Below are 57,671 nucleotides of genomic sequence, written 5' to 3'. Positions count from 1 at the left end.
CAGTTTCCTGGACATGGTCGGGGACGTGCGTGGCAAGACGGTCCTCGACCTGGCCTCCGGCACCGGCTTCTACAGCAGGGAGTTCAAGCGGCGCGGCGCCGCGGAGGTGCTCGGCATCGACATCTCCGGTGAAATGGTCGCCGCGGCAAGGACGTTCGAGGAGCGCGATCCGCTGGGCGTGCGCTACGAGGTCGGCGATGTCTCCCAACTACGGCCCCTCGACGCGCACTTCGACATCGCCACGGGTGTTCAGCTGCTCAACTACGCGGAGGACATCGCGGCCATGGAGCGGATGTGCCGCAACGTGCGCCGGAGCCTGAAGACCGGTGGTGAGTTCTTCGTGCTCGCCCAGACCCCCGACTACCGCTTCGACGGGCCGTCCTTGGCCAAGTACGGCTTTCTCTGCGAGGCGACCGGCGAGGAGATCGAGACCGGACCGCGGGTACGGATCACGGCGCTGCTCGACCCGCCGATCTCGTTCGTCGGCGCCTGTCCGCGCCGTGAGGTCTACGAACAGTGTCTGCGGGCGGCCGGATTCAGCGAGTTGACCTGGGTCCCGCTGGAGGTGTCCGAGGCCGGCGTGCGCAAGTTCGGTCCGGACTTCTGGGCAGACCTCCTCGCCAACCCTCCGCTGGAAATGCTGCGCTGCCGCGCCTGACGACCGGCCGAACGTCCCGCGGAACACGGCCCGCACCGCTCCCGATGCAGAATCCGGCACAGAAGAAAGCGAATGGCATCCATGCTCGACGGCTGCACGCCCTGGCCCGAGGAGTTCGTCGACCGCTACTGGGCGGCCGGGCACTGGCGTGGCAACACCCTGGACAACCTGCTGCGGGGCTGGGCCCTGCAGTACGGACCGCGGACCGCGCTCGTGTACGGCGGCACCCGCATCACGTACGCGAACCTGAACCGGCGCGTGGGTCGCATGGCCGCCGGCTTCCGGCTGCGTGGCCTCCGGCCCGGGCAGCGGGTCGTCGTCCAGCTACCGAACGTTCCCGAGTTCGTCATCACTGCCTTCGCGCTCCTGCGCGTCGGCGCTATCCCCGTGTTCTGCCCGGTCGCGCACCGCGCTCCCGAGGTGTCCCACCTCGTGCGGGTCGCCGAGGCCGTCGGCTATGTCGGCCCCTCGACGTACCAGGGCTTCGACCACACCGCGATGGCCGCGGACATCGCGGCCCAAGGGCCTTTCCTGCGGCGGGTGTTCACCCTCGATCCGCCGGGCGGCTCGTCCCCGTACGGCGGCCTCGCCACCGACCCCTCGGGCTGCCACTACTTCCCACTGAGCTCCATCGACGCCCCGCCCGACCCGGCGCATGCGCAAAGCGCCGACCAGGTGGCGTTCTTCCTGCTCTCCGGAACCACCGCCCCGCCCCAGCTCATTCCGCGCACCCACAACGACTACGCCTATCAGGCGCGTGCCGCTGCCGAGCTGGTGTCGCTCACCGAGAACGACGTGTATCTCGCCGCGCTGCCCGCCGAGTTCAACCTCACCTTCGGCTGCCCAGGCATCGTCGGCACCCTCTCCGTCGGCGGCACCGTCGTGCTGCTCGACAACCCGGAACCCACCGCATGCCTTGCGGCCATCGAACGGGAGCGGGTCACCATCACCTCGGTGGTGCCCGCCGTCGTTCAGACCTGGCTCGACGAACGTCCCACGGCACAGGCCGAGTTGACCAGCCTGCGTCTCGTGCAGATCGGTGGCGGGCCCTTGCACCAGGCGACCGCCGAACGGATCGGCCCCGAATGGGGCTGTCGCCTGCAGCAGGTCTTCGGCATGGCCGAGGGCCCGCTCACCCTCACCCGGCCCGCCGATCCGGACGAGACCGTGCTGACCACCCAGGGCCGCCCGCTCTCGCCCGACGACGAGATCCGCATCGTCGACATCGACGGCAAGGACGTGCCCGACGGGGAGACCGGCGAACTCCTCGCCCGCGGTCCGTACACCCTCAGGGGCTACTACCGGGCACCCGACCACAACGCACGCTCCTTCACCGCCGACGGTTACTTCCGCACCGGCGACCTCGCCATGCGCACCCCGGACGGCAACCTGGTGGTGACCGGCCGTCTCAAGGACGTCCCGCAGCGGGCTGACCACGAACATCCACCGGGCTGGTGACGGGCGGGGACGGCTGCCGACCGATCCTGGAACGGATCGAGCAGATCAGCGGCCGCATCCGCGCGGCGATGGCCGGGTGGTCACTTCCGGCGGGCACGGTGAAGTAGTTGTCCGTGGAGGAGGCCGAGGAGCCACTGAGGGTGAAGCTCAGGAGGGTTCCGTAGTGGGCCCGCGCGGCAGCCAGGCTCTTCGGGGTCTCCGGGATGGTCGAACAGTGCTGGTAGAGGCCGAATTCGGGCGGAGGGCAGGGGGTCGGATCCGCAACCCGGTGGGGGACCGGCGTGGTTGTCCGGTCCCAGTCGATCCGCAGGCCCGTGGCCTCCAGTGTGGGGGCCGGCATGGGGCTGCCGTCCGGGGCCCGGCCGCGAGCACGGTGGTAGCTGAGCGCGTAGGTCACCGTGCCGGCCGCTTGTGGCAGGTCCCGGCCTTCGCCGTCCTGAGGCCCCCAGGTCGCGATGTGTGCCTCACGGATCCGGCGTAGCACGTTGGCCATGTCGTCGTGGACGCCGAAGTAGGCAACGGCCCGCATGCTGCAGGTCATGAGGTACGGGGAACTCCTGTTTTCAAAGACCGAGCCTTTGTAGGGCCTGACGCAGGAGTCGACGAACCGTGTGAGAACGTGCTCCAGACCATCGACGGCGGCCAGGCGCTGAATGAGTGCCGTCTGCCGCTGCTCTTCCGCCGCCCTGCGGGACTGTGCTTCGGACGACGTGGCCTGCGCCCGCAGTTTCTTGTCCGAAGGCTCGCGTGAGCACGCCGCTTTCAGTCCTACCAGTGCGAATGCCAACAGCAATCCGCCGGCTTGAGAGCACCGCCCGCTGATGCGGTGCCACCGGGCCGCCACAGTCCCCTTCATCTGCGCAACGGCGCGGCGGCAGGCCATGGAGTCGCTGCCGCCGCGCCGGATCTCGCCCCCGGATGCGGACTGCCTCTGCAGGGAACTCGCCCGCGATGCAACGGACGTGAGGGGCTGTCGCTGTCAGGTACCTGTCATGCGTAAGTGTAGAACTTGGTGTGGTCCAGCATGTCCGCCGGTGTCACGTCGTTCCACGGCTTCATCGTGTCGTGGAGGTCGACGACGTCGGGGGTGTCGCCGGTCGGCAGATAACCCGAGGCGGGGTGCAGCTTCTGCCAGTCGGCCCAGAGCTTGTCGATGAAGCAGTGGTGCAGCCAGAAGACCGGGTCGTTGGGGGAGGCGCCGGTGGTCATCTGGCCACCGACCCAGACGTGCACGCGGTTGTGCAGGTTGGGGCCGCGCCAGCCCTCGATGTTGTTGCGGAAGCCGTCGGAGGCGCTGTTCCACGGGGGCGCGTCGTAGACGTCCATGGCGAGCACCCGGTCGACCTCGGCCCGGGTCGGCAGGTCGCGGACGCCGGTGCCCAGGGAGCGGCGCAGGAACGTCCGGCCGTCCACCCTGAGGTTCATCGGCCACCTGCCGCCGCTGAAGGCGAACGGGCCAGAGGTCACCCGGCCGTCGCCGCTCCGCCCGTCACCTCCGAGGAAGTCATCGCCCCACAGGGAGCTGCGGGGGCTGCGGTCGACGGTCCAGTCCCAGTAGGGCAGGGTGACCGAGGGGGTGATGCTCTGCAGGGCCTGCTCGAACTGCAGCAGGAACCTGCGGTGCCAGGGGAGGAAGGACGGCGACCGGTGGCCGGTCCGTTCCCCCTCGTCGGTGTCGCCGATGATGAAGGCGTTGTGGGTGCTGATGAACTCGTCGTAACGGCCGGCGCGCTTGAGCTCCAGCACCGCGTCGACGAAGTTCCGCTTCTCGGTGGCGGTGAGGTTCGCCTGGTTCTTCCTAACTGCCATGTCGAGGACTCCTCGGTGGGGGGCGGGCAGGGGCGCGGCCTCAGCCGGTGATGACGGGGACCAGGTCGGCGCCCTGGAGTTCCCGTACGGCGGCGCGCGCCAGGGTGTGCGGGGTGCTGAACTTCTCGTAGTGGTTCACCAGGCTGATCCAGGTGCCGTCGACGTTCTGCATCACATGCAGGTCGTCGTTGTCGATGCGGACGACGAAGTCCATGCCGTCGTGCGGGCCGGCGAGGCGCTGCGCCCGCCGTCCGTGGTCTCCTCGGCTGCCGTGCGCATCGCCCTGGTCTGCCGGCCAGCCCTGTATGTGGCGGCCCTGGTAGATCTCGTCGAACGGCTCGGGCATGGCGTGGCCGTCGCTGTGGTGCCCGCCTGCCCCGGGGTGTCCGTGGCCGGCGGATCGTGCGACGGCGCGGTCGGCGTGGGCGACCGGTGCGGCCAGCACCACTCCTGCGAGCGATGCGGCACTGCCGTGCAGCAGCTGGCGCCGGGTGGGACGCGACATCTTCCACTCCTCTGGTCGGGCCTCGGCTCGCCTCCGGGGCGCTGCCGCGCCGGAGGGCGGGAGCCGGCGTGCCGATCGTCGGTACGCGCCGACCCATGCTGACAGGGACGATCAGGGCATCAAGTCGGCCCGCGTGATCGGGCCAGAGTGGAACAACACCCGTACCGAGGTACGGGATTCAACGGCGTTGATCGTCCTTGCGCGGCGGTCGGGAAGCTCTCCGGAAGCGGATATTCTGCGGTTTCGGCTGCCATCCGCCGCAGATATTTTTCTCCGCGCAGCAATCCGTGATGCCGTACGCGGCCCGAACTCGGCGCAAACGGAGGGGGTTTGGGTGCTCGGGGGTTTGCGGGCGGCACCCGTTCGTCTTCCGCGGTCCGGCGCCGGACCGGTGCGGACGTGGCCGCAAGGGGGCGCCCTGTGCGCGAGCGGGCGGACGGTGACCGGAGGGGTCCGGCTGGCGGTCGAGAGTCATGCGGAGACCGGCAGGTACCACCTTTGGGTCGTCGGCGATGAGGCCGGTCAGCCGGCCGCGCGGTGCCGCCGCTGGGAGGAAGCGGCGGGCACCACGTCGGTCCGGGTGCGGGTCGCGGTCAGTTGGTGGCGGCCGAGCCCCAGCTCTGGCTGATGACGACCTTGGCGTCGCTCTGCTGGGTCTCGGTCGGGAAGCTCGGGGTGCCGGAGACCTTCGGGAGCTTCGCCGCCGCGGCCTTGTCGAGCGTGCCGGCCTTCTTCATGGCGTTCATCAGAGCCGGGCGGGCGTATCCCTTGAGTCTGAGGTTCTGACCCTCGGTGCTGTAGAGGTACTCCATCCACAGGCGCGCGGCCGCGGGGTGCGGCGCATCCTTGTTGATGGCCTGCGAGTAGTACTGGGAGAACTTGCCGTCCGAGGGAACCGCGACCGTCCAGTCAAGGCCCTTGGACTTGAATTCGTCGGTGTACCCGGCGTTGAGGTAGTCCCAGTCGATGCTGATCGGCGTCCGGCCCCTCTCGATGGTGGCCGGGGTGGACGCGATGGGCAGGTAGTTGCCGCTCTTCTTCAGCTTGGCGAAGAAGTCCATACCGGGCTGGATGTCGTCGAAGGAGCCGCCGTTGGCCAGAGCGGCCGCGTACACGGCGCCGAAGGCCGAACCGGACTTGGTGGGGTCGCCGTTAAGGGCGATCTGCCCCTTGTACTGCGGTTTGAGGAGGTCCTTGAAGCTGGTCGGGCAGGTCTGCACACGCTTGGCGTCGCAGCCGAAGGAGATGTAGCCGCCGTAGTCGTTCGCCCAGCGGCCGATCGAGTCCCGCTGGACGTCGGGAATGTCGGCGAAACCGGTGACCATGTACGGCGCGAGCAGCCCCTCCTGGGCGGCGCTCTGTGCGAAGGAGCTGCCGAGGTCGAGGACGTCGGGCGCATTGTCCTTGCCCTTGCGCGAGGTGACCGCGCTGATCTCGTCCTGGCTGGCGCCGGTCGGGTTCTCCACCTCGACCTTGATGCCGTACTTCTTCTTGAAGCCGTCGATCAGGGCGCCGTAGTTGGCCCAGTCGCGGGGCAGTGCGATCGCATGCAGCGTGCCCTCCTTCTTGGCCGCGTCGGCCAGGGCGCCGATGCCGCCGAAAGCCTGGGCCGTGGTCGCGGTGGCCGCGCTTTTTCCGCCCCCGGTCGACTCGTCGGAAGCCGAGCTACAGGAGGTGAGGGCGGGTACGGCGGCGAGGGCGAGGACGCCGGTGAAAACGGCAGTCCTTGACAGGGACACGGTCACGGTCTCTCCAGAGGGGTACGCACAGAGCATTGAGGGGATACATGCGGGGCCACACAGGGGATGCACGTGGGGGGTGGCACCTGTCCGACGACCTTGTCTGAACAAGTTGGGCCTCAGTAGGCCTAACTATGGTGTCCTACGGGTAAACATTGGTAAAACTAATGACTCCGATTCCCTCACAATCGCAGCTCGGAGGGGTCACTGCGGCAGCTCGCCCAGACTGGCCGCTCTACACACTTTGCGCACAATTGCGGGCGAGAGGGAGCGCGGCGGCACGGCCTGCGCAAGGTCGCCGCGTAGTCCTTGCCCGCCACTGGACCGACCTGGCCGCGATCGACGACGTCGATGACTGGTTGCCCTCGTCGGTGCGGCTCGGGTGGTGATCCCGAGATCCTGGACCAGCCGTACTGAGCCACCTGTCGTCACATATGGGGCGCGGCCTGATCGCGATCCGGGGCGATTGCGGCCATAACGGCCTGCCATTGTGAGCGGCGGCGGCCGCGACGTCTCCGCGGAACCGGGCGTCGTGATAGGCCCTGACGGTACGCCGGGTCGGTGAATCGGTGGCCGGTGAATCGGTGGCCGGTGAATCGGTGGTCGCGGAATCGGCGGTCATGGCGTCCTCGGGAGCCGTCGGTGCGGGAAAGGGATCGATCGGCCGGTTCAAGCAGAGGCCGGCTGGTCGGGCCGCCCCGTGCGGAGGTAGTGCTCGATCCGTTGCTGGTTCTCGACCAGGCGCAGGCACATATGCCGGAATTGGGCCAGTTCGGCCGGGGTGAATCCCCGGAAGACCGCAGACATGGCGCGTTGTGTCGGCTGGCGGAAGGACTCCATCCAGTCGCGTCCGGCCGGTGTGATCCGCACTCGGACCGACCGGCGGTCGTGCCGGTCCTGGACCCGCTGAACGAATGGTCGCGCTCCAGGGTGTCGACCAGGCCGGTGACGTTGCGGGAGCTCACCCCGCCGGCGCGCGCCAGTTCGCCGATGCTCAAGCCGACAGGAGCACTCCTGTTGGCTGCCCCGGGCGGCAGGCGCTTCTGTAGGCTCCCTTGTACCGGGGGGAGCTCATGCGCTTTGTCATGACCGACAACTATGCCGCGATCGTCATGTCCGTCGACGCGGGGCTGCTGGTGGTGGGTGCGGTGCAGTCCCACGGCACCATCAACACCATCAGAGAACGCATCAGAGCGGTGAATCAGCGCCATGCGGCAGCGATGAGAGTGATCGCCGATCGGCTTCGTGCGGGTGAAGAGCCGACGGACGCCGAACTGCAACGGGCCCATGGTTTGGCCCGAAAGGCCACCGGAGACCTGCGGCGGCGGTTCGAGAGGCCGGCAACCGTGGGCCTGATGTGGGTCATCATGTCGTTCTGGCTCGTGGTCTCCGTGATGGCGACACTCTGGTGGTCGGCAACGGAAGGACATGGCCAAGCCTCATGGCTGGCCGAGGGCACGTTGGCGGCTACGGCCCTCGCCACCCTCGTCCTGCTGGCAGAGACTGTCCTCCGGTTCTGGTGGGCGGGTGAAGCGGCGACGGATGAATGGGAACAGGAACAACTCCAACGCCAGGTCGCCGCAGTCGAGATGAACGACGACGAGGTGTCCCAGCGGGTGAGGCAACGGCTCGAGGGGTTCGCCCGGGGCGGCCAAGGCTGAGGCTGCCGAGGCCGCTCAGTCACAGGCTGTTCAGCCGCAGAGGCCGGCCTCGGTCACGTACTGGTCCGCGATCTGCCCACGCCAGGTGACGCATGCGCAGCGCGTGGGGATGTACACCGGCCCGGCGTAGGACGTGTAGGCGCCCGGCGGAACGAGGGCGGAACGGGAAGGGCCCTTTCAGGACAGCCAATCGGTGTAGTGGGTGGGGGCGATGCGGGCGTCGTTCGGGGCGGTGAGGACGTCGCCGTGGGCGGCGGCGAACATGCCGGCGCTGTTGTCGGTGACGACGGAGCGCCCGTCGCCCTTGGCGGTCAGGGTGAGTCGGCCGAGTTCGTCGAGGGGGTAGACATCGGGACCTGCGATGTTGAGCACGCCGTTCAGCGGGCTGCCTGCGGCGACTTCGGCGACGATGGCGGACACGTCCGCAGCGGCGATCGGCTGGACGGGTGTGCGTGGGAGGCGGACGGTGTCGCCATCGGTGGTCATGGCCAGGGTCGCGTCCATGAACTCCATGAACTGCGTGGCGCGGACGATGGAGTACGGGATCGGTCCGGCCTTGAGGATGTTTTCCTGAAGCGTCTTCGCCCGGTAGTAGTCCAGATCGGGGACTTGGTCCACGCCGACGATCGAGAGGATGACGAAGTGTCTGACCCGGCCCTTCTCGCTCGCGGCGAGAAGGTTGTCCATCGATGTCTGGAAGAAGGCGAGCGAGGCGTCGTCGAAGGTCGGGGAATTCGTCAGGTTGATGACGACGTCGGCGCCCTCCACGGCCGCATCCAGCCCCTGACCAGTGATGATGTCCACGCCTGTGGTCAGGGCGTGCGGTACGGCCTGATGCCCGGCCGCGTTGAGGTTCTCCACCACCCGTGACCCGATCAGCCCGGTTCCGCCGACGACTGCGCACTTCATGGCCCAACCTTCTTTCCGTGGAATTGCCCGATATGCGTTGCATGCGGCCTTAGCTGCATTTCGTCCATACTCGCACTGGGGCGCCGTTGCCGCGGTGATCACGGCACGCTCGCCCTCGCTCGCGTCGTCTACTCCTGGTGGGCCGAGCCGAAGTCGAATTCTGCGATTCCTGCCCGATATCGGGCAGAAATATGGACGTTGCGTGGTTCCCGGCCTAGGGTGATCGCTCATGATCACCCTGGAAGCAATGGGGACTTTCGCCGTGATAGTGGGAGTTCTGACCCTCACTCCTGGACTGGACACCGCACTCATCCTGCGCACCGCGGCATTCGGGCACCGTCGTCGTGCCTGGGGCGTGGTCCTCGGCATCCAAAGCGGCACGTTGGTCTGGGGCGTGCTCACCTCGCTCGGTGTGACCGCGCTGCTGACGGCGTCTCACCTCGCGTACACCACTCTTCGTTGGATGGGAGCCGCGTACCTGGTGTGGATGGGCGCCAAGATGCTGTGGGCCACCTGGCGCCGCTCGGCGAGGGAGAGTCCACAGACAGCGGAGAGCGGGAGCGAGGGCGGGACCGGGGGTGGGCCCAGGGCCAGGACCGGCGCCGGCGACACCCTGCTCGGTGGCTGGCGGCAAGGGATGCTGACCAATCTCCTCAACCCGAAGATGGGCGCCTTCTACGTTGCGGTGCTCCCGCAGTTCATCCCCGCCGGCGCCTCGTACCTCGCTGCAGGCGTGCTGCTGGCCGGGATCCACATCGTCCTGGCCGTTGGGTGGGCCTGCGCGCTGATCGCCCTCGCGCACGTGCTCCGCGACCGCCTGCAACGGCCTTCGGTCCGCCGCTCCCTCGACCGTCTCACCGGTACGGTGATCGCCGCCTTCGGCATCCGGCTCGCGCTCGGGCAGTGAGGCGCAGGGCGATGTAACGGCAAGGCACCGACGGCCGCGGAGCGGCAACCCGCGTATCACCCGAGTGAAAGGACCCCCGCATGTGCTCGCTCCCCAACAGTGTCGAGGCCGTGGTCTTTGACTGCGACGGCTTGCTGGTCGACACCGAAGCCTGCTGGACCGTTGCGGAAACGGCCATCTTCGCGGCGCACGGTCATCCCTTCGGTCCCGAGCAGAAGGCCCTGGTCATCGGCCGCACCGTAGAGGCCGCCGGAGAGGCCATGGCCCACTACTTCGGGCACCCCGGGGCCGGCGCCGAACTCGCCGCCGACCTCCTCGAACGAGTCCGCAAGGAGCTTTCCGGTGGTGCCGAGGCCCTCCCGGGGGCGGCAGAACTGGTACGCGCCTGCCGGGCGGCGGTCCCCATTGCCGTGGCCAGCAACAGCCCCCGGGAACTGCTGGACGCGGCACTGCGGTCGGCCGGCCTCGCCGACCACTTCGCCCACTCGTTCGCTGCCGACGAGGTACGTTCCCCCAAGCCCGCACCCGAGCTCTACCTCACGGCGTGCCAGGCACTCGGGGTGTCCCCGAGGTGTTCCGTCGCCTTCGAGGACTCGGCCACCGGCATCGCCGCGGCCCGGGCCGCGGGGCTCCACGTCGGGGTCGTACCGTCCCTTCCAGGAACCGCCCTCGACCACGACTGGCTGGGCACCAGCCTGGCCGAGCCCGCATTGCAGGAGTGGGCCAGGAACCTGGGGCACGGTCACACGGTCTGCTGACCCACCCCTTTGCGGTCTGCGGCCTCCGGCTCCGTCATGCTCCGGCAACCGCACCAGCCGCGGAACGTCACCTTCGATTCACCCTCGACTGGTGGTCTGGCCCGGCCCGTTGACACCGCATCCGCTTGTCGGACGCCTCAAGGAGTCGTTTTCATGCGCAGACCCAGTCGCCGTCACCTCACCATAGCCACCGCCCTGGCCGCCGCCGGCGCCACCGCCGTGGTCGTGACCACCACGGCCGGTGCCTCCGATTCCAAGGAGCAGGCCGAAAGGGCCATCAAGGGCGGGAAGGCGAAGAACGTCATCCTGCTGATCGGTGACGGCATGGGCGACTCCGAAATCACCCTCGCCCGCGACTACACGGTGGGCGCCAACGGCCGCCTGAACATGGACAAGTTCCCGCTGACCGGCGCCTACACCACGTACGCCGTGCACGAGGACGGCACCCCGGACTACGTCACCGATTCCGCCGCCAGTGGCACCGGCTGGGCGACCGGCGTGAAGACGGTCAACGGCCGCATCTCCAAGACACCCGGCACCGACAAGGCCGTCCCCACCCTGTTGGAACTGGCCCAGAAGAACGGCTACGCCACCGGCAGCGTCACCACTGCCGAACTCACCGACGCCACCCCGGCCGTGCTCGCCGCGCACGTCACCGACCGCTCCTGCCAGGGGCCGGCCGATATGGCCAAGTGCCAGGCCGACACGATCGCCCGGGGCGGCCCGGGCTCGATCGCCGAGCAGTCGGTCAACCACAAGGCCGATGTGCTCCTCGGCGGCGGCAAGCAGCGCTTCGACCAGAAGGTCACCGACGGTGCCTACAAGGGCCTCACCGTCACCGAGCAGGCCGAGAAGCTCGGCTACCAGGTCGTCACCGACAACGCCGGCCTGAAGAAGGTGAAGGCGGGCAAGCCGGTGCTGGGCCTGTTCGCCGCCGGCAACGTTCCCACCGAGTGGACCGGCAAGCCCGCAGCGGTGGGCGGTACGGCCCCGCAGCGGTGTGTGAACTCCAATCCCAACCGCCCGGCCGCCACTCCGAGCCTTGCCGACTCCGCGGTCAAGGCCATCCAGCTCCTGGAGGCCAAGCAGCAGCAGAAGCACTCCAAGCAGGGCTTCTTCTTGCAGATCGAGGGCGCCTCGATCGACAAGCAGGACCACGCCGCCGACCCGTGCGGCCAGATCGGCGAGACCGCTGCGTTCGACCGCGCGGTGAAGGCGGCCCGCGCCTACGCGGCCACGCACCCCGACACTCTCGTCGTGACCACCGCCGACCACGGTCACACCAGCCAGATCGTGCCGCTGGAGGCCAACCCGCCCGGCCTGTCGTCGACCCTGCTCACCAACGAGGGCCAGCAGCTGAAGGTCAACTACTCGACGAACACCCCGGGCCAGTCCCAGGAGCACACCGGCACGCAGGTCCGCATCGCCGCCCAGGGCCCGCAGGCCTACCGCGTCCTCGGTGTCACCAACCAGACCGACCTGTTCACCACCATCCGCGAGGCACTGCGCCTGCGCTGACCGCAGCCACCGAAGAGGGGAGACCGGCAGCCGGTCTCCCCCTTTTCGTACCCCCGGGTGCACGGACGGTCCGGCGGATGGCGTTGCGGAGCCAGTCGTGGGCTCCGTCGGGGGCGTGGCGGGGGTGCCAGGCCATGCCGATGGTCAGTGGCGGCAACGGCCGGGGAATGTCGAGCAGGTGCAGGTCAAGGGTGGTGGCGGCGTCCGATCGCTCCGCGCACTCGCTCCGGCATGCCCTCGTCGCCGGTGTTCTCATTGCGCGTCTTTGTTGGCCTTGAGCTTGTGCCACACGGTGCTGAGGGCGGCGAGATCGGTGTCGTCGAGGAGGTCGGTGAACACGGGGGCCAGACAGGCGCGGCGGGTGGCGTCGGCCTCCTCGAAGAGTTGGTGGCCTTCCGGGGTGAGCGCCACCTCGATCGAGCGGGCGTCGCGTGGGGAGGGGGTCCGGGTGACCAGTCCGCGGCCCTGCAGGGCGTCGACGACCCGGGACACCTGGCTGCGACTGAGCATGGTGCTGTTGCCGAGGACGGAGGCGGGGACCGGATCCGGGCTGGAGGCGAGCCAGAGCATCACCTCGAACCATGAGACCGGAAGGTCGTGCGCCTTGGTGAGGGCGCGGTCGACGCGCTCGGTCAGCACGGTTCCGGCCCAGACCAGGCCGTAGAAGGCGTGGTCGGCCACGGGCATCTCGGCCTGGGTGAGCTTCTTCTTCGCCATGCGCCCAGCCTACTGGTTTGCGTGTGTGCACACATAATGGTTATGGTGTGTGTACACGCACGTAAATTGCTCCGGCCTCCGGAGCCGAAAGGTTTGCCATGTCTTCCCGAATTGCTGCCCAGGCTTCCCCGACCCCCAAGGTCGTCCTGATCACCGGTACCTCCTCCGGCATCGGCCTCGCGGCCGCCGTCGCCGCCGGCCGGGCCGGATGGCGCGTCGTGGCGACGCTGCGTGACCCGGCCCGTGCCGGCGCACTGCGCGCGGCCGCCGCGGAGGCCGGGGTGGAGCTCGACGTCCGGCGGCTCGACGTCGTCGACGAGGCCTCCGTCGCCGCGGCGATCGACGGCGTGATCGCCGACTACGGCAGGCTCGACGCCGTGATCAACAATGCCGGCGCCGGCCACCTCGGCACCCTGGAGAACGAGAGCGTCGCCGACGTGCGCAAGGTGATGGAGGTCAACTTCTTCGGCGTGCTCCACGTCTCCAAGGCGGCCCTGCCCCACCTGCGTGCCGCCGGGGGCCGCCTGATCACCGTCACCAGCGTCGGGGGAGTGGTCGGTCAGCCCTTCAACGAGGCCTACTGTGCGGCCAAGTTCGCGGTGGAGGGCTTCATGGAGAGCCTGGCGCCCGTGGCGGCCCGGCTCGGAGTGCAGGTGTCCGTCGTCGAGCCCGGCGCCGTGGCGACCGAGTTCGTGAACAACCTCGGGGTCGACCTGGAGGCCGAGGTGGCCGCCGCCGGTCCCTACGCGGACACCCTGCAGGCCTACCTGGACCGCACCGTCGCCCAGTTCCTCAGCGGCAACGCGCAGACCCCGGCCGAGGCCGCCGAGGCCGTGATGGAAGCCCTGGAGGCCGACCGGCCCGCGTTCCGCATCCAGACATCCGACTGGGCGCGCGGTTTCACCGGCACCAAGCTCGCCGACCTCGACGGTTCCGCGGTCCTCGGCCTCACCGGTGCATGGGTGGGCTGAGGCACGGAGGTATGCGGCTGCCATGCGCGCGGATCGCTTCACCGGCGCCGAAAACCGGCTCTGCGGGAGGAGGGGTGGGCGGCGGGCAGCCGCCCACCGGGCCGTAGTTCCTTCTCAGGCGCTGAACTGCTCGATGAGCGTTCTCATCGTCTCGAACGCGGGCTTGGGGGTGTAGTCGTCGGTGGTCAGTCCGAACTGGTGGAACAGGCCGGGATGCGCGCTGTCGGCGTCACGCAGCGAGAAGTGCGTGTAGCCGCTCAGGTTCAGTCGCTTCGCCTGCGCGGCGATGATGCGGACGACGGTCTCCACGACGTCGGCCTGACGGTGCGCAGGCCGGTCCGGGCCGGTGGGCCATCCGTGCTCGGTGATGTGCAGCGGAAGATGTCCCAGGCCGGCGGGTGTCAGGACGGAGTCACGGTGATGGCGTAGCAGGCCCTCGACGGCAGGCGCGAGGTCGGAGGGGGCAACGGGCTGGAAGACGTCGGGGAAGAAGTCCAGGCCCACGTAGTCCAGGTCGGCGATGAAGCGTTCCCCGCCGCGGCCGGTCAGGTCGGCGATGAAAGAGGCTGCCGGCCCGAACAGCGGGGTGGTGTTGAACCCGATCCGCAGATGCGTATGGCCCAGTTCGCGGGCCCGTGCCTTGGCGGCGGACACCCCGCGGATGATCGCCTCGTGGACCGCCGGGTAATACCCGTCGAGGACGGGGTTCGTTGTGACGTTGGGTTCTTCCGTCACCTGCAGCGTGCTCGTGACCGCGCCGTACTGCTCGACCAACTCGGCCAGGAAATCGCAGTAGCCGTCGACGTCTGCGGCGGCGGACTGATACTGCGCCACCAGGTCCAGGAGGCGCCCTCGAACGGCGTACCGGGCTGCGGCAGTTGGTGTCGCGGTCGCGTGCGCCGTGCCGAGTCGGGTGGCGTCGTTGAAGCCCACGTAGGCGCGCACGAGGAACGGGCGGTCCGGGGGACCCTGGAGGCGGTCGAGTGCGCTCGTCACACGGGCCGGATCATCGGGCGGTCCGCTGGCCAGGCCCCCGGCGTCATCGCCGGAGATTCCGCCCGGGTAGATCCCGAAGAGTATGCCGTCAGGCGTTCTCTGGGTCACGCGTGGGGTTCCTTTCGGTCCGTGGGGTCAGAGGGTGGGGGAGGGGTCGCTGCCGCGGCCGGCCACGTCAGGCAGCCGGTGCGGATGTCGTCGATGACGGAGTCGATCCAGGCCATCTCCGCGCGAGCGAGTCGCAGCGCGTATTCCGCCTCGATGACGTACAGGCGGGGTACGTCGGCCGCCAGGGCGTCTGCCAGGCGCCTTTCGTCGTCGGCGGTGCGCTCTTGCAGGCGCCGGTTCCGTTCTACGAGAGCCTCTTCCGCACCGGCGGGCCCGAGAGCGCCGAGATAGGCGACAGCGCCCAGGAACTGCGAGAACTCGCGCTGGGGATTGCGGATGTGTGAGTCCAGTCGGCGTACCAGTTCGTCGCGCCCTGCCTGCGTGAGGGCGTACACGGTCCGCTCGGGACGGTTTCCCGAGCGTTGCTGGCCTTGCGAGGTGATCCATCCCGCTTCGGCCAGGGCGGCAACGATGTTGTAGAGCGTGCCGCGTGTGATCACGGCGGCGTGGTTGTCACTGCGTTTCCGCAGCTCGGACAGCATCTGGTGCGGGTGCGAGCTCTGTTCCAGCAGAAGTCCCAGCACTGCGAGCACGGTGGGGTTGTCAAGAGCACGGCGTGGCATAGTCGAACTGTACCAGTCTAAATAGACTAATGGCGTCGTTCGCTCTCGTCGTGCGCCGACGGCCTTGGCTTCGGTTACGCGGTCTCAACTACGTGTCCCCGCAAGGGCGTTACGGGGCCGCCTCGACGTCGGGGAAGCGCGCCGTCCACAGCACCAGAGCTGAGCGCGCCAGTGGGGTACACCGCCGTGCTCGGTATCCCGTACGCGGCCGCGCCTTTCGGCGACCGGCGGTTCCGGGAGCCGCAACCGGCTGAGGCCTGGAGTGGGGTCCGGCACTGCGCGGCCTTCGGTCCCATCGCCCCGCAGTCGGCGGAGTTGCCCGGGGCGCCGGTGTGGCGCCCTGGGGACGAAGACATCCTCACCGTCAATGTGTGGGTGCCGGAGCGGGCGGAGGGCGGCGCGCTGCCGGTGTTGTTCTGGATACACGGCGGTGCCTACACCTTCGGCTCCTCCGCCCAGCCCGACTTCGACGGGACAGCACTGGCCCGCGTCGGGTTGGTCGTGGTCAGCTGCAACTTCCGGGTGGGCTTCGAAGGCTTCGGGCACTACCGGGGAATCGGCTCGCGGGACGTCCTGATCGCCGCGGCCCGGCCGTACTACCTCCTGTCCAGGTACAACCCGGACCTCATGGACCTGCGGATCACCCACGCGAACGCGAGCCCGCGGACACCTGCGGAGCCACAGGTGTCCGCACCCCACATCACGTAACACCTGTCACAGCAGGAACCGACCTCCCCCTCGCTGCGTCTCTGGGGGCGGGGATCGCCACGTCCTCCGCCGTGCGGGCGACGGTGAGCCCTCGGGTGAGCTCTCGGTGGTGAGTGGTGGCAGATCCGCCCGCCTGGGTGTCGAACCGGACAGCTGGGGTGACGCGGCGAATGGAACGGGCCGAAGCTGGCGGAGGCAGGCTGTGACGGACGAGAGCCGGCTCGTTGCTGGGCGCTACCGGCTCACCGAGGAAATCGGCCGCGGCGGCATGGGGACGGTATGGCGCGTACAGGACGAGGTCCTGGGCCGTCAGGTCGCGCTCAAGCGGTTGCACGAGCGGCCGCGGCTGTCCGACGGGGAACTCGCCACGCTCTATGAGCGCATGCGTCGTGAGGCGCGCAGCGCCGCCCGCATCGTGCATCCCAATGTGGTCGTGATCCACGATGTGGTGGATGACGGCGGTCAGCCCTGCATCGTCATGGAGTACGTTCCGGCGGTCACGCTCGGTGATCTCCTGAAGAAGGGTCCTGCCGTCCCGCCGCAGGAGGCGGCCCGTATCGGTCTGGGCATGGTCGCCGCGCTGCGGGCCGCGCACGCCGCCGGGGTGCTGCACCGCGACGTCAAACCAGGCAACGTCATGCTCGGCGCCGATGGGCGGGTGGTGCTCACCGACTTCGGCATCGCGATGACTGCCGACGCCTCGCCCCTGACCAAGACCGGTGAGTTGGTCGGCTCCATCCACTACATGGCACCGGAGCGCATCCGCGGCCGGAAGCCCGGCCCCGCGTCGGACCTGTGGGCGCTGGGCGCGACGCTGTACCAGGCGCTGGAGGGCCGGCCGCCCTTTGACCGGCCCACCGCCATGGAGGTCGCGTACGCCATCGCCGTCGATCCGCTGGAGCCCATGCAACGGGCCGGGGCCCTGCAACCGCTCATCGAAGCACTCCTGGCCAAGGATCCGGACGAGCGTCCCTCGGCGGAGGAGACCGAACGGCTACTCAGGACTGCTCGGACCGGGGGTTCGACCGGGGCGACCGGGGCGACCGGGGCGACGGTACCGGCCGCGTCCCCCACCATGGGCAACGGAACGCGGCAACGCCGCCGCCAGGGCCGCAAGCGCCGGGTTCTCCTCTCCACCACCGTTGCCGCAGCGGCAGCCGCCACGACTGCCTTGGGCGTGGTGTACGTGATGTCGGACCGCGGCACCGGGACGCCCGACCCCGACGCTCACCAGAAGCCCAGTGCCCCTGGACAGCCGTATACGCCACCGCCCTTGCCCGCGGGTTTCCATCGGGTCAATGAGTTGGGCGCTTCCTTCCCCGTGCCGGACGGCTGGAAGGCCGTCAACCGGTCAGGCGAGCTGGTCACGTACGGCGACGCGTCCGGCCGGGTCGGCATCACGGTCAAGATGTTCGAACCCGCGGGCGCGAACCCCATGGAGCACTTCACGAGCATGGAGGCGAGAACGAAGGCCAACTACGCCGTCTACTGGAGGGTGCGCATGGACCAGACCGCCTTCCGCAAGCAGCCGGCCGTGGTGTGGGAGTACACCTTCAAGGGGCGCAAACGCGGGTACCGCGCCATCGAGGAGGGCTTCGGCCGCGAGGGCGGCAGGGAGTACGACATCAGCCTCTCGGCGCCGGAAGCGCAGTGGGACACCTATCGCCACCTGTTCGACGCGTGCCGGGACGGGCTCACGACGACCGGGCAGTGACGGCACGGACATCGGCACGGCCATCGAGGCGGACATCCAGGCCGAGTTGTCCGTGCTGACGGGCGGTGGCCCCCTTCCGGCAGTCTCCAGTTGGCCCGGGAGCCGCGTTCGGGCGGCAAACCCGGGCAACGGCCGCGCCTGGACTGTGCGGACGAGGGAGCGTGAACTCAACAACTCCTTCGGCCAGTTCGGCGCAAACCTTTCGGTGAGCGCCGTCATGTGTGCCGATGGGCAAGGGCTTTAGCGTCTACTCGCGGTCGGACGCCGCGCCCAGTGGTGGAGCGTGGGAACCGTCATATGCCCGTCCAATGGCGCGCGTACGGCCCGTAGTAGACCAAGGCGCCATCAGGAGAAGTGTTGGAGAGCGTTTCTTTGACCATCCTGGCTGCCGACCCCATCAGCGGCGCCGGGGCCGCGGCCCTCTTGCGGCCGTACCCCACCGTCAGCCTGCTTGCCGCGGAGCGCAGTGCCGAGGCCGACGTCCTGCTGGTGCTCGCCGGTGAGATCACCGCGGAGACCCTGGACTCCATCGAGCAGGCAGTCCGGGACGCGGCCAACCCGCGGATGCGCGTGGTGCTGGTCGGGGACGTGGTGCGCAAGCAGCATCTCCTACGCGCCGTCAACTGCGGTCTGATCAGCCTGATCCCGCGCCGCGAGGCCAGCACCGAGCGGCTGCTGCGAGCCGTCATCGGGGCCAGGGACGGGCGCGCCGAACTGCCCACACACGGGGCGGCCTGGCTGCTCGACTGGGCCAGGACGGTCCAGTCGGACGTGCTGACGCCGATCGGGCTGACGACCACCGGCCTGGTGACCCGGGAGGTGGAGGTCATCAAGCTGCTTGCCGACGGCCTGGAGACCGCCGCCATCGCGCAGCGGCTGAACTACTCGGAGCGGACCATCAAGAACATCATCCACGGGGCCATGAGCAGGTTGCAGCTGCGCAACCGGGCCCACGCCGTCGCGTACGCCTTCCGAACGGGCGTGATGTGAGCATGAGTACCGTGATCGTCAAGCGCTCGCCGCGCGCCGACGGCCCCCCGATGCCCTCCGGGCGGGTGGAGCTGGCCGAACCGCCGGTGCTCGGCGAGCCCGCAACCGCCGACCTCGGCTCGGTGCTGCTGTACCTGCCGATGGGCCTGGGGACCACGGCGATGGTGCTGATGTTCTCCACGGGCGGCAGTTCCCCCACGAGCTTTTTGATGTCGGGGGTGATGGGCATCGCCATGGTCAGCATGACCTTCAGTCAGCTCGGCAGGGCAGGCGGGGAGCGCAAGCGTCGGATCCGGGCCGAGCGGCGGGACTACCTGCGGTACCTCGGACAGCTGCGGGCGCAGGCCAGAGCGGCGGCCGAGGAGCAGCGGGCGGCGGTGTGCTGGGACAACCCGCGACCGCGGCAGCTCGCCGCGCTCGCCGCCGGGCCCCGACTGTGGGAACGGCGGCCGGGCCACGAGGACTTCGCCCACGTCCGGACCGGAGTGGGTATGCGGCGGGCCGCGCTGGAGTTCGCCCCGCCGCACACCAGGCCGGTGGAGGATCTGGAGCCGCTCTCGGCCGTGTCGCTGCGGCGGTTCGCGCGCGCCAGCAGGGCCGTACCCGGTGTCCCGGTGACGGTGGCGCTGCGCCGGTTCACCAGCGTGGAGCTGGTGGGGGACCGGGCGGGCGTCCTCGGCCTGGCGCGGGCGGTCGTCGGGCAGCTCGCCACCTTCCACTCGCCCGACGAGCTGCGGATCGCGCTGCTCACCGACGACGCCGGGCGGGCGGAGTGGGACTGGGTGAAGTGGTTGCCCCACAACGCCCACCCGGAGCGGGAGGACGCCACGGGCCCGCTGCGGCTGACGGCCGGGGACCACGACGCGCTGACGGAACTGCTGGGCGCCGAGTTCGCCGACCGGCCCGAGCACGACCAGTCGGCCGTTCCCGGGACGACGGAACCGTTCGTGGTGATCGTCGCCGATGGAGTGGACGACCTTCCTGAACGATGCCGGCTGTTCGACGGCGGGGTGCGCTGTGCGGTGGTGCTCGACGTCACCGGTTCCCTGCGCGGCGGCCCCAAGGTGCTGCGGCTCACCGTGGAGAACGGCAAGGTCACCTTCCCCACCGGCGAGACCACCGCCGACGCGGAGGCGGACCTGCTCACCGGGGCGGCAGCGGAGCGCCTGGCCCGGACACTCGCCCCGCGCCGCACCGGCGGCACCGTTGATCTGCTCGACAAGCCGCTGGAGACCGACTTCGACCTCACCACCCTGCTCGGTATCCGTGACGCGCGCGGCTTTGACGTCGCCTCCCTGTGGCGACCGCGCACCGAGCAGCAGGCCCGTCTCGTCGTTCCCATCGGGGTCACCGAGGACGGCGAGGTCGTCGAGGTGGACCTCAAGGAGTCGGCACAGGGCGGGATGGGCCCGCACGGGCTGCTGATCGGGGCCACCGGGTCGGGCAAGAGCGAGTTGCTGCGGACCCTGGTCGTCGGCCTGGCCGCCACGCACTCCTCCGAGGTGCTCAACCTGGTGCTGGTCGACTTCAAGGGCGGAGCGACCTTCCTGAACATGGACCGGCTGCCGCACACCTCGGCGGTGATCACCAACCTGTCCGACGAACTGCCTCTGGTGGACCGGATGCAGGACTCGCTGACCGGCGAGGTGATCCGGCGTCAGGAACTGTTGCGGGAGAGCGGCTACTCCTCACTGTTCGACTACGAGAAGGCACGCCTCGCCGGTGCCCGGCTCGCGCCGCTTCCGTCGCTGGTGATCGTGGTCGACGAGTTCTCCGAACTGCTCGCGTCCAAGCCGGACTTCGCCGAGCTGTTCGTGATGATCGGGCGAGTGGGCCGCAGCCTCGGCATCCACCTGCTGCTCGCCTCCCAGCGACTGGACGAGGGCCGGATCAACCGGGTGGAAGGACATCTGTCGTACCGGATCGCGCTGCGCACCTTCTCCTCGATGGAGTCCCGGAGCGTGATCGGGTCGTCCAGCGCCTACGAACTGCCCTCGGAGCCCGGACACGGCTATCTGAAGATCGACACCACCAATCTGGTCCGGTTCAAGGCCGCCTATGTCTCCGGGCCGTGCCCGGAGCCGCCGGTGGCATCGACACCGAGCGCGCGGGCGGCCAGGGTCGCCGGCGAGGTCGTGCCGTTCCGGCTGGAGCCGGCGCCCGCCGCCGCTCCGGAACCCGAACCGACGCACCACGCCCCGTCGTTGCCCACGACGCCCGGAGCCGACGCGGAGCAGGAGAGCGGGCCCACCGGGCGCGGCGAGGACGGCGAGAGCCTGCTGGAAGTGATGGTCGACCGGCTCGTCGACGCCGGCCCGCCGGCCCGGCAGGTCTGGCTGCCCCCGCTCGACGAGTCGCCGAGCCTGGACCACCTGCTGCCCGGGATCGTGCCCGACCCGGCCCGTGGCATGGCCGCGGGGGAGTCCGCGCGGCATGGCGCCCTTCGTGTTCCCCTCGGCGTGGTGGACCGGCCGTACGAGCAGTTGCGCGAGCTGCTGGAGGCCGACCTGTCCGGGGCCGACGGTCACGTGGCCGTGGCGGGGGCTCCGCAGATGGGGAAGTCCACGCTGCTGCGCTCACTCATGCTCTCTCTCGCGCTCACGCACACACCCGCCGAGGTGCAGTTCTACTGTCTCGACTTCGGCGGCGGGCTGGCGTCCGTCAGCGGTCTGCCGCACGTCGGTTCGGTCGCCGGCCGGCTGGACCGCGACCGGGTGCTGCGCACCGTGGAGGAGATCTCCCAGTTGCTGGAGGTACGCGAGCGGCAGTTCGCCGACCTCAGTCTGGAGAACATGGCCGGCTACCGGGGGGCGCGCGCCCGGGGAGAGATCGACTCCCCGTACGGCGATGTCTTCCTCGTCGTCGACGGCTGGGCCACGCTACGGCAGGACTTCGAGGACCTGGAGGCGAGGATCGCCGAACTCGCCGCCCGCGGCCTGGCCTTCGGCGTGCACGTGGTGATCTCCGCGGTGCGCTGGTCGGAGATCCGCCCCCGGCTGCGGGACCTGATCGGAACCCGGCTGGAACTGCGGCTCGGCGACCCGATGGAGTCGGAGGTGGGTACCCGGGCCGCCGGCGATGTGCCGCAGCAGCCCGGCCGTGGTCTGACCAGCTCCGGATACCACTTCAGGGCCGCGCTGCCCCGGCTGGACGGCAGTTCGGAGACGGCCGAGCTGGCCACCGCCACCAGGGCGGCCGGCGCGGAGGTCGCGGCCTTCTGGACCGGTGCCGCCGTGCCGGGCGTCCGGCTGCTCCCCACCCACCTCGGGGTGGAACGACTCCCCGCGCCGGAGGACGGCCCGAGAGTCTGCGTGGGCTGGGACGAGCAACGGCTGCTGCCGGTGTGGCACGACTTCTCCCACACCCCGCACCTGATGGTCTTCGGGGACGGCGAGACGGGCAAGTCCAACGCGCTGCGTCTGATGGCCCGGGCCATCACCTCGCACTTCAGCCCGGAACGCGCCCGCATCCTGCTCGCCGACCCCGGTAGGGAGCTCCTGAAGGACGTACCGGAGGCGTACCGCGTGGGGTACGTGGTGGACACCGAAGCGCTGGCCGACGTGGCCGGCAGCGCCGCGGTCTCGATGCAGAAGCGTCTGCCCGGCCCGGAGATCACCCCGGAGCGCCTGCACCAACGCGACTGGTGGGAGGGGCCGGAACTCTTCCTCCTCGTCGACGACTACGACCTGCTCGCCACCGGTGGCGCGGTGGGCGGCCCGCTGGCCCCGCTCGTGCCCTACCTGGCTCAGGGCGTCCACATCGGCCTGCACCTGGTGGTCTCCCGCAGTACCTCCGGGGCGATGCGGGCCATGATGGACCCGCTGCTGCGCCGGATGTGGGAGCTGGGAAGCCCCGCGCTGCTGCTGTCCTACCCCAACGAGGAGGGGAAGTTCCTCGGCGAGGCCAAGCCCCGCACCCTGCCCCCGGGACGCGCCCAGTTGGTGACCCGACGGGGCGTCAAGCTCGTCCAGACCGGGCTGGTCCGTCCGCGGTGACCGGCGCCGCACCATCAGGCCGTACCGCCCCTCCCGCCCCCTCCCGTTCCCGCATCCGAGGAGCTTCATGACCACCGCGAGTACCACCACCGTCGCGGGCCGATCCGACGTCTGCCGGCTGACCGTCGTGGGGCCCGAGCGACGGGCGGACCTCGCCGTTCCGGCCACGGTGACCGTCGGCGACCTGCTCGGGGTGGTGCGCGGCCATGTGTGCGGCGACCCCGGGCGCAACGACGGCGACTGGGTGCTCCAACGGCTGGGCGAACCGCCCCTCGACCCGGACGGCACCCCGGCCACGCTCGACCTGCGGGACGGCGAGGTGCTGTACCTGCGTCCGGTGGACGACTCCCTGGCGGTGCTGCACTTCGACGATGTGGCGGAAGGCGTGGCCGAGGTGGTCGGCACCCCGGCCGTCCGCTGGCGGCCCGCGCTGACGCGCCGGCTCCTGCTCGGCTTGGCCTGCCTGGTTCTCGGGGTGCTGGCGGTCGGGGTCTGGCGGGTCGGACCGGGGCGGGGGATGGCGGTGGCGGCCGCGGTGGTCGCGGTGGCCCTCGGCGCCGCGTGCTTCGTGGCCACCCGGCTGCGTCCCGACCGGGCCATCGGCATGATCACCGGCCTCGTCGGCTGCCTGTTCGCCGCCCTGGCCGGGGCGACCGCCGCGCGCGGCGCCTCCGGCGTGCTCGCCCCGGGCCGGGGTGATATCGCCCTCGCCGGGGTCTGTGTCGCCGTGGCCGCCGCCGGGGCGCTCACGCTGCGCCGGGCGCCGGCCGAGGTGTTCGGCAGCGTGCTCGCGACCTCGGTGGCCGCCCTCACGGGTGTCGGGATCTCCACCGTACTGGGCCTGGACGCCACCCGCTCCATGGGCGTGCTCGCGGTCGGCGCGTTCGTGACCGCCACGCTGGGGATGCGCATCGCCGTCCGGGTGGCCCGGCTGCGGGTGCCTCAACTACCGCGTACCGCGGAGGAGTTGCAGGAAGGCATCGAACCGGAGCCGGCGACCCGGGTGGCCCGGCGGACCAGGATCGCGGATGTCTGCCTGACGTCCCTGGCGGTTTCGGGCGCGGCGGTCTTCGCCGTGGCGCTGTGGCGCTTGAGCCGGGAGCCGGAGTGGATCGGCCCGGTGCTCGCCACCGTGCTGGGCGGCGCAGTATTGCTGCGGACCCGGGTCCTGGTGGGACCGTGGCAACGCATCCCGATGGCGGTCAGCGGTGTGCTCGGCCCGATGCTGGTGCTGCTCTCCCTGGTGGAGTCCGCGCCGCCCGTGGTCGGCGCGGCTCTCCTGCTGGTCCTGTTGGTGGCCGCGGGGCTGCTGCTGATCGCCGCGCGCCGTATGCCCGGCTCACGGCCGCTGCCCGTGTGGGGCCACGCGGGAGACCTGCTGGAGACCTGGACGGCGGTGGCGCTGATCCCGTTGCTGTTGCAGCTGGTGCACGTCTACGCCGCCGTCCGTTCGCTGGTCGGTTGAGGAGCGGGACGTGCAGAGTCGACGCGACCACGTACAGGCGTACCGGTTCTCCATCGGTCGGCTGATATCGGCGGTGGTCACCGGCGATCCGGGAAACGGAGAGTCGCCGACGCGCCGCGCCGACCTCGGAGCCATGATCGGACTGGCGGTCACGGCGCTGCTGATCGGTGGAGCCGCGGTGTACGGGCTGATCAGCCCGGGTGCCAACAAGAGCTGGCGCAAGCCCGGTTCCCTCATCGTCGAGAAGGAGACCGGTACCCGCTACCTCTTCCTCGACGGGGTGCTGCGCCCCACCCGCAACTACGCCTCCGCGCTGCTGGCGACCGGCGCCAACCCGACGGTGCACAGCGTCCCGCGCGACGCACTGCGGGATGTACGGCGCGGCGCCCCGATCGGCATCCCCGACGCGCCCGACTCCGTGCCGGCGCCCTCCGAACTCCTCCACGGAGCGTGGAACCTCTGCCTGGGCGGGCGTGACGAGGAGGCGCAGCAGATCGACCTCGCACCCGGACCCGACACCGCGCTCGGCGGTGACCGGCGGATCCTGCTCGCCGACCCGGACGGCGCGAAGTACGTGCTGTGGAAGGACACCAAGTACCCGGTCGGCGACTTCTCCGCCCTGGTGGCGCTGGGGCTGGGCGACCGCGAGCCGATGAAGGCGCCGGCGGCCTGGCTCGCCGCCCTGCCCACGGGGACGGCGCTGGCTCCGGCCGACATCCCGCGGGCGGGAAAGCCCGGGCCACGGGTGGGCGGTCGGCCCGCCAAGGTCGGCCAGCTGTTCCGGACCGGTCAGGCGGGAGCGAGCCAGAACTTGGTGCTGCGCTCCGACGGCCTGGCCCCCCTCACCCGTACGGAAGCGGCGCTGCTGCAGGCCCGGCCGGGGCACCCGGCCCCGGTCGAGGTGACGACGGCCGACGTGGCCGCGGCCCGCGGCTCCCACGACCGCACCCTGCTCAGTCGCATCCCCGACCTGCTGTCGGTCGCCGAATGGCGCGGAGACCGCGACCGGCTGTGCGTACGGCAGAAGGCCGCGGGCACCAAGGTCGAGGCCACCGTGGTCGTCCGCGACGGTGCCGTTTCGCCCGGCGCCGGGGTACGGGTGCCGCCGGGGCGCGGGATGTTGGTGGCCGAGCTCGCACCCAGGCCGGGCGAGCAGATGCCGCGCCGCTACCTGATCACCGATCAGGGGCGGAAGTACCCACTCTCCGACGACGCGACCGCGAACGCCCTGGGATACGGAAGGGTGGCGCCGTTGCCGGTGCCGAGGAAGGTGTTGGACGCGGTACCGAGCGGCCCGGCCCTGGTGGCTTCGAGCCGCGGCAAGGGAGGGCAGTGACATGCGGATCCCTGTAGAGCGCCTCCGCCCCACGGCACCCGCCGTGGAGTGCCTGACCGTCGGCCACGCCGTGCTGGTGAGGCGGAAGGGGACCGATGAGCGGGGCGGCCGCCGGTCCCGGAGCTGGGCGGAGGGGCTGGCCCTCGACCCCGACCACCGGTTGGTGGCGGTGGATGTGCCCGCCGCGCTTCCCCCCACGGCCTGGCGGCCGGTGGCGAGCAGGCTCAGCCGCGACGACGGTAGCGGCCGCGGTCTGCGTCTGGTGCCCGTCCCCGGCAGTGCCGGGGAGTTGATGCCCGCCGGACAGTGGCTGGCCGACCGGCTCGGCACCGAGGTACTCGTCCCGGCCGGGGAACTGGTGCGGGTCGACGACGGCTCGCTCTTCGTCCGCGGTGACGCGAAAACGGGCTGGATCCGGCTGCGGCCGGACGGGCCGCCGCAGTGGGACTCGCGCCGCGCTCCGAAACCGCAGTGGGAGGACTGGATGGTCAACCAGTCCTGGAGTCCAGGGCCGTCCGGGTTCTGCGAGCCGCTGCCGGGTGGGGCGTGGCTGCGCCCGGCGTCGGACGACCTCTGGCACGAAGTGCACCGGTTCCGGTTGACGAGCGTGGTGCCGTGCGACCGCAAGCGGCTGTGCGTGGTGCTGGGCCACCCTGGCGGTTCCGCCCTGCCGTTGGCGGACGTCGCCCGTTTTTGGCGCGCGGTACCCGAGGAACACCGCGGTGAGGTGCGCTTCGTGGGCTACGGTCCGGTGGCGGCCCCCGAGGAGGAGACGCTGGGACAGGCCCTGTCCGACCTCCTGGGCCGGCCGGTCACCGTCTACTGCGGGTTGCCGGTCGGCGGTCCGGCGGTCACCGGGGAGCCGGACGTGCACGTGGTGTGCCCCGACGGCTCGCCCGGTTGGCGGCCGTTCGCCAGGGAACTCGGCTACCTGCCACGCCGGCAGAGCGGCGGTCAGGTCCTGCCTCCCCGTCCGGTCAGCCATCGGCTGCCGGTCCACGGTCTGCCCGAACTCTCGCCCGGGGTCTACGGTTACGCTCCGGACGCCGTGCTGGAGGTGACCCAGAGCGGGCTGTGGATGCGTCCGCCGACCGAGCCCGCGGACGCGCACGCCGTCCGGGCACTTCCCCTCGACCCGACCGCCGCCAAGATCCTCTACGACACGAGCTCGCAGCAGAGCGCCGAGCGCATGCAGCTTCTCGCCCTGGGGGCGCTGTGGCGTCTCGATCCGGCCACCCGCCAGTCCTCTCAGGTACTGCCGGCTGCCATGGCCACGTCGGGGACGGGCGCGCCCGGTGGCCAGGAGGCGCCGGCCGGGTCGGTGCCTGCCGGGTCGGCACCTGCTGGGTCCGCACCTGCCTGGTCCGCGTCTGCCGCGTCCGCGCCTGCCGGGTCGGCAGCTGCCAGGCTCGCGCCTGGCTGGTCGGTCCCGGTCGGCGGTCCCTCCCTCACCGGCAGTGTCCCCGACGTCGGGACGGGCCCGGCCCCGGAAGCCTCCACGGCGCAACCGAGCGCGCCGGCGGACACCACGGCGCCGGAGCCCGCCACGGTGACGCCGGCGGCCGCGCCCGCCACGGTGACGCTGGAGGTCGCGCCGGCCACGGCTCCCGTGGAGGACGCGCCGGCCACAGTTCCCGAGGCGCCCGCGCCGGCCACAGTTCCCGCGGCGCCCGCGCCGGTCAGGGCTCCCGCGGCGCCCGCGCCGGCCACAGTTACCCCGGCGCCCGTTGCCGCTCCCGTGCCGGAGCCCGTCCCCGTATCGCCCGCCGTGCCGGATCCCGTCCCCGTATCGCCCGCCGAGTCGGTTCCCGCCGTGTCGCCCCCGGCCGCGCCCCCGTCCGCCGGACAATCCTCCGCGGCAGCGGACGTGCCACCGGCGCAGCTTCCCGCGCCCCCGCCGGTCGTCCGCCTGGAGGCGGATCTGCTGCCGGCTCCGGCCGAGGCCGAAGCCGCCTCCGCCGTACCCGCCGCCGTACCTGCCTTCGCCGGTGACGCCCCTCGACCGTCCGGCGGTGCGAAGCCGGTGCCCGACCTGCCGGAGGCACGGGCGTCCGGCGAACCGGCCGCCGAGGGGGTGCCGAAGGAGGCGGCGCCGACCGCACCTGACGACGGGGCAGCGCCGGTCGGCGCGCCAGGGGGACCTGGCCAGGTGGCGGCGTCCGAACCTTCGGACGGTGACCCGCGGGTCCAGCCGACGCCGCGGCCCGAGGCGTGCGCGGTCCCCCCGGCCGGCGGCATCGACCGGGAGCGCGACTGGCTGCGCGGTGCCCTGCGGCAGCAGTACGACGCCGCCGCCAGCTCCCTGGCCCGGCTGCTCTCGCAGTCACCGGGCCTGCGCGGTGACGCCAGGAAGCCCTCCGAGGACACCCTCACGGACCTGGTCGCGGTGCGGCTCTACCTCTCTGCCGAGGGCAGCAAGATCGACGCCGCGGTGCGCCGCGCGACGGTCGGCCCGCATGTGCCGCTGTCCCGCTGTGTGTACGAGGGACTCCGCCGTCTGCCGTCACATCGTGGAGCCGGCGTGCTGCGCACGACCGTCAGCGACGCGCAGTGGCAGTGGTACCGACAACAGCGACTGGTGACGGAGTGGGGCTTCTTCCCGGCCCTGACCGGCACCCCCTGCGAACTGCCCGGCGCCGTCGACTTCCTCGTCTGGTCGCTCACCGCCCGCCGCACCGTCCTGCTGGAACCCGCCGTCGCCGACCGCGTGGTCTTCCTGCCCGGGACCAGCTTCAAGGTGCTGGACGTGCGTCAGGAAGAGCGGCGCGAGGTGCTGCTGCGGGAGCTGTCGCCCTCGGAGATCGCGCCGGACGGCACGGTGGACCTCGCGTCCGGTCCGCTCGACGAGGCAGCGGTCGCCGGACTGGAACGCGCCGCCGAGCACTGGCGGGGCGCGAACCCCCCGGAAGCGCTGCCGGACCACTGGTCGAACAGCTTCGGCAGCCCACCCGGGCTGATCGGCACGGCGCGCGTCGCCACGCAGGGAACCACCCAGGGAACCACCCAGGGAACCACCCAGGGAACCACCCAGGGAAACAGCCAGGTAAAGGGGTCACCGTCGTGACGCGGCAGATTCTGCTGGTCTCCGCCCGGCGCCCGGGCGCTCACCGCTCGATCGCCGAGGCGTTGAGCCAGGCCGGCGACGGCGCCCTGGTATCCGTGGAAGCCGGGCGATATGAGGAGCGGATCCTGCTCACCGGCGCGGTCACCGTGGCCGCCCAGGACGGGCCGGGCAGCGTGGAGATCCACGCGAGCACCGGCAGCGCGCTGGTGGTGGACTCCGCGGAGGTCCGGCTTTCCGGGCTGGTGCTCTCCGGGGCGGACGAGCAGTACCCGGTGGTCGACCTGCGCCGGGGACAGGCCGCCTTCGACGACTGCTCGATCTCCGGCCGGGCCTGGACGGCCCTGCTGGCGCGGGACCAGGGCACGCTGGTGGCGCGTGACTGCACGGTCGACAACCCGCGGGGCGCCGGCATCGTGGTGACCTCGCCGGGTGCGAACACCGTGGAGAACTGCCAGGTGGCCGAGGCGGGTTCGTCCGCGGTGGTCGTTGCGGCACAGGGGCGGCTGACCGTGCGCGGGTGCACGCTGACCGGAAGCGGTGGCAACGCGGTCTGCGTCAACGGGCAGGGTCACGCGACCGTCGAGGACACCACCGTCGCCGACAGCAGGAAACCCGGCCTGGTGGTCGAAGAGGAAGGCAGTGCCGAACTGCGACGGGTCGTGGTGACCGGCAGTGCGGGACCGGATGCCTACCTGACCAGCAGCGCCCCGGTCACCCTCACCGACTGCACCTTCTCCGGCGCGGAGGGCGAGTCGGTGCACATCGCGGCCGGCTCCGCCCCGCTGCTGCGTGGCTGCACCGTCACCGGCGCGGGGCGATGCGGGGTGCGGATCACCGGTGCCGCCAAGCCGCGGCTGGAAGCGTGCGAGATCCGGGACACACCGCTGGGCTTGGTGGTGGACGCGAACAGCGCCCCTACCGCGAGCGACCTCGCGGTCCACGATGCGCAGCAGGTCGGGGTGCTCGTCACCGGTGGTTCCGCCGCCGAGTTCGGCGGGCTCACGGTGGTCGGGGACGCCGGGGGAGTGCGCGTGCTGGGTGCCGCTCGACTCCAACTGCGCGGCGGCGAGATCGAGTTGGCTCGTGGCGACGCCGTCGAGGTGGGCGAGGGCGGCACCGGCCGGTTCGGCGAGTTGACGGTGCGCACGGCGCGGGGCGCGGCGCTCAAGGCCACCGGCGCGGCCGACGTCGTCGCCGAGTCGTCCCTGCTGCACGGCGGCGGGGTGGTGGTCGACACGGACGCGGCGGTCCGCCTGGACGACACCGTGGTCGCCGCATCGGATACGGACGGGATCCGGGTGCTGAACGGGGGCTCGCTCGTCGCCGAGCGCTGCCGGGTGCACGGCGCTCGCGGGCACGGTGTGCGCCTGGACGCCACCGGGCGGGGCGACCTGCGCTCCTGCACGGTGGAGGGCAACGAGGGAGAGGGCATCCGCAGCGACTCCGTCGAGCCGGTGCGGATGCATGACTGCGAGGTCCGGGACAACGGCGGCCCGCGGCCGAACCCGACGCGCGAGGGCCGGTCGGACCCGGCGAACCGCGCCGGGGCACCGCCGGAGGAGAGCGACGGCCCCGGGCGGCCGGATCATGGCGCGCGGCCGGAGCCCTCCGGGCAGGCGGGCAACGGACCGCTGGCCGAACTGGAGGCGCTGGTCGGGCTGGAGAGCGTGAAGCAGGAGGTGACCGGCCTCATCAACCTCAACCGGATGGCCCAGCGGCGCGAGGAGATGGGGCTGCCCATGCCGCCGATGAGCCGCCATCTCGTCTTCGCCGGACCGCCCGGAACCGGCAAGACCACCGTTGCCCGGCTCTACGGAGCGGTACTCGCCGAACTCGGCATCCTCGGTGAGGGCCATCTCGTAGAGGTGTCGCGGGCCGACCTGGTGGCTCAGATCATCGGCGGCACGGCGATCAAGACCACGGAGGTCTGTACCAGAGCGCTCGGCGGCGTGCTCTTCATCGACGAGGCGTACACCCTGACCAACCAAGGCAAGGGCAGTGGCCCGGACTTCGGTCAGGAGGCGGTGGAGACCCTGATGAAGCTGATGGAGGACCACCGCGACGAACTGGTGGTCATCGTCGCGGGCTACTCCGAGCAGATGGAGCAGTTCCTCTCCTCCAACCCGGGGATGGCCTCGCGCTTCTCGCGCACCGTGGAGTTCCCCAACTACAGCCCCGCCGAACTGGTCACCATCACCCGCAACATGTGCGGGCGGCACTACTACGAGCTCGACGACAGCGCGCACGAGGCGCTGGTCCGGTACTTCGAGCAGATCCCCAAGGGCGCGACGTTCGGCAACGGCCGGGTGGCGCGCGGCGTGTTCGAGTCCATGGTGAGCAACCAGGCGTCACGGCTGGCGACGGCGCCGGGCACCGGGGACGCCGAGCTGAGCAGGTTGTCCGCCGCGGACGTGCCCGAGCTGCCCGGCGGTGACGACACGGACCCCCGAGCGCCCGGCCCGGACGGCGCGCGGGGGCGGGGCAGCGCCCGGCTCTCCGCTCTCGTCGGCCTCGCCGAGGTACGGCAGGCGGTGGCCGCCAGGCTGTCCGGCCTGGGGCAGCTGCGGGCCGAACAGCAGCCGGTGGCGCTGACGGCCAACCTGGTCTTCGAAGGGCGCCCGGGCAGCGGACGGCGGTCGGTGGCCCGGCTCTACGCCCGCGCACTGGCGGAGCAGGGGGTGCTCACCACCGGAGTACTCCACCGGGTCCCGCTCTCCGTGTTCCCGGCCCGCTGGCACGGCCAGGCCGAGGCCTTCACCGCGGGCGCCTTCGACGAGGCCGCGGGAGGGGTCCTGCTGTTGGAGGCGGACCGGTCGTTCGCGGACCGACCGGACCAGGAGCGTTCCGCCGTCCTCGACGCCGTGCAGCGCGCGGCCCGCGCCGGCCATGACGTGGCGGTGGTGATCTCCGGTGAGGCGCCGCAGCTCGCCGAGGTCCTGAGGGAGAGCCCCAACCTGGCCGGTTGCTTCGCCGAGTACCTGAGGTTCGCCCTGTACGGGCCCGAGGAGCTCGCGGAGCTGGTCCTGCGCCGGCTTGCCCGCCACGGCAGGGCAGTTGACGACGGGCTGCGGCAGGCGCTCGGCGTCCACTTCGCAGACACCGCGCATCCGGAAGGTGCCTACGGCGCCCACCGGTTCGCCGACCGACTGGCCGCCGGAGCCCCCACGCGAACGATCCGGGTGGCCGATCTGCCGTACGGCGCCGGAGCCGTAGCGGCGGGGCCGGCGGTCGCGAGCGCGGCGGTGCCCGGCTGAGGGCCCTCACCGGCAGTCATCGAGTGCTCGGGTACATCAGGGCACCGTGGGATGACAGCGAGGGCAAGCGCCGGGCCGGACCGGCCAAGGGCCGTTCGTCGTGGCCCAGCATCGAAACGCACACCTACCCACCAGGCACGCCGTTGCAGGCGGAGCCGGCACACATGTGAGGAGTAACAAGGTGACCACACCCACCTCAGTGACAGTCGAAGGAATGCACGCAGCGCTGGGCGCCTTCCGGGAGGCGGACAGCACGGCGCGTGCACAGCTGTCCGCCATGACGGAGCAGGTGTCGGTGCTCACGCGCAACTGGACGGGTGACGCGGCCGCGCAGTTCGGCGGTGCGATGCACACGTGGCTGGAGGACTTCCAGACCGTGGTGTCCGCCTTGAACAGGATGGTGAACACCCTGGAGCAGAACACCGGTGTCTACCGCTCGACCCACGACAGCACCCACCAGGCCGCCAGCAGCGTGGCGTCGCGGATGCACGCCCCGCTCTCCCTCTAGTCGGCCCGGCCACCCCTCAGGAGCACACATGCCTACGTACACCGTCAACTTCGCTCAGGTCGAGCACGTCACCGAGGAGATGCGCACCATCTCCCGCAACATCAGCAACATGCTGGCATCGCTGGACTCCAGCGCCCGGCACCACCTCGCCGAGTGGACCAGTGAGGCCCAGACCGCCTACAACCAGAACAAGGTCAAGTGGGACAGCGCAGCGGCCGACATGGTCCAGCAGGCCACCAGCGCCGGGACCGCGCTGGAGGAGATCCGCGCCAGCTACGCGCAGGCCGAGGGCACCAACTCCAGCATGTGGAACGGGTGACATGGGGAGGGAGTTCCTCGGAAACAGTCAGGCCGGGTACACCGCGCCGTCGTCTGACTCCGGAGGCTCGCGTCCCGGCATTCAGGACTGGGATCCCGGACAGGTCACACTGCCGCCGGCCCGCACGGTGGAGGCGCAGGTGCCGACACCTCCCGCGGTTCCAGGAGCCAATCGGGGATCGGGTTCGACCTCGGTGGACACCCCCTCTCTCGACGTGGTCGCCCGCAACATCGAGAGTCTGAAGGCACCGGTGAAGGACGCGATGGACCGGCTGCGCCAGGTCAGGGTTGCGCCCGGCTCGTTCTACGACGCCGACCAGCTCAAGACCAAGACCGTAGGGGCCAACGCGGACGGTGGTCTGAAGAGCCAACTGGTCAAAGCGCTGTCGGACCTCTACAACGGCCTGACCGACGTGGGCGACGCCATGAGGACCCTGAGCAAGAACTACACGACGGCTGAGGAGGCCAACGGCATCAAGGCCGTTGACCTGCACAAGTCCATCGAGAGGGCGCAGGCGGACTTCGGCGCCATGCTCAAGGACACCGGCAGCGGACCCGCCGCCCCGGGTGGGGGTGACGGCTCGGGGCCTTCCACCGGAGGCTCGGGGCCTTCGACCGGAGGCTCGGCGCCTTCCACCAGCGGCTCGGCGCCTTCCACCGGGGCTGCCTGAGCCAGAGCACGGCTCGTTCGCCGAGCCAGGCCCGGTGTGCGGCACACCGGGCCACCTGGTCCGCCGGGGTCGGTTCCCCGGCGGACCTCTGCGGTGTCGTGGCGGAAGCCCTCCGCGGCGTCCGCTTCAGTTTCCGGACACGGGGTGATCAGCCTTCGGTTCACGTGGTCGGAGCAGTGTCATCCGGGAACCGAAGGCCGACTGGGAGCACGGAGCCGATGGCGGAGAACAAGAACGGATTCGACAAGGGAGATGACGGCGCGCTCTACGCCGCTCCGTCCCAGGCGAGTTCCGTCAACGACTACGACACCTGGGACTGGAAACAGATCGAGGCGGCCATCACCGGCGGCGCCGCCATGGCCGACTCCTCCGACCACAACCGTGCCAACGCCGTCTCCGATCCGGCCACGCTGGTGGACGCCGGCAACATCTTCTACCGGGTGCAGTTGGTGCTGGAGATGGTGTCGAAAAGCCTGGACGAGCAGGCCACCGCACTCGCCGGAGACAGCGGGCCGTGGCGCGGTGAGGCCGCGGAATCGTTCCTGGCAACCATGAAGACCTTCTCCCAACAGGTGTCCGCCATCGCCGGTGCGGTCTCCGGCGGTTCCTCCCGCCTCAACTCGGTACCGGACCAACTGGTGCGGAACGGAAACCAGTTGGCCGAGGCCCGGGCGAAGATCGCGGCCATCGACTCCTGGTACGCACAACAGGCCCAGATCCAGGGCGTCAAGGCGATGTCCAACGGGCTGATTCCGGTGAGCAAGAACCAGACCATCGTCAACATGATGACCCGGGACATGCGGGAGGTGCTCAAGAGCCTGGCGAGGCAGTATCAGTTCACCGTCGACGCGGTGCGCCCTCCGTCGAGCGTGACCCCTCCCGTCAAGTCCGCCTCGCCCCCGTCCCCGGCCAACGCACCCAAGATGCCGCTGGTCGGGCCGGGCGGAGTGCCGTCCGGCGGCGGAGCGGGGCTCCCGGCGGCCGCACCGTCGGAAGCCCCTCCCGTGCAGCCGTTCACGGCACCTGGCGTCGGTCCGTCGACCGCAGGGTTGCCCACGGATGCCTCGGCCCCGGCAGGCGGGGGTACGCCCCTGGGGTTCCCGGATGCTCCGCAGGTGGGTCCGGGTCCGGGCGTTGCGGGAATGCCCGCGCTGGACGGGCCGGGCGTTGCGGGGATGCCTGGGCTGGACCGTCCGGGCGTTGCGGGAATGCCCGCGCTGGACGGTCCGGGCATTGCCGGGATGCCGTCGTTGGACGGTCCTGGCGCCGGTAACACCGGGTCTGCGGGCGCTCCGGGTATCGACGCTGCTCCACCCGGGCTGCCGGCGATGGATGCCGCACCCCCCACGGGGGCGGACGCGCCCGTCCTCCCGTTCCCGGGTGCCCCGTTGGTGGGTTCGGGCCTTCCCGGGATGTCCGCACCGGGCGGCAACCGTGCGGGCAAGGACGCGGCGGCGGCCTCCTTCCCGGGTGTTCCGGGTGTGGGTTCCGCTCCGGGGATCGGTGCCCTGGACGGCTCGCCGGCCGGCGGCGCGGGTGCGCCCGCCGGGTTCCCGGGGATCCCAGGGGTCGGGGCGGACGCACCGGGGATCGGTGCGCTCGACGGCGGGCAGGCCGGGCAGGTGGGAACGCCCGCCGGGTTCCCGGGGGCCCCAGGGGTCGGGGCGGACGCACCGGGGATCGGTGCGCTCGACGGCGGGCGGGCCGGGCAGGTGGGAACGCCGGTGGGCTTCCCGGGGAGCACGGGCGTCGGGTCCGGCGTTCCCGGGGCCGGGGGCTCGGCGCCGTGGCTGAACCCCGCCCCCGCTCCGCTGCCGGTCGCGGGTGGGCACGGCGCCGGCGCCGCCCCCGGAGTGGCCCCCTTCGAAGGCTCGACGCATGTGGCCGGACCGGACACCGCCGGGCTGCCCGGTCACGGTGGCGCCTTGACCAAGACAGGGGGCCTCGGCGGCTCTGCCTTGGGAAACCCGGGCCACGTCACCGGGTCCGGCATCGGCGGGGTGGGGGAGGGAGCCGGTGGCGCCCACAGCGCGCACCCGACTGCCCCCCACAACCTGCACCCAACTGCCCCCCACGTCCCCTCGTTCCGACCCGACGAAGGTGCGGTGTCGGGTGGGGCCATGGGCGGCGGCACACCGGCCATGGGCTCGCAGATGCCGATGATGCCGCCGGGCATGGGGATGATGCCGCCCCACGGCAGGGCCGATGGCGAACGCTCCGACGCCTCCGGGCTGTTGACCCCCAGCGGGGCTCCTTGGGCCGACGAGTTGGACGCGGACCACGACGAGGAGATCGGTTCGCCCGACGGTGCCCCGTCGGGCGCGCAGACCGTCGGTGGGCAGTCCGAAGCCACCGGCACCACGCACTCCGCCGAGGAGTCGGTGACGGCGCCGGTTGCCACGGCGGGCGGCGCGCCCCTGCTGACGGGCGTCCCGGCGAGGGCCACCGAGGGTGACAGGTCCGAGGCCGCCGGCCTGCTGGAGGGAGCCACGGCTCCCTGGACCGCGGAGGGTTCGGCCGAAGAGCTGCCGTTGCGGCCGGAGGCCGGTGAGGGCGTGACAGCCGCCGAACCGGACGGGGTGGCGGAGCCCACCGCGGAAGGCGTCACCGCCACCGCCGCGGCCACGGAAGCGCCGGAGCCCGCCGCGGTCGACGCGGACGCGGAACAACCGGCCCAGGAGAGCGCGGTGTCCGCCGCCGCGACCGTGGCCGTCACCACTGCGGCAACGGCCACGGCAGCCGGTGTTGCGGCAACCGGTGTTGCGGCAACCGGAGTCGCGGCAGCCGCGACCGCGGCCCCTGCGACGCCCCGCCCCGCCGCGACCGCCCCCGCCGCGACCGCCGCGCAAGCGACCGTCAGGGTGCCCTCCGCAGCTGAAGCGACCGCTGAAGCCACCACCGCCCACCCCCCGAGGGCCGCCCAGGCCCCGCGTGCCGCCGCGGCGTCCGCCCCGGGTGCGGTCTCCGCTGCCGGGACCGCCGCCGTGACGGCCACGAGCACCCCCAATCCGCGGGCGTCGACCGCAGCGGAGCCCGCACCTCGTCACCCCGTGACATCCGGCAACCCGCCCCTGCCCAGGAAGGCTGGTACGGCGGGCGCCTCGGCATCCGATCCGGCAGCACACGGCGAGGTGGACGAGCGAGGCGACGGGCGCACGCCCGGCGTGGGCCGGCCCGACCGGGTGCCCCTGCCCTCCTCGACGGTCTCGACCGAGGACGTCGTGGCCTGGGGTGCCACGGCTTCCACCTCCCTCGCGCCGTTGCTGGCGCGGTCGCTCGGCCGTCGCGGCCGGGGCGAACGGGCGGACGGTCAGGCTCCTTCCACCGCATCCTCCGACGGGAACCCGCTCGGGACCGATGCGCGGAGCGCCGAGGCCGCCGAGACCGACGCCGCCGCCGGTTGTGGGCTGCCCAGCTGGCGCCGGTCCCCGGTCACCGGCGGGGATCGCGGCGCGGCCGCCGAGCCGCCTCCGCTCCGCTCGGGCTCCTGGCTCGGCGACGAGGAAGAGGACGAGGAAGAGGACGAGGCCCGCGCGGAGAAGGCGCCCGGTTCGGCCGAGCCGCCCTCCACGGACGGCGACGACCCGGAGTCCGGAAGGATCGCGGAGCTGCTCGCCAGGAGTGCGATGCCGTGGGGCACGAAGGACGGTGACATCCCCGGCATCATCGACTGAGCTCGTGCCCGGCCAATGGGTACGCCAGGGCAAAGCTGGAGGTACGGACGGCCACAGACCTGCCGACTCGGGGCCCGGCCACGCTTGATCGGCTTGGCTTGACCCGCACAGGAACCTGACCGGCCCGCGCCCGCCGCCCGCGGTGGGCGCGGTAGCCGGTGGCAACGGGAGAGGAGTCGGCGTGGCGAGCCCGTACGACGAGCGGATCGAAGAGCTCTTGGAGGAGTACCGCAGGCAGCGGCAGGAGGCCGGTGAACTCCAGCAGCGGCTCCGTGAGATCTCCGCGACCGGGACGGCGCCCCGGCAGACCGTCAAGGTCACCGTGGGGGCGCAGGGCGAGCTGACCGGTGTGGAGTTCCCCACCGGTGCCTATCGCAGGATGGCTCCCGCCGAGCTGACCGAGGCGATCCTCGGTGCCGCCCGGTCGGCCAGGGAAGAGGCGCTGGCTCAGGCAGGGGAGCTGATGGCCGCCCGTCTTCCGGCGGAGATCCCGGCGGCCGAATTCCTCGAGGGCACCGCCGACCTGACGGCGCTGTTGCCGGAGCAGCCGTCCATGCCGGAGGCGGTACGGGCCTATGTCGAGCAGGGCCGGTCGCCGGAGTGACCGAAAGCTCCAGCCGGCCGGGACCGCCACCGTACGGCGCCGAGCGGTACGGCGTACCGCTCCGGCCACACCACCCAACCCACCGCATGACGACGCGACATGGAGGAACTGATGGACAGTGAGCTTTCGGTGGACACCGACGGCCTCGAAGGGGCCGTCCCCCACATCCGCGAGATCGCCGGCCGGGCGGAGAGCGTCCTCAAGAACCTGGAAGGGGAGCTCAAGGGCGTCGGCAAAGGGTGGGACGACCCCATGGGGCGTGCCTTCGTCGAGGGGTACCAGGGCCCGGCCGAGACCCTCCAGCGCGGCCTCGCGGACATCTCGCACGTGGTGACCAGCACCGCCGATGGGGTGCACACCATGGGCAAGAGCTTCGCGAACACGGAGTACGACGTCCTGGACGCGATCCGCACCCACGGTGTGCCCCGGGAGACCGGTCACCCGAGCGTGCGTTCCACACCGTCGCGCGGCCGCGGCTGACGGGCTTTCCATGGGCATCCAGATCCCCCCGGAAATCGCCTGGGCCGTTTCGTGGGCGGCCGGTGGGGACTGGCCCAAGCCGGACGAGGACCACGTCAGAGCGATCGGCGCCGTGTGGAAGGGCGCCGCCACCGAGCTCGACCGCGTCGCCGCCGAAGTCGATCCGGTGACGGCCCGCGTGCTCGGCAGCGTGAAGGGTGCCGCCGCGACGGCGTTCAGCTCGTTCATGTCGCGCCTTCGGCAGAGCATCCCCTCGATGGCCGGTGCCGCCGACGACATCGGCACCATGAGCGTCAACACCGCCCTACAGGTCGAGTACGCCAAGTACATGATCCTGGCGCAGAGCGCATGGCTGGCCGCCGAGATCGTCGCCCTGGCGAGCTCCTTCTACGGTTCCGCGCTGATTCCGGCGCAGATCACCGCCGTCCGGATCAACGTCCAACTCATCCTGCGGCGGGCCTTCAACGCGGTGGTCAGCGCGGCGGTTACCCAGGCGGCGATGGACGCCGCGGTGCAGGGCATCCAGTTCCTCAAGGGCGACCGCACCGAGTGGGACGCGAAGGGCACCGCCCTCGGCGCGGCGATGGGCGCCATGGGCGGCGCCATCGGAATGCCGATCTCCCTCGCCGGAAACGCGCTCGCCCCCAAGTTCGCCAACAGTATCGTCGGTCACGCCGTGACCGGTGCGGTGTCCGGTGTGGCGGTGGGCGCGGCGGCCAACGCGGCGTTCGACGCGGGTCAGGACCTCGGCATGGCCGCCGGCGCCGGTGCGATCGGCGGCGCGGCCGGATGGCGCCACCGACCGGGCGGGACCTCCCCTGCCGGCATCGAGAATGTTGAAGGAGTGCCCGAGGCACCCAAGCTCTCCCAGGACGTCACCGGTGAGGTCGGGACCTCGGGACACACGGCGGACGGTGCGTCGACCGGACACCCCTCGGACGAGCCCGTGGCGACCGAGGCGGCGCCGCAGGCCGACGCCGCATCGACGACCGGAACGGCACCGGCCGGCGGAACCGAATCCCCTCAGGGCGAACGGCAGTCGGCCGAGGCGCCGTCCACCGCGTCGCAGCCGACACGGACCGAGCCGGGAGGCGAGGCGCCGGTGTCGGGGAGCGCACAGGCCCCGGACGCCGCCGGTACCCACGCCCCGGAGACGGAGCGCGCGCAGACCACGCAGGACACGCGAGCGGCCACTTCGACGGCCCCTCCGGCCACCATGCCGCTGACCCTCGACGGTGGGGCCGGCACCACCGGACGCACCACGCCGACCGCGTCCGCGGACACGCCGGCCCGGAGCGCGATGACGAGCGGGGAAGGCCACGGCAACAGCGGGTCGCAGCAGCCCGACGAGACCACGACGGCCACCGCACCGCGGCCTGGGACACGCGCCGCCACCAGCCCGGAGTCCGCCTCGCAGACCGCCTCGCAGACCACCTCCGGCTCTGGAGGCATCGAAACGGAGCGGGGGGCCGCGACCACCGCCCCGGCCGCCGCGACCCGGGCGTCCGGCCCGGCGACGGACCAGCCGGAGCAGCACGCCGCCGCGACCGCCCCGGCTGCCTCGGTCGTTCCGACGACGTCCCCGGGACATGCGGAGACCCCCGCCACCGTCGGCTCCCACGCGGTCACCCCCGGCACGCCGGAGCACCAGGCGCCGACGACCGCCCCGCTCACCTCCGCCGCGTCGACGTCGTCGGCGACGGTGGAGGCCTCCACGGCGGGGACGGCATCCTCGTCCCCGGTGGCCTCCCACTCCGTCCCGCACAGCGTGCCGGAGCACGCGACGGGCCTGCCGGGGATGGACCCTGCCGCCAAGCCGGCGGAGCAGCCCGCTTCCCCGCACCTCGCGGACACCGTCGTCGCGTCGGGCACGCACGCGGTCGAGCACGGTCCGTCCCCAGTGGCCCCAGTGTCTGAATCCCCGTCAGCCACTCAGGTCGAGCACGGTCCGTCCCTGGCGCCCGAACCCCCGTCAATCACCCAGGTCGAGCACGGTCCGTCCCCAGCGCCTGAACCCCCGTCAATCACCCAGGTCGGGCACGGCCCGTCCCTGGCGCCCGAACCCCCGTCAGCCACCCATACCGACCCGGTCACCGTGCTGCCCGCCGCACACCAGTCGGGCAATGCTGCCGGGGAACCTCCGCACCCCGGACTGCCCGGTCTGGAAGCCAAGGGCCTGCCGACGCAGGTGACGCAGCCCGAGAGGGTAGCGACGCAAGCGGTGCGTGCGGTGGCCGAACCCCCGGTGGGCGGGACACCGGTGCGCCTCAGCTCGGCGGGACCGGACGCGGCCAGATCGCTTCCCACGGTGGCCGCCCACGACCCGGCGGCACACAGCCCCCTCCGCACCGCCGGTGGCCCCCCTCGAACCGGGGAGCCCGCCACCGCCTCGCACGGGGCCACCACCAACGCGGCATCAGAGCCACGGACGACCACGTCCGCCGCTTCGCCCCCGCAGCCCACGCACCCCGGGTCCGCGGCCGAGCCCGTGCGGCACGCCGTGCCGCGGCCCGTGTCCGGCGAGCCCGGCACGGAGGGTTCCGCCGCGCATGCGCACACCTCCGCCGATTCCAACGGGCAGCCGGTGCACGGCGATCCGCCGCAGGGCCCGCACCACGACGACCGCCGGGATCCGCCGGACGGCGGCGGCGATCCGCACACCCCGCACCCTCGGTCGGACGACGCCACCGCGGCACACCCGTCGTCCGCCCGTGTCCCCGAGTACATCCCGGCACCGGACCACGCTCAGGCATCACCGGAGCAGCAGCGTCACTGGGAGCAGGCGCAGCGGGAGCTGCACGGGGCCTACGACGCGCACCTCACCGAGGCGGTCAGGGTGGCGGGCGAGCAGGCCGAGGTACGGGAACGCCTCGACACGGCGTTCACGCAGTGGTCGGCACGACTGCCGGAACACAGCCCGGAGGAGTTCGCCGTCGCGGTCCGGCGCCGCGCCGAGGAGGTGGTGCAGGCCGAGCTGGCAGCCGAGCCGGAATCCCGTGAGCGGATCCTCGGTGACCTGCACGGACGGCTGGAACTGGCCGCCGTCCGGGAGGCAGCCGTGCGCGTCGGCATGGAGCGCTTCGAGCGGACCGTCGACGTCGCGTCCCGACAGCTGACGGCCCCGGGGGAGGAGGCCGGGCCACAGCCGGCCCTGTCCCGCGAGATGGTCGGCCGGGCGCGCGAGCACCTGTCCGGGGTGTTCCGGGACAGGGTGGAGAAGGCGGTCGCCGAGGCGTACCGGACCCCCGATGACGTGGGGGAGGCCCTTCCGGAGCGGACAGTGCGGGGTGAGCGGGCACTGGACGGGCTCACCGCCGCCCTCCCCAGGGACCTGGACCTGCGGGTCGGGTTCGAGACGGCGTTGGACAGCGCCGACCGTGCGGTCGCGCACACCGCCGGGACCTGGCGCAGCGGTCTCGACGCCGCCGGCGAGAGGCGGCTGGAGCAGACGGGTGTGGCGGCGGACGCCGGGGTGTCACAGGAGAGTCGGCGACTGTTGCGGACGACGCTGCGGGAGCAGGTCGAGTCGGACTTCACGGCGGTGTTCTCCTCGGTCGACTCGGCGGCCGACTTCCATGGCTCCCCGCAGGGCGCCGTGGCGGACTTCAACGGCCGCTTCGAGCAGCGCATGCAGGAGCTTCCGCGCCAGTTCGCCGGCCAGGCGGCCCGGGAAGCCGCCATCCGCACGGTGCTGGACACCGTTCATGAGGCGGCCGGGGTCTGGCACGAGCAGGGCCTGCCCCGGTTCGACAAGGCCACGGCCGAGACGTTCGGTCTTTCCGGCCCGGTGCCGGAACACCTCGCCGACCGGGTCGCCGCCGAGATGGCGCGCGGGGTCGACGGGCGACTTCTGCGTACCCGCGACGCCGAGATGGACACGTGGGGTTCGACGTTCGGACAACTCACCGCATCCGACCGCATCCACGACCTGCTCGCCCTCCACTCCGCCCGCGAGCACGGCTTCCGCGCCGCAGAGGGGCAGGCTCACGAGCGCGTCGCCGCCTGGCGTGAGGGCCACCTCCTCTCCGACGACGCCGCGGAACGGGTCCGCGAGGGACACTCGGAGCGGGTACGCGCAGCCTTCGACGAGTTGTTCCCCACGCCTGACGCGCTCCGAGGCGACGGAGTGGCGCAACGGCTCCAGCGGTGGCGCGAGACCCGCCAAGCCCTCGACGACGACCTCGCGGTCCACCTGGCCTTCGAGTCCGAGGTCATGCCCGCGCTGGAAGGCGCGGCCCGCGGTTTCGACGCCCTCGCCGCCGACAAGGGACCCCTTCCCTTCGCCGAGCTCTCCGGCCTCAAGGAACGCTACGGAGAGGAGTGGTTCACCGCGTACCGCGAGCACTGGGGCCCGGAACGCCTCGACGCCGACAAGTGGCTCGCCCACGAGGCCGCGCACGAGAACACCTTCAGGGTGGCGGACGGTGACGAACCCGCCGAACACGGGAGCGCGCAGCGCCCTTCGCCGCTCGACAGCGGGCTTGCCCTCATCGGCGGCCAACCGGAGCGCACAGGGGACGCCCACCGGCCCGGGCACGAGGCGTTCGACCAGCCGGGCGGCGTCGATCGGGTCGCGGGCGACACGGTGCCCTCGCACTCCCTCGACCGCTGGTCCACTTCGCGCGCGTTCGAACATCCCGGCGCCCAAGAGCCGAGCACCGTCGACGGCAAGCCGGTCGGCGACCGTGTCCCCAACCCCCACCACCAACCGCTGACCGCGGAAGAACAGGCCACGCACCGGCCCCAACCCGGCCCGCCGGAGCAGCCGGCCGCCCTTGCTCCCGTCGCGCCAGGTGGCAGGGTGGCTGATTTCGCCGCGCCTGACACCTGGAAACACCGCAGCGACGAAGCGCCTTCTGCGCTACTGCGCAGTGAGCGCTTCGACCCGGCCAGCAACCCTCTGGACCCGAGCCGCTTCCCCGGCACCCTTTCCGGTGCCCAAACCCTCATTCGCGCCGAGGTCCGCCGCATCCAGGCCGACAACGGCACCTGGGTCCGCGACCACACCGTCGTCCTTCCCCTCCGCCTGGACCACACCGTCACCCCACACGACCTCACCACGCTCAACACCCGGCTTCGGGAATCCCTCGACGCACACGTCAACACCGGCTACGCGCTTCCGCGCTCCGGAGACCAACTCCACGTCACCCTCGACCTGGTCCACGACGACCACCACCCCGAGCACGTCGTCCTCTCCCGCACCCCCACCCCCACCGGCATCGACCAACGCCACTGGTACCTCCCCCAAGACGGAAACGACACCGCCCCCCTACCGAAATTCATCCACGAAGTCCTCCACTACCTCGGTCTGCCGGACGAATACCTCAAGGAGAATTTCCTCTTCCGCCTCGACGAGGAACGTCCAGCCGTACATTCCGATGCCGCCCTCATGGTGCAGGCCGACCGGTTCACACCACTGCCCGAGCGCTACCTCACCGTCATCGAAAACACCGTCGACGCAAACACCGTCCTCCGCGACCACCCCCTCACCCCCCGAGTCGAGAACGACCCGGTCCAGCGCGACCACGACCCTGCTACCGACCCGATCACCGACCGCTGGCCCACGTCACGCTCGCCCGGTCCCGAGGAGAACACGGGGGGTGACTCCGGTACGCCGGAAACTGCGGGGATCGGTATCCGAAAAGATCCCTTCGGCGGGTGGCGGCTTGACGATGGGACACCGCTGACTGTCGATGATCGCTCTGGGCTGACGTCGTTCGTGGAGAAGGCGCTCCAGGCGGATGCGCCGACCGGGGAGCGGCTCAAGGCGCGGATACTCCTTCAGCGATTGGAGCAACTGAGCCTCGGCAGGCACCCCACCGACCCCGTTCTTGAGCGGATCAGCCAGGAGCAGCGGACCGCGCTCGGCGAGGTTCACCAGGAGGTTCGGCAACACTACGAGCGTGCCTTGGCCTCGGCTTCGCCGATGTCCGACGGTGTACTCGTGCCCAAGAAGGTGCACTTCGTGTGGTTCGGCAAGCCGATGAGTCACCATGGCATGGCCAACGTGCTGCGGTGGGCGGACCACATATCTCGGGCCAACGAGAAGTTGCCTCCGGGGAAACAGTGGGAGCTGAACCTGTGGACCGACCCCAAGTACAACGCCAAGGGGGCGAAAAAGGCCTGGCAGACGGATATGGAAAGGCTGCGCAAGGCCGGCGTCACGGTGCATACCGACACGGCTGAGAAAGTGGCGGGGGCGGCGGGCAGTGTGCAGGAGAGACACCGGCAGCTCGACCCCGATGCCAGCCGAGGACCGACCGGGCTGCCTGACCTGGGTCAGATCTATCGCACCGGTTTGAAGCAGGGAGCGTTCAACCTGGGCTCCGACATTGCTCGGTACGCAGTGCTCGCCGAGCAGGGAGGGGTGTACGCGGATGTGGACCTCGGCCCCGGCCAGGTGTCGTTCGAGACGATGCCGGACATCCGGTTGCGGCCGGATGATGTGCCACTGCTCAGCCCGGGGTTGCGTGATCTGAGCTCCCTCCTGAAGGAGTTGCGAGATCTGGGCCTGCGAGCACAGTCGGGTTCGACTGATTCAGGCGGACCTATCACTCAGGAAGAGCTGTTGGCCGCAGCGAAGAGCCGCTACGAGAAGGGTCACCTGGGAAACCACTTCATTGTTGCACCACCTAACTCCGACTTCATCAATTTGCTCAATGAGAAGATCCCCCAGAAGTTCCAGGAAATCAGCGAGAATTCGTCGAGGAGTGGCCCTGACCTGACCCGGGAAGCGGCGGCGATCTCCGGTCCGGGCCTCATCCATTTCATCCGCCAGAATCAGAGCGGCTCGGCGCTGGGGGAGTACGTGGAGGAAAAGCTCGGTCTGTGGAACGCAGGGACCGCCACAGAGTGGCAGACGCCGCCCGGACTCCGCAGCCGAGATCTGGTCGCCCTGTTCGATCCGCAACTACTCACGAAATGGGCGGGATTGGAATGGGTCACGGCAGAGAGCGCCTATCAACTTGATCCAGTGCATCAGCCAGTCCCCGCTGACGCTCCAACGACGTCAACATCGGGCGCGCTCCCGACCGCTGATCTCGGCACTGTGCCGACCGCTATCCGCGGCGCCGCGGATAGCGAGATCATCGACAGATGGCGGACTGAGTCGGCGCTGCCGCGGATTCGGCGCTCCGACACTCTGCGGCGCGTGGATACGGCCGTCGACGAGTGGGCGAACGGCGGCCGGCGGCTGCGTGGTGATCACGAAACCAACCAGCGGCAGTTGGGGGCCATCCTCGATGCCCTGGAAGCGTGGAAGTCGAGCAAGAACGGGCCCAGTAGCCGTGCCGAGGCGGTCGGCCGCCTCACCGCACACGTCCAGTCCGAGTTGCGCGATCTCCAGCAGCGCATCGCCGAGCAGGCACCGGCGGAGGAGCCGTCCGGCCAGCAGCGCGGCGGCACCGACGCCCCTCCGCACGCCGCCCCGGATCCCGACGCCGGGTCACCGCCCGACGAGGCCGACCGCTGGCCGACCTCTCGCGCGCCGGACGGCAGCCCTCAGGGGGAGTCGTTGCACGCGACCGCTGAGATCGCCTTCCGGGAGGGTTCGACGCGACTGCCCAACGACAGAGACCAACTGGCCAAGATCGAGGACTTCTCGGCTTCGGTCGCCGCCGAAGCGGTGCGGCGGGTCACCCACGACGAGAAGCCGCTCCGGGTTTACGTCGAAGGAGGCACGAACGGCAGCAGATGGGCGTCGTTGCGCGGAACATCGACCAGAGCCGACTCCGGGTTGGAGCGTGCTCGGGCGGTGTGGAACGTGCTGCGCAGCCAATTGAACGAAGAAATCTCCCGGCTGTGGAGCGGAGATCCGGACATCCTGACCGGCACTTCCCTGCTCCAGGCTCCCAGGTCCCGGGGCCAGGGCGAGTCCGCCGCCCCGTTCCCCGAGCCGCCCGCGGAGTCGCTGACCCCCGCGCAGGCCCGTGCGGCCCGTCGTACGGTCCGGATCTGGGCGGCGGCCGACGGGCCCGCACGCGTACTGCGGTTGCTGGCGCACGACCGGACGCAACTCGATGTCGACCGGCGCGAGGCGCTCGTCGACTACGTCGACGAGTCCGCGAGGCGTGGCCAAGACGCCAGAGCCCGACTTCTGCTGCGCCGATTGGAGCTTCAGAACCTTCACGTACTGCGCGGTGAGCTCGACTCGCGCTACGCGGAGCGGGTTGCCGAGATCGCCCCGTCCGTCGGTGCGCCCGCCCCGGTGCCCAAGGACATTCACTTCTTCTGGATTGGAGAGGAGCCCAGGCCGGCGGCGTTGAACAACCTTGAGGCGTGGGCACGATCGGCCGGGGACACATGGCAACAGCACCTGTGGACCGACGCGACCTACGCCGAGTGGAGCGGCGAGGTACGCGCCCGTCTTGAGCGGATCGTCACCGTCCACCAGGATTCGCCTGATGCCCTGCGTTTGGCGGACCGGCCCCGAGTGCTGGAGGTCTACGAGACCGCTGTGGCGAATGGGGCTTACAACCTGGCCTCCGACATCGCGCGCTACGCGATCCTTGAGCAGACCGGCGGGGTCTACGCCGACGTGGACCTGCATCCGGGAACCGTGGATCTGTCCTCGATGGCAGAGATCACCATGCGTTCGGAGGATCTTCCCCTGCTCGCCCCGCGTGTGCGAGACATGGTCAGCGTCGCCGACGCGCTGGCCGCGGCAGGGGTGGCCGCTCCCGCCGACCGGAACGAGCAAGTCGATCTGGCGGCGCGGCTTCGGTGGGACGCGGGAGTCCTCGGCAACCACCTCATCGTCGCGCCACCGGAATCGGAGTTCATCACCTCGCTCTTGGATGCGATTCCCAAGAACTTCGCCGCCCTGCGGGAGCACATGGCCGTGTCCTTCGCGGATGCGTCGCAGCTCCCCGAGGTGCTGAAGAACCTGGCACCGCAGATCAGTGGCCCCGGCATGATCGAGGACCGGATCCCCGGAGGCGAAAACTTCACTCCGCTGCAACGGTTCGCCATGAAGGCGGGTGCGGAGGGTGTTGCCGATTTCGATGGCTCCTCCTATCCGACATTCCAGCGGAAAGAGGCCATAGCGCTGTTCTCCCCCCGCGCGCTGGAGGCTTTCCAGGGAATCCGCTGGGTCACTGCGGAAAGCGAGCGCCAGCTGGACAGGCCGGCGGTCGAGCAGTCGGCGGCAGGACCTTCGGTCGGTATGGCGCCACGCCGTGTTCCCGAAGGCTCGTCCGACGCTCCGGCGCTGTCCCGTCCGGCCCGCCAGGTGCCCCTTCCCGCCGACCCATCGACCTGGGTGGAGCGTCGGACGGATCTGCCGGAGGGATACGTCGGGCGTCTCCGTGTCGAGAGGTTCGACCCGGCCGTCGACGCCATGAGTCGCCTTCGTGCTCCGGGCACGCTGGCCGGCTCGCAGACCCTGATGCGTGCCGAGGTCTCCCTTGTCCAGGCCGAGAACCACACCTGGGTGCGCGATCACGTCGTGACGCTCCCCGTCCGCCTGGCCGGCAGTGGTTTGTCCGAGCGCGATCTGGCCGGCCTTCAGGCAGGCATCCAAGGGGCGCTGGACGAGCACATCAACGCAGTCGGCTACGCGCTGCCGCGTTCCGGTGACCAGTTCCATGTCGAACTGCGGCTGGTCCATGACGACGATCACCCCGAGCATGTGATCGTGAGCCGGTCCGACAGCCCTGGCCGTTCCGACCAGCGGCACTGGAACCTCGGGCCGCCCACCGAGGACCACAGGTATCTGCCGGTGGTGTTCCACGAGGTCTTCCACTACCTGGGCCTGCCCGACGAGTACCGGGACCCGGAGTTCCTCTTCCGCCGGAACGCGGACAGCGTGGCCGTCCACACCGATGGCCTCATGGCCGGCACCGCGCACCTGGCGCCGCTACCGGAGCGCTATCTGGCCGCCATCGAGGACACCGTCGACGCCAGCGTCGTTCTGCACGGCTACGCACTGCGGGATCCGGCCGCCGACCGTGACCGGTCGGGGGCCGGAGACTCCACTCACCACGACGGATGGCTGAACGCCGTGGACTGGGAGAGCGAACGATGGGATACCGCGTCTTCGCCGCGGCCGGACGGAGATGACGCCACCCACTCGGCAGTCCCGGTGACGGCTCAGGGTCCGGCCCCCGGACCGTCGGCCGGCGAGACCCCTGCGCTCCCCACATCGGTGCCGGTTCCGTTCGCCGAGGGGTCGAAGACGGTGGAGGGTGCCGGGAAGCAGGCGATCGACCAACTGGCCCACGTGTTGGCCGAGCAGGGGCTGGAGAGTTGGCGGAGTGGTCGTGCGCTGCCTGAGGTAGAGGTCGTCGGCCACGGCAACGGCAAGAGGATGGGCGGGTCCGAGGGCGAGTCGCAGGCGCTGCGTACCGGCGCTCAGCGGGCTCAGGCTACTGCGGAGGCCTTGCGAGCGGCACTGCCGGAGAGTCTGCTGGCCAGGCAGCCGGATGACGGCCCACGGCTGCTTGCCCGGCGGTTCATGATGGTGGAGCGGTCGGCCGGTTCGCAGGTGGCGCAGGAAGACGGTGCCGGGCAGGCGCGGACTCTGCGGCGGCGCGCGGTGGTTTCGATCGATTACGACCCTCGCCAGGTGGTCCTTGCCGACGCCGGTGAGCGTCGGGAGCCGGTGCCGCGCGCGGTGCATCTCGTGTGGCTGGGCGCCGAGTTGACTCCGGCGGCGAGGGCGAATGTCGAGGAGTGGATCGGCCGGACACCGGACGCCGGCTGGCAGCTGAATATGTGGGCCGATTCGGGATCCCGGCATGCCAACAGTGAGTTCTTCGAAGGGATTCGCGAGCGTGGTGCCCTGATACGGGAGGTGGATGAAGGGCTGTTCACCGCTGCGGACCGGCATTCCGGCGAAAGGTCGATCCCCGGGGGCGACAACGCGCTCGCGCTGTTCGACCTCGCGGTCCGACGCGGGGCTCACGCCATGGCTTCGGACATCGCTCGTTATGCGCTGCTCTACCGGGAAGGAGGTGTCTATCTGGACGTGGACCTGGCCCCGGGACACGTTCAGTTGCCGACCGACGGTCTGGCCATGTCGTCCGACAGCGTCCCCTTCTTCCCGCCGGCGATCCGTGACCGAAAGCATTTCGACTGGCTTTTGGATCAGATCGACCGCGAGCGGCAGCAGGAGGGCTTCCCTGTTGTGGAACGGCATCGGGAGGGCCTGCGGGAGGTCATTGAGAAGCAGTACTCTCTCGGCGAACTCGGCAACAATCTCATCGTTGCTCCCCCGGCCTCGTCGTTCCTCAGGCAGGTGCTGACGAATCTGCCCAATGGCCGTGAGCCAGGTCCCGACCTTTTGAGCAAGGACCTGAAAAAGGACGCCGCGAGCGTGACCGGGCCGTGGCTGATCAAGCGCCAGATCGAAGCGGTACTGCGGGAATCGGGCCAATGGCCGGGAAACGCGCGGTGGGGCGAGGCTTTCGGCTCCGGTCGTCTGCGATTCGACGAGGGACAGCGCGCCCTGTGGGACGGCCTGGGATGGCTCACCGAGGAGAGTGAGCGCCAGGAGACCCACCAGCCGGACGAGCCGGCGGTCGAGTAGCCGGCGGCATGACCTTCGGTCGGCACGGCGCCACTTCAGGGTCTCGAAGGCCCGTCCAGCGTCCTGCCGCGGGCGGCCTCCCCTCACCACGACGAACGGTCGAGCGCCGTGGACGTGCCGCGGACGCACGGCCCCGCAGCGTCCACCGTCCCGCACCGCGGCTGGAACCACGCGACCCGCTTCGTGGTCCCATCCGCCTTCGACGTCCGTTCGTTCCGCGTCGGCGACACACCGGTCACCGACCTGACCGTGCGCATCGCCTCCCCGACCGCCGCCACGCACGACACCGACGCGGTCGGGCAACTGGTCAAGCCGGGGGTCGAGGAGTTCTTCAACCGCCCCGTCCACCACCTGCCGGACAGCAGCCGCCTGCATGTGACGGAGGAACGCGTGACGGCCGACCAGGATCCGCATCCGACGGTCGACATAGTGGGGCACGACCGGTTCATGGACCAGCGGAACCGGTGGCCGGACGCCCAGCCGATCGCCTGAGCTGGGCCACTTCTTGCACTACGCCAACGCCCGTGCCCTGGACCACGATCGGGCCTTCACGGAGTTCGCCGGCCGCAGCGGGCAGGACGGCGACGCCGTATCCCATCAGTCGCTCGCCCATGGCGTGAGCGCCTACGCCGCCGGCAACCCCCGCGAGTTCGTAGCCGAGGTCTTCACCGGGCTGGTGTACGGGAAGCCGTTCTCGCCCGAGATCATGCGGATGTACCACGGGCTCGGGGGCCCCACCCCGACTCCGAACAGGGCACCGTCCGCCGCGCCGCCCCCCACCGTGGACGGCCCCGCGATCGCCCCCCCGCGCGCCACGGCCCCCTGCCGTGCCGCGCTCTTCCCAGCACAGCAGTGCAGCCGAGCTCGGCGATGGGCCGGAGTCGGCGTCAGGGGATGCCGAGGAGGCCGACTCGTTTCGTAATCCTTCGGTAGCGCCCGTCATCCATCGCGGCCCGTTCTCCACCTAATGTGGCCGCACAAGGGTCGTGCGACCGGGTCCCGTACGACGGAGCGCGCCGGCCGGAGTCCGCTCACACCGCGCCGGACTGCGAGTTCGACCCGACCGCCCCGGGATCGCCGCCACTGTTGCCGATGACCGTGGCGCCGCACGATGTCCGCTCCCGTGCGAAGCCGCCGATGTCCCCGCGGCACGGACGAAGGATCACCCCGTGGCTCCAGCGGCGGGACCGCATCGCGGACAAGATGGGACCCGCAGGACACGCACGTGCCGTGCCACGACCGTGTCCCGTGTGCGAGGTCCCCACACGAAAGGACACACCCGATGATGACGCCTGCCACCGCGCCCCAGACCGCCGCGTCGCAGACCCTGGCCCGCTGCCGCGAGTTGGTGCAACCGGCGCTTGTGGAGGCCGTGGAGCGTCTCCACCCGTGGCTGGCCGACATGGCAGCCCACTCTCTCGGATGGACCAGGACGCAAGACGGCTTCGTCCCCGGCTCCCAGGGCAAGGGGGTGCGCCAGGCACTCACGGTGCTCTGCGCGGAGGCCGCCGGAGCGCCTGCGGAGTGCGCCGTCGCCGGTGCGGTCACCGTGGAGTTGGTCCACACCTTCTCCCTCGTGCACGACGACATCATGGACGGCGATGAGACCCGTCGGCAGCGGGAGAGCACATGGAAGGCCTACGGTGCCGGACCCGCGGTCCTGGCAGGTGACGCGATGTGCGCCCTCGCCGCGCAGATCCTCTGCGATTCCCCCGCGGCACAAGGCGGAGCAGCAGTGCGGCACCTGGCCGATGCCTTGAACGACATGGCGCGGGGGCAGGCCGACGACCTCTTCTTCGAGTTCCGTCCATGGACGGGCCCGGACGCGGTCCGGGTGCACGAGTACCGGTCAATGGCCGAGCACAAGACGGGTGCTCTGCTCGGGTGTGCCACCGGTCTGGGCGCCGTGCTCGCCGGCGCACCGGCCGCGACCGTCGCAGGCCTTACGCGAGCCGGCCGGCATCTCGGGGTGGCCTTCCAAGCCGTTGACGACCTGTTGGGCATCTGGGGAGATCCGCAAGACACCGGCAAACCGGTATACAACGATCTGCGACGGCTGAAGAAGACCTACCCTGTCCTGGCGGCGCTGGCCTCGGACACCCTGGCCGCACGGCAGCTCGTATGGATTCTCGAATCGGGCGGGACACTGGACGACGCCGGCGCCGGTCACGCCGCCGATCTCGTCGAGCAGGCGGGCGGGCGCTCCGCCACCCGGGCCGAAGCCCAGCAGCACCTCGACCGGGCCCACGACTGCCTGACAGCGCTCGACCTGGAGCCGACGGCATGCGACGAGATCCGCGCACTGCTGCCCTTCCTCATCCATCGCAGAGCGTGACGGGCGGGGACGCGGAATGCACCGACGCTGTTCGACCAGCGGACACTCCGGACCGTCGAGAGCGCTTCCAGGAATAATGCCCACCGGGCGGAACGTCCTGTCAAGTGATCGCCCGTCGCTTCTCAGCCAATGGCTGATGACAGGTGGACTGATGACTGATGCCGAGGGTTGGAGCGTTGGAGCAGGGCATGGGGGGACTGCGGATCGCGGCGCTGGGTCCGCTGAGGGCATGGCGCGGTGAGCGGCAACTGGACACCGGACCGGCACAGCGGCGCGCGGTGCTCACCTCACTGACGTTGCGGTGCGGCCAGGTCGCCTCCGTGGAGGAGCTGGTGCGGGACGTCTGGGGATCGGAGCCGCCGGCCAGCGCGCCCGTCGCGGTGCGCAACCACATCTCACGGCTGCGCACCGTGCTGGAGAGCGAGTCCGCCGGACCCAAGGCCCTGGTCTCCGTCGCCGGCGGGTACGCGCTGCACCTGCCGGACGGGGCGCTGGACGTCTCCCGGGCCGAACGGCTCTACGCCCAGGCGCAGTCGGCCCGGAGCCAGGGGGATCTGGAGCCGGCCGTCCGCATCCTGGCCGAGGCCGAGACGCTGTGGGTCGGCACTCCGCTGACGGGAGTGCCCGGCCCCTACGCCCAGAGGCAGCGGGACCGCCTCATGGAGTACCGGCTCCTCCTCGTCGAGGCGCGGCTGACCCTGGAACTCCAGCTCGGCGGACACACCCGGGTCGTCGGGGAACTGCTCACGCTGGCCGACGAACATCCGCTGCGCGAGGAGCTGCGTGCGTTGCAGATGCTCGCGCTGTACCGCTGCGGCCGACAGGCGGATGCGCTGGCCGCGTACACCACGGCCAGACGACACCTCGCCGCGGAGCTGGGCGTGGATCCCGGCCCTGAGCTGGTACGTCTGCATCAGCGCATCCTGGAAGCGGATCCGACGCTGGCACCGCCGCCGGGTGCGGCCGCCGCGGCCCCGGCACCCGGCCCGGCCGCCGGGCCGGACCGGCCGACCTGGGTGCCGCCGGCGCAGTCCCCTCCCGACATCCCTGACTTCACCGGCCGCGGGGAGGAGAGCCGGCAGGTGCGCGACGCCCTGGCCGGTGCCGGACGGACGGACGCCACCGCTCCGGTGGTCTGCGTGATCCACGGCATGGGAGGTGTGGGGAAGACCGCGCTGGCCGTGCACTCCGCACACGCCGTGCGGGAGCAGTTCCCCGACGGCCAGCTCTACGTCGACCTGCGCGGGGCCGGACGAGAGCCCGCGGACCCTTATGAGGTGCAGGAGTTGTTCCTGCGCTCCTTGGGGGTCCTGCCCGGCAATGTGCCCAGTGGGCGGGAGGAGCGTACCGCGCTCTACCGCTCGCGGATGGCCGGCCGCCGGCTGCTCCTTCTGCTGGACAACGCCGCCGACACCGAGCAGGTGAGCACGCTGCTGCCGACCACCGCCGGGAGCGCCGCGCTGATCACCAGCCGTACGGCACTGATGTGCCTGCCGGCGACCACCCGCACCGCGCTCGAACCGTTCAGCGAGCCGGAGGCCCTTGCCCTCCTGGAGCGGATGGCCGGCAGCGTGCGGTGCCGTCAGGAGCAGCAGACCGCCAGCGACCTGGTGTGGGCGTGCGGCATGCTCCCGCTGGCCGTCCGTGTCGTCGGCGCCCGCCTGGTGGCCCGTCCGCGCTGGACGCTCGCGACGCTGGCCGAGCGGCTCAGCGACCGCTCGCAGCGGCTGGGCGAGTTGGAGGCCGGCAGCCTGGCCGTCGAATCGGTCTTCCACCTCGGCTACTCGAGCCTGGACGACGCGGAGGCGCGTGCCTTCCGGCTGCTGGCCATCCCCGAGGTGCCCGACCTCTCCACGGCCGCCGCGGCGGCGGTGCTCCAGTGCGACCGGCGGGAGGCCGAGGCGCTCCTGGAGTCCCTGACCCACCAGGGCCTGCTGGAACCGGGGGAACCCGGCCGGTACCGCTACCACGATCTGCTGCGGCTGTTCGCCCGTCACCGGACCCTGGACACCGACCCCTCCACCACGCGGGGGGAGGCCCTGAGCCGGGTCGCCCGCTTCTACCTCACCGGGACGAGCAGCGCCATGCGTGTCGAGCGGCCCTACAGCAGGCTGCCCGACGCCGCCGATCCGGACGGCATGCCGGGCGCCGCGGCCTTCACGAACGCGCTCCACGCGCAGGAATGGGTGTTGCACGAGCTCCCCGCGATGCTGAACGTCGCCGGCCAGATCCTCCACCACCCCTATCGGCCGGTGAGCGCGGAGGACACCCGCACCCTGTCGTGTCTGCTGGGGCTGCTCATGCCGTTCACCGACTTCTGTCTGCCGTGGGGTCCCATCCATCAGCTGGCCCGTACGCTGCTGCGCGCCGCCGACCACCACGGGGATCGGGTTTCGACCGTCTTCACCTGCATCACGGCGGCCGCCGCCTGCGCGCAGCTCGGACACCACGAGGAGGCGGCCACGCTGGCCGCCCGCGCCCACGAGGCGCTCGACCCCGCGGACCGGGTACTGGCCCCACGTGTGGTGTACACCATGGGGGTGGTCGCCGTTGCGCGGCCGGACGGCCTGGACGAGGCCATCGGCCACTGCCGGAGCGCGCACGCCCTGGCGTGCGAGAACGGCGAGCCCGGTATGGCCGCCCAGTGCTCCGTCAGCCTCGCCCGCGCTCAGCTCGCGCTCGGCCGGCCGGACCAGGCGCTGGAGGCCGCCCGGGACGCCCTTGCCCACTGCCCGCCCGGCGACAATCCGGTCGGCATCGCCCTGGCGCAACGCGTGTTGGGCGACGCACTGGCGGCACTCGGCCGGTACGACGAAGCGGTGACGGAGTACCGAACGGCGCTCGACGTCTGCCGGGCGCACGGACTGCACGCACAGCGCGCCCATACGCTGCTGTCCCTCGCCTCGGCGCTGGCCGCCGTCGGCCGTCCGGAACAGGCCCGCACCTGTGCGGCGGAGGCAGCGGCCGCCCTGGCTCAACTCGGCGACCCCACGGGCGAGGAGCGGGCGCGCACCTTCATGAACCGCCTCGCGGCGGCCGGTCCGGCAGCCCCGCCCATTGCACCGGACGGCAGCCGGTAGCGAGCACTGATGTTCCGTCCGGCCCGGCGGCCTGGTGCACGGGGGCTGCGGCGGGCCAGCTCACCGCGACGGTGTCCGGTAGCCGGGTTTCCCCCGGGCAGGGCCACTCCGGCGCGGTCTCGCCCGGCAGACGGAGCGGCGGCGGTGTGGGGCTCGGCGGGGGGCTCGGCGGGGGGCTCGGGGTGGGGGAGTCGGCCGGGTCCCCCACCAGGCCGCAGCCGCTGACCACGGCCACGGTCAGGGCCAGGGGTATCCATCGGCTTCGAGGCAGCCGGGACTGGGGAAGTGAGTTCATGACGCGCGCTCCGGGCTGTCGTGCCGGTCCCCGTGCAGCGCGTCGAGGAACCGGTCCATCTCCGGTCGCCAGGCGCGGCGGACGTTGAGCCAGGCAGCCTCGGTGTCCCCGGGGAAACGAAACCGGAAGGTACTCCACAGGGGGCGCCGCCGGACCTCGCCGATCCGCGTGCGGACCTGCTCGTGCTCGACGTCGTACCGCAGCTTCCCCGGCCGGTATCCCGTCGATGCCACCTTGTGGAACAGCACGGAGCGGTCGGTGAGGGTGACGAAGAAGGTGTCGTTGTCGCCGATACCGCAGGACAGCAGCGTGGACAGGAGCGGATGTCGTCCCGACCCCACGGCCAGGGTCACCACCGGGTGGGCGAGCGGGTCGGATTGCCGTACGGCCTCGGTGACTTGGACCAAGGTAGTGGATTTGATGAGCCCCATGGGTCTCTCCTCGGTAGGGGAAAACGTGAAAGGTGGGCAGTTGATCAAGGTACGTACGGGGGAGCGCGGTGACGTCGTGGTCGTCACCGAAGACTTTTCGGGGCCGCGGACCACAGCTGATCTGCCGTCATAGCTGCTCTTGCGGAACGGCGTTCGCCAGCGCTCGCGTCAGCCCCGCGCGACCGTCGATGGCGAGCTTCCCGTAGACGTTGGTCAGGTGCACCTCCACGGTGCGCAGACCGACGAAGAGGCGCTGGGCGATCTCGCGGTTGGTCATGCCCCGGCCGGCCAGGTCCGCCACCCGCCGCTCGGTGGGGGTCAGTGCCCCCACGCCGTGGAACGTCCGGGTGCGCGGCCGGTCACCAGCGGCACGGAGCTCCGCGAGCGCCTGATCGGCCAGCGACGTCGCCGTGCACTCATGGGCGACACTCACCGCCCGCCGCAGGTGCGCACGGGCCTCGGACAGCCGGCCGACCTTGCGGGCGAGGACCCCGCAGTCGGCCAGCGCCTGGGCGTACCGCACCCGCGCGGGCGTGCCGTCGAGGAGCCGTACGGCCTCGCCGAGCAGATCGAGTCCCTCCCGCCCGCCGACCACCACTCCCAGGGCGCGCAAGGCCACCCCGGTCACCTCGGGCACACCCCAGACACGGGCGAGCCGCAGCTCCTCCTCCGCCAGCGCCCTGGCCGCCTCGCCCTGCCGCAGCGCCGCGTACACCACGGCGGCCTCCGAACGCCAGGGAAAGAAACCGGGGTTGGACATCCCGCGGGCGGAGGTCCGTTCACCGCACAGCAGGAAGTCGGCCAGCCCCTCCTCCAACCGCCCCTGGGCGCAGCGCAGCCAGCCACGCACCATCAGTACGTAGTCGTTGATCCAGTTGCCGTTCAGCCGGCCGCTCAAGTCGCCGCGTACCAGCAGGTCCTCGGCGTCGGCGAGCTTGCCCTGCCGGAGCAGAGTTTCCGCCAGCGTCGTGATCGCGAACGTGCTGAGGCCGTTGCACGGGCCGACGCCGATACTGCCGAGTGCTCCCAGCGCGGCCTCCGCGTCGGCCTGGCAGTCCGCGAGACGGCCGAGCCGGCAGTGGATGTTCGCCCGGGTGGTGAGGGCGTGGGCGTAGTGGAAGGCCGAGGTCCCGGGGTGCGCCGCCCGCACGGCCGCGTCGGCGTACGTCAGCGCCAACTCCGTCTCTCCGGCGGCCCCCAGGGAGATCACCGCGCCGGTGTAGACGACGGACTCGTCGTCCTCCGGGGTCATGCCCTGGCTCAGCGCCAGCCGGGCCAGGTCCACCACTTCCTGCGTGGATGTTCCCGCCATGGCCGCGCGCAGGCTCAACAGGGCGGCCAGGGGCCGCTGCACAGGACCGCCGGCCGCGTCGGAGACGTCCAGCTCCATCAGCCGGGGGACCACGGCCGGGGCCGAGGTGGCCTCGCTCAGGCTGGTGTGGATGAAGTCGATCTCCAGCCGCATGGCCTGGGCGGGATCCGTCCGCCGGACGGCCTCGCTGGTGCGCCGCAACGTCTCCAGCGCGTCGGGATGCCGGTCGAGGGCCAGGAACGCGCCGGCCAGCTTTCGGGCGGTGGCGGTCTGTTTCGCCGGATCCGTGGACAGTTCCAGGCTGCGCTCCAGATTGCGGACGGCGACCGGGAGGCTGGAGGTGAGTTCCAGTTCACCCAGCGTCGCCAGCAGGGTGGCCCGCAGTTCCGCCGTGAGCTCCTCGCGCAGCGCGCGGCGCAGAAAGACGGCGGCGCGCGCGTCGTCGCCCTGCTCCACGGCCAGCGCCGCCGCCCGGCCGAGCACCTCCGGCACCCAGGGTTCGCCCAGGGGACTGAGCAGCAGATGAGCGGCTATCCGCAGCAGCGGCGCCTCGCGGGCCAGCAGGTGCCCGGC

Annotated in this window: 37 protein-coding genes and 2 pseudogenes (2 of these 39 cut by a window edge); 26 read left to right on the top strand and 13 right to left on the bottom strand. The window is 71.2% G+C overall.

Translation table 11 applies throughout. The annotated features are described in order from the left end of the window. A protein-coding gene (locus V2J85_RS05935; protein WP_330820826.1) for a class I SAM-dependent methyltransferase crosses the window boundary here: on the top strand, nucleotides 1-658 show its 3' portion. Its footprint begins 83 nt before the window's first position; only the last 658 of its 741 coding nucleotides appear in the window; its start codon lies beyond the left edge, outside the window; its stop codon occupies nucleotides 656-658. A 72-nt stretch (nucleotides 659-730) separates the two neighbouring features. After that, the gene (locus V2J85_RS05930; RefSeq protein WP_330820825.1) at nucleotides 731-2,116 is read left to right on the top strand and encodes a (2,3-dihydroxybenzoyl)adenylate synthase; all 1,386 of its coding nucleotides are present in this window, start codon (nucleotides 731-733) and stop codon (nucleotides 2,114-2,116) included. Here V2J85_RS05930 and V2J85_RS05925 read toward each other — a convergent pair. From V2J85_RS05925 to V2J85_RS05905, 5 genes are all read right to left on the bottom strand, one after another. Further along, a complete protein-coding gene (locus tag V2J85_RS05925) occupies nucleotides 2,067-2,903 on the bottom strand; it encodes a hypothetical protein (protein ID WP_330820824.1) in 837 nt (278 codons plus the stop codon). The genes V2J85_RS05930 and V2J85_RS05925 overlap by 50 nt on opposite strands. Before the next feature lie 203 nt (nucleotides 2,904-3,106). After that, complete coding sequence (gene melC2 / locus V2J85_RS05920) at nucleotides 3,107-3,925, bottom strand: tyrosinase MelC2 (RefSeq protein WP_261957939.1); 819 nt, start codon at nucleotides 3,923-3,925, stop codon at nucleotides 3,107-3,109. Nucleotides 3,926-3,965: 40 nt separating this feature from the next. Further along, nucleotides 3,966-4,430 carry an apotyrosinase chaperone MelC1 gene (gene melC1 / locus V2J85_RS05915; protein WP_261957940.1) on the bottom strand — a complete coding sequence of 155 codons (465 nt, stop codon included), beginning with the start codon at nucleotides 4,428-4,430 and terminating at the stop codon, nucleotides 3,966-3,968. 593 nt (nucleotides 4,431-5,023) lie between these two features. Then, the gene (locus V2J85_RS05910; protein WP_261957941.1) at nucleotides 5,024-6,175 is read right to left on the bottom strand and encodes an ABC transporter substrate-binding protein; all 1,152 of its coding nucleotides are present in this window, start codon (nucleotides 6,173-6,175) and stop codon (nucleotides 5,024-5,026) included. Between the two features lie 663 nt (nucleotides 6,176-6,838). Continuing rightward, nucleotides 6,839-6,976: a hypothetical protein gene (locus tag V2J85_RS05905; RefSeq protein WP_261957942.1), complete on the bottom strand. Its 138-nt coding sequence runs from the start codon at nucleotides 6,974-6,976 to the stop codon at nucleotides 6,839-6,841. Nucleotides 6,977-7,254: 278 nt separating this feature from the next. Here V2J85_RS05905 and V2J85_RS05900 point away from each other — a divergent pair, with 278 nt between their 5' ends. Next, on the top strand, nucleotides 7,255-7,830 hold the full coding sequence (locus tag V2J85_RS05900) for a hypothetical protein (protein WP_330820823.1): 576 nt from the start codon (nucleotides 7,255-7,257) through the stop codon (nucleotides 7,828-7,830). Between the two features lie 177 nt (nucleotides 7,831-8,007). On the opposite strand, the gene V2J85_RS05895 is transcribed toward V2J85_RS05900, so the two are convergent. After that, on the bottom strand, nucleotides 8,008-8,739 hold the full coding sequence (locus tag V2J85_RS05895) for an SDR family oxidoreductase (protein ID WP_261957944.1): 732 nt from the start codon (nucleotides 8,737-8,739) through the stop codon (nucleotides 8,008-8,010). Between the two features lie 229 nt (nucleotides 8,740-8,968). Between V2J85_RS05895 and V2J85_RS05890 the strand changes: the two genes are divergently transcribed. From V2J85_RS05890 to V2J85_RS05880, 3 genes are all read left to right on the top strand, one after another. Next, the gene (locus V2J85_RS05890; RefSeq protein ID WP_261957945.1) at nucleotides 8,969-9,646 is read left to right on the top strand and encodes a LysE family translocator; all 678 of its coding nucleotides are present in this window, start codon (nucleotides 8,969-8,971) and stop codon (nucleotides 9,644-9,646) included. Nucleotides 9,647-9,726: 80 nt separating this feature from the next. Continuing rightward, entirely contained in the window at nucleotides 9,727-10,404 is a 678-nt protein-coding gene (locus V2J85_RS05885) for an HAD family hydrolase (RefSeq protein ID WP_261957946.1), read from the top strand. Nucleotides 10,405-10,557: 153 nt separating this feature from the next. Continuing rightward, entirely contained in the window at nucleotides 10,558-11,922 is a 1,365-nt protein-coding gene (locus tag V2J85_RS05880; RefSeq protein ID WP_261957947.1) for an alkaline phosphatase, read from the top strand. A 252-nt stretch (nucleotides 11,923-12,174) separates the two neighbouring features. Here the strand turns inward: V2J85_RS05880 and V2J85_RS05870 are convergent, their stop codons facing one another. Then, nucleotides 12,175-12,639, bottom strand: a complete 465-nt coding sequence (locus tag V2J85_RS05870; RefSeq protein WP_261957948.1) for a MarR family winged helix-turn-helix transcriptional regulator — start codon at nucleotides 12,637-12,639, stop codon at nucleotides 12,175-12,177. 98 nt (nucleotides 12,640-12,737) lie between these two features. Here V2J85_RS05870 and V2J85_RS05865 point away from each other — a divergent pair, with 98 nt between their 5' ends. Next, nucleotides 12,738-13,610, top strand: a complete 873-nt coding sequence (locus V2J85_RS05865) for an SDR family NAD(P)-dependent oxidoreductase (protein WP_330820822.1) — start codon at nucleotides 12,738-12,740, stop codon at nucleotides 13,608-13,610. A 114-nt stretch (nucleotides 13,611-13,724) separates the two neighbouring features. Here V2J85_RS05865 and V2J85_RS05860 read toward each other — a convergent pair whose 3' ends face one another. Next, nucleotides 13,725-14,714, bottom strand: a complete 990-nt coding sequence (locus V2J85_RS05860; protein ID WP_330820821.1) for a hypothetical protein — start codon at nucleotides 14,712-14,714, stop codon at nucleotides 13,725-13,727. Continuing rightward, nucleotides 14,711-15,337, bottom strand: a complete 627-nt coding sequence (locus V2J85_RS05855) for a PadR family transcriptional regulator (protein ID WP_261957951.1) — start codon at nucleotides 15,335-15,337, stop codon at nucleotides 14,711-14,713. Before V2J85_RS05855 ends, V2J85_RS05860 begins: the two co-directional genes overlap by 4 nt. A gap of 159 nt (nucleotides 15,338-15,496) precedes the next feature. Between V2J85_RS05855 and V2J85_RS05850 the strand changes: the two are divergent. The 15 genes and pseudogenes from V2J85_RS05850 to V2J85_RS41605 form a co-directional block, all read left to right on the top strand. Continuing rightward, a pseudogene (locus V2J85_RS05850) lies at nucleotides 15,497-15,883 on the top strand (carboxylesterase family protein); the annotation flags it as partial. 364 nt (nucleotides 15,884-16,247) lie between these two features. Further along, nucleotides 16,248-17,759, top strand: a complete 1,512-nt coding sequence (locus V2J85_RS05845) for a serine/threonine-protein kinase (protein ID WP_330820820.1) — start codon at nucleotides 16,248-16,250, stop codon at nucleotides 17,757-17,759. Nucleotides 17,760-18,131: 372 nt separating this feature from the next. Beyond that, nucleotides 18,132-18,749 carry a response regulator transcription factor gene (locus tag V2J85_RS05840; RefSeq protein ID WP_261957953.1) on the top strand — a complete coding sequence of 206 codons (618 nt, stop codon included), beginning with the start codon at nucleotides 18,132-18,134 and terminating at the stop codon, nucleotides 18,747-18,749. Nucleotides 18,750-18,751: 2 nt separating this feature from the next. Further along, a complete protein-coding gene (gene eccCa, locus V2J85_RS05835) occupies nucleotides 18,752-22,744 on the top strand; it encodes a type VII secretion protein EccCa (protein WP_330820819.1) in 3,993 nt (1,330 codons plus the stop codon). A gap of 67 nt (nucleotides 22,745-22,811) precedes the next feature. Further along, entirely contained in the window at nucleotides 22,812-24,209 is a 1,398-nt protein-coding gene (gene eccD / locus V2J85_RS05830; RefSeq protein ID WP_330820818.1) for a type VII secretion integral membrane protein EccD, read from the top strand. Nucleotides 24,210-24,219: 10 nt separating this feature from the next. Continuing rightward, complete coding sequence (gene eccB, locus V2J85_RS05825; protein WP_330820817.1) at nucleotides 24,220-25,545, top strand: type VII secretion protein EccB; 1,326 nt, start codon at nucleotides 24,220-24,222, stop codon at nucleotides 25,543-25,545. Nucleotide 25,546: 1 nt separating this feature from the next. Continuing rightward, nucleotides 25,547-28,609 (top strand): hypothetical protein, encoded by a 3,063-nt coding sequence (locus tag V2J85_RS05820; protein WP_330820816.1) that lies wholly within the window; start codon nucleotides 25,547-25,549, stop codon nucleotides 28,607-28,609. Further along, entirely contained in the window at nucleotides 28,606-31,863 is a 3,258-nt protein-coding gene (locus tag V2J85_RS05815; RefSeq protein ID WP_330820815.1) for a right-handed parallel beta-helix repeat-containing protein, read from the top strand. The genes V2J85_RS05820 and V2J85_RS05815 overlap by 4 nt, the downstream gene beginning before the upstream one ends. 100 nt (nucleotides 31,864-31,963) lie before the next feature. Then, nucleotides 31,964-32,371, top strand: a complete 408-nt coding sequence (locus tag V2J85_RS05810; RefSeq protein WP_330820814.1) for a WXG100 family type VII secretion target — start codon at nucleotides 31,964-31,966, stop codon at nucleotides 32,369-32,371. 28 nt (nucleotides 32,372-32,399) lie between these two features. Continuing rightward, nucleotides 32,400-32,690, top strand: a complete 291-nt coding sequence (locus tag V2J85_RS05805) for a WXG100 family type VII secretion target (protein ID WP_261957958.1) — start codon at nucleotides 32,400-32,402, stop codon at nucleotides 32,688-32,690. A 193-nt stretch (nucleotides 32,691-32,883) separates the two neighbouring features. Further along, complete coding sequence (locus tag V2J85_RS05800; RefSeq protein ID WP_261957959.1) at nucleotides 32,884-33,360, top strand: hypothetical protein; 477 nt, start codon at nucleotides 32,884-32,886, stop codon at nucleotides 33,358-33,360. Nucleotides 33,361-33,578: 218 nt separating this feature from the next. Further along, entirely contained in the window at nucleotides 33,579-37,034 is a 3,456-nt protein-coding gene (locus tag V2J85_RS05795; protein WP_330820813.1) for a hypothetical protein, read from the top strand. 181 nt (nucleotides 37,035-37,215) lie between these two features. Then, nucleotides 37,216-37,638: a YbaB/EbfC family nucleoid-associated protein gene (locus V2J85_RS05790; protein ID WP_261957961.1), complete on the top strand. Its 423-nt coding sequence runs from the start codon at nucleotides 37,216-37,218 to the stop codon at nucleotides 37,636-37,638. A gap of 111 nt (nucleotides 37,639-37,749) precedes the next feature. Then, nucleotides 37,750-38,118 (top strand): WXG100 family type VII secretion target, encoded by a 369-nt coding sequence (locus V2J85_RS05785; RefSeq protein WP_261957962.1) that lies wholly within the window; start codon nucleotides 37,750-37,752, stop codon nucleotides 38,116-38,118. A 10-nt stretch (nucleotides 38,119-38,128) separates the two neighbouring features. Continuing rightward, nucleotides 38,129-38,479: pseudogene (locus V2J85_RS41605) on the top strand (WXG100 family type VII secretion target); the annotation flags it as partial. Here the strand turns inward: V2J85_RS41605 and V2J85_RS05780 are convergent. Both V2J85_RS05780 and V2J85_RS05775 read right to left on the bottom strand, forming a co-directional pair. Then, entirely contained in the window at nucleotides 38,423-39,022 is a 600-nt protein-coding gene (locus V2J85_RS05780) for a hypothetical protein (RefSeq protein WP_330820812.1), read from the bottom strand. The pseudogene V2J85_RS41605 and the gene V2J85_RS05780 overlap by 57 nt on opposite strands. Nucleotides 39,023-39,141: 119 nt before the next feature. Continuing rightward, nucleotides 39,142-39,834, bottom strand: coding sequence for a hypothetical protein (locus tag V2J85_RS05775; protein ID WP_330820811.1), 693 nt, complete (start codon nucleotides 39,832-39,834; stop codon nucleotides 39,142-39,144). Between the two features lie 796 nt (nucleotides 39,835-40,630). On the opposite strand from V2J85_RS05775, the gene V2J85_RS05770 reads away from it, so the two are divergent. From V2J85_RS05770 to V2J85_RS05755, 4 genes are all read left to right on the top strand, one after another. Then, complete coding sequence (locus V2J85_RS05770) at nucleotides 40,631-49,645, top strand: glycosyltransferase (RefSeq protein WP_330820810.1); 9,015 nt, start codon at nucleotides 40,631-40,633, stop codon at nucleotides 49,643-49,645. Between the two features lie 108 nt (nucleotides 49,646-49,753). Beyond that, nucleotides 49,754-50,137 (top strand): hypothetical protein, encoded by a 384-nt coding sequence (locus tag V2J85_RS05765; protein ID WP_330820809.1) that lies wholly within the window; start codon nucleotides 49,754-49,756, stop codon nucleotides 50,135-50,137. Nucleotides 50,138-50,930: 793 nt separating this feature from the next. After that, a complete protein-coding gene (locus V2J85_RS05760) occupies nucleotides 50,931-51,980 on the top strand; it encodes a polyprenyl synthetase family protein (RefSeq protein ID WP_330821407.1) in 1,050 nt (349 codons plus the stop codon). Nucleotides 51,981-52,168: 188 nt separating this feature from the next. Beyond that, nucleotides 52,169-55,060, top strand: a complete 2,892-nt coding sequence (locus V2J85_RS05755; protein WP_261957966.1) for an AfsR/SARP family transcriptional regulator — start codon at nucleotides 52,169-52,171, stop codon at nucleotides 55,058-55,060. A gap of 291 nt (nucleotides 55,061-55,351) precedes the next feature. Here the strand turns inward: V2J85_RS05755 and V2J85_RS05750 are convergent, their stop codons facing one another. Together V2J85_RS05750 and V2J85_RS05745 are read right to left on the bottom strand one after the other, a co-directional pair. Then, on the bottom strand, nucleotides 55,352-55,786 hold the full coding sequence (locus V2J85_RS05750; protein ID WP_261957967.1) for a hypothetical protein: 435 nt from the start codon (nucleotides 55,784-55,786) through the stop codon (nucleotides 55,352-55,354). Nucleotides 55,787-55,913: 127 nt separating this feature from the next. Next, on the bottom strand, nucleotides 55,914-57,671 hold the 3' portion of the coding sequence (locus V2J85_RS05745; protein WP_261957968.1) for an AAA family ATPase. 1,080 nt of this gene lie beyond the right edge of the window; the window shows 1,758 of its 2,838 coding nt (coding positions 1,081-2,838); its start codon lies beyond the right edge, outside the window; the stop codon is at nucleotides 55,914-55,916.

Source organism: Streptomyces bugieae, from assembly GCF_036352915.1.
In the GTDB taxonomy this organism is placed as follows: Bacteria; Actinomycetota; Actinomycetes; order Streptomycetales; family Streptomycetaceae; genus Streptomyces; species Streptomyces endophytica.
Note: the sequence above shows the minus strand (reverse complement) of the source record. Positions and strands in the feature narration are given on the sequence as shown.

Excerpts from the sequence above, each read along its gene's own strand:
- V2J85_RS05930 (WP_330820825.1), top strand. The coding sequence starts at position 731 with ATGGCATCCATGCTCGACGGCTGCACGCCCTGGCCCGAGGAGTTCGTC.
- melC2 (WP_261957939.1), bottom strand. The coding sequence starts at position 3,925 with ATGGCAGTTAGGAAGAACCAGGCGAACCTCACCGCCACCGAGAAGCGG.
- melC1 (WP_261957940.1), bottom strand. The coding sequence starts at position 4,430 with ATGTCGCGTCCCACCCGGCGCCAGCTGCTGCACGGCAGTGCCGCATCG.
- V2J85_RS05905 (WP_261957942.1), bottom strand. The coding sequence starts at position 6,976 with ATGTCTGCGGTCTTCCGGGGATTCACCCCGGCCGAACTGGCCCAATTC.
- V2J85_RS05900 (WP_330820823.1), top strand. The coding sequence starts at position 7,255 with ATGACCGACAACTATGCCGCGATCGTCATGTCCGTCGACGCGGGGCTG.
- V2J85_RS05895 (WP_261957944.1), bottom strand. The coding sequence starts at position 8,739 with ATGAAGTGCGCAGTCGTCGGCGGAACCGGGCTGATCGGGTCACGGGTG.
- V2J85_RS05890 (WP_261957945.1), top strand. The coding sequence starts at position 8,969 with ATGATCACCCTGGAAGCAATGGGGACTTTCGCCGTGATAGTGGGAGTT.
- V2J85_RS05885 (WP_261957946.1), top strand. The coding sequence starts at position 9,727 with ATGTGCTCGCTCCCCAACAGTGTCGAGGCCGTGGTCTTTGACTGCGAC.
- V2J85_RS05880 (WP_261957947.1), top strand. The coding sequence starts at position 10,558 with ATGCGCAGACCCAGTCGCCGTCACCTCACCATAGCCACCGCCCTGGCC.
- V2J85_RS05870 (WP_261957948.1), bottom strand. The coding sequence starts at position 12,639 with ATGGCGAAGAAGAAGCTCACCCAGGCCGAGATGCCCGTGGCCGACCAC.
- V2J85_RS05865 (WP_330820822.1), top strand. The coding sequence starts at position 12,738 with ATGTCTTCCCGAATTGCTGCCCAGGCTTCCCCGACCCCCAAGGTCGTC.
- V2J85_RS05855 (WP_261957951.1), bottom strand. The coding sequence starts at position 15,337 with ATGCCACGCCGTGCTCTTGACAACCCCACCGTGCTCGCAGTGCTGGGA.
- eccCa (WP_330820819.1), top strand. The coding sequence starts at position 18,752 with ATGAGTACCGTGATCGTCAAGCGCTCGCCGCGCGCCGACGGCCCCCCG.
- eccD (WP_330820818.1), top strand. The coding sequence starts at position 22,812 with ATGACCACCGCGAGTACCACCACCGTCGCGGGCCGATCCGACGTCTGC.
- V2J85_RS05820 (WP_330820816.1), top strand. The coding sequence starts at position 25,547 with ATGCGGATCCCTGTAGAGCGCCTCCGCCCCACGGCACCCGCCGTGGAG.
- V2J85_RS05805 (WP_261957958.1), top strand. The coding sequence starts at position 32,400 with ATGCCTACGTACACCGTCAACTTCGCTCAGGTCGAGCACGTCACCGAG.
- V2J85_RS05795 (WP_330820813.1), top strand. The coding sequence starts at position 33,579 with ATGGCGGAGAACAAGAACGGATTCGACAAGGGAGATGACGGCGCGCTC.
- V2J85_RS05785 (WP_261957962.1), top strand. The coding sequence starts at position 37,750 with ATGGACAGTGAGCTTTCGGTGGACACCGACGGCCTCGAAGGGGCCGTC.
- V2J85_RS05760 (WP_330821407.1), top strand. The coding sequence starts at position 50,931 with ATGACGCCTGCCACCGCGCCCCAGACCGCCGCGTCGCAGACCCTGGCC.
- V2J85_RS05755 (WP_261957966.1), top strand. The coding sequence starts at position 52,169 with ATGGGGGGACTGCGGATCGCGGCGCTGGGTCCGCTGAGGGCATGGCGC.
- V2J85_RS05750 (WP_261957967.1), bottom strand. The coding sequence starts at position 55,786 with ATGGGGCTCATCAAATCCACTACCTTGGTCCAAGTCACCGAGGCCGTA.